37 protein-coding genes, 1 tRNA gene and 1 pseudogene are annotated in these 45,972 nt (G+C 71.3%); 6 read left to right on the top strand and 33 right to left on the bottom strand.

What is annotated here, in order from left to right:
* Together G3I19_RS09515 and G3I19_RS09510 are read right to left on the bottom strand one after the other, a co-directional pair.
* Positions 1 to 384 (bottom strand): CU044_2847 family protein (locus tag G3I19_RS09515; RefSeq protein WP_343235041.1); only part of this gene is annotated, 384 nt, incomplete at its 3' end.
* Between the two features lie 288 nt (positions 385 to 672).
* Positions 673 to 1,650 carry an aldo/keto reductase gene (locus G3I19_RS09510; protein ID WP_164262008.1) on the bottom strand — a complete coding sequence of 326 codons (978 nt, stop codon included), beginning with the start codon at positions 1,648 to 1,650 and terminating at the stop codon, positions 673 to 675.
* 83 nt (positions 1,651 to 1,733) lie between these two features.
* Here G3I19_RS09510 and G3I19_RS09505 point away from each other — a divergent pair, with 83 nt between their 5' ends.
* The gene (locus G3I19_RS09505; protein ID WP_239074101.1) at positions 1,734 to 2,354 is read left to right on the top strand and encodes a TetR/AcrR family transcriptional regulator; all 621 of its coding nucleotides are present in this window, start codon (positions 1,734 to 1,736) and stop codon (positions 2,352 to 2,354) included.
* Positions 2,355 to 2,531: 177 nt separating this feature from the next.
* Here G3I19_RS09505 and G3I19_RS09500 read toward each other — a convergent pair whose 3' ends face one another.
* Both G3I19_RS09500 and G3I19_RS09495 read right to left on the bottom strand, forming a co-directional pair.
* The gene (locus G3I19_RS09500; protein WP_343235040.1) at positions 2,532 to 3,386 is read right to left on the bottom strand and encodes an MBL fold metallo-hydrolase; all 855 of its coding nucleotides are present in this window, start codon (positions 3,384 to 3,386) and stop codon (positions 2,532 to 2,534) included.
* Between the two features lie 205 nt (positions 3,387 to 3,591).
* Positions 3,592 to 5,094 (bottom strand): MFS transporter, encoded by a 1,503-nt coding sequence (locus G3I19_RS09495; RefSeq protein ID WP_239074100.1) that lies wholly within the window; start codon positions 5,092 to 5,094, stop codon positions 3,592 to 3,594.
* A gap of 151 nt (positions 5,095 to 5,245) precedes the next feature.
* On the opposite strand from G3I19_RS09495, the gene G3I19_RS09490 reads away from it, so the two are divergent.
* Complete coding sequence (locus tag G3I19_RS09490) at positions 5,246 to 6,190, top strand: LysR family transcriptional regulator (RefSeq protein WP_164262003.1); 945 nt, start codon at positions 5,246 to 5,248, stop codon at positions 6,188 to 6,190.
* 35 nt (positions 6,191 to 6,225) lie between these two features.
* On the opposite strand, the gene G3I19_RS09485 is transcribed toward G3I19_RS09490, so the two are convergent.
* From G3I19_RS09485 to G3I19_RS09475, 3 genes are all read right to left on the bottom strand, one after another.
* Positions 6,226 to 7,026, bottom strand: coding sequence for an AfsR/SARP family transcriptional regulator (locus tag G3I19_RS09485; RefSeq protein ID WP_164262000.1), 801 nt, complete (start codon positions 7,024 to 7,026; stop codon positions 6,226 to 6,228).
* A 102-nt stretch (positions 7,027 to 7,128) separates the two neighbouring features.
* Positions 7,129 to 8,271: a transposase gene (locus G3I19_RS09480; RefSeq protein WP_239074099.1), complete on the bottom strand. Its 1,143-nt coding sequence runs from the start codon at positions 8,269 to 8,271 to the stop codon at positions 7,129 to 7,131.
* Positions 8,272 to 8,587: 316 nt separating this feature from the next.
* Positions 8,588 to 9,220, bottom strand: coding sequence for a TetR/AcrR family transcriptional regulator (locus G3I19_RS09475; RefSeq protein WP_164261997.1), 633 nt, complete (start codon positions 9,218 to 9,220; stop codon positions 8,588 to 8,590).
* Positions 9,221 to 9,354: 134 nt separating this feature from the next.
* Between G3I19_RS09475 and G3I19_RS09470 the strand changes: the two genes are divergently transcribed.
* Entirely contained in the window at positions 9,355 to 10,125 is a 771-nt protein-coding gene (locus G3I19_RS09470) for a glucose 1-dehydrogenase (protein WP_164261994.1), read from the top strand.
* A gap of 98 nt (positions 10,126 to 10,223) precedes the next feature.
* Here the strand turns inward: G3I19_RS09470 and G3I19_RS09465 are convergent, their stop codons facing one another.
* The gene (locus tag G3I19_RS09465) at positions 10,224 to 10,955 is read right to left on the bottom strand and encodes an HAD family hydrolase (RefSeq protein ID WP_164261991.1); all 732 of its coding nucleotides are present in this window, start codon (positions 10,953 to 10,955) and stop codon (positions 10,224 to 10,226) included.
* Positions 10,948 to 11,616, bottom strand: coding sequence for a ScbR family autoregulator-binding transcription factor (locus G3I19_RS09460; protein WP_164261988.1), 669 nt, complete (start codon positions 11,614 to 11,616; stop codon positions 10,948 to 10,950). The genes G3I19_RS09465 and G3I19_RS09460 overlap by 8 nt, the downstream gene beginning before the upstream one ends.
* Positions 11,617 to 11,733: 117 nt before the next feature.
* Here G3I19_RS09460 and G3I19_RS09455 point away from each other — a divergent pair, with 117 nt between their 5' ends.
* Positions 11,734 to 12,663, top strand: coding sequence for a ScbA/BarX family gamma-butyrolactone biosynthesis protein (locus tag G3I19_RS09455; RefSeq protein ID WP_164261985.1), 930 nt, complete (start codon positions 11,734 to 11,736; stop codon positions 12,661 to 12,663).
* On the opposite strand, the gene G3I19_RS09450 is transcribed toward G3I19_RS09455, so the two are convergent.
* From G3I19_RS09450 to G3I19_RS09400, 11 genes are all read right to left on the bottom strand, one after another.
* The gene (locus G3I19_RS09450) at positions 12,623 to 13,390 is read right to left on the bottom strand and encodes an HAD-IB family hydrolase (protein WP_164261982.1); all 768 of its coding nucleotides are present in this window, start codon (positions 13,388 to 13,390) and stop codon (positions 12,623 to 12,625) included. The two genes, G3I19_RS09455 and G3I19_RS09450, sit on opposite strands and share 41 nt — an antisense overlap.
* Before the next feature lie 81 nt (positions 13,391 to 13,471).
* Positions 13,472 to 15,325 carry a 3-hydroxyacyl-CoA dehydrogenase family protein gene (locus G3I19_RS09445; protein WP_164261979.1) on the bottom strand — a complete coding sequence of 618 codons (1,854 nt, stop codon included), beginning with the start codon at positions 15,323 to 15,325 and terminating at the stop codon, positions 13,472 to 13,474.
* Between the two features lie 31 nt (positions 15,326 to 15,356).
* Complete coding sequence (locus tag G3I19_RS09440; protein WP_164261975.1) at positions 15,357 to 16,322, bottom strand: aldo/keto reductase; 966 nt, start codon at positions 16,320 to 16,322, stop codon at positions 15,357 to 15,359.
* A gap of 80 nt (positions 16,323 to 16,402) precedes the next feature.
* On the bottom strand, positions 16,403 to 17,644 hold the full coding sequence (locus G3I19_RS09435) for a beta-ketoacyl-[acyl-carrier-protein] synthase family protein (protein WP_343235039.1): 1,242 nt from the start codon (positions 17,642 to 17,644) through the stop codon (positions 16,403 to 16,405).
* Positions 17,641 to 17,898 (bottom strand): phosphopantetheine-binding protein, encoded by a 258-nt coding sequence (locus tag G3I19_RS09430; RefSeq protein ID WP_164261972.1) that lies wholly within the window; start codon positions 17,896 to 17,898, stop codon positions 17,641 to 17,643. Before G3I19_RS09430 ends, G3I19_RS09435 begins: the two co-directional genes overlap by 4 nt.
* Before the next feature lie 132 nt (positions 17,899 to 18,030).
* Positions 18,031 to 19,068, bottom strand: coding sequence for a beta-ketoacyl-ACP synthase III (locus G3I19_RS09425; protein WP_164261968.1), 1,038 nt, complete (start codon positions 19,066 to 19,068; stop codon positions 18,031 to 18,033).
* On the bottom strand, positions 19,065 to 20,717 hold the full coding sequence (locus tag G3I19_RS09420) for an FAD-dependent monooxygenase (RefSeq protein ID WP_164261966.1): 1,653 nt from the start codon (positions 20,715 to 20,717) through the stop codon (positions 19,065 to 19,067). The genes G3I19_RS09425 and G3I19_RS09420 overlap by 4 nt, the downstream gene beginning before the upstream one ends.
* Positions 20,718 to 20,828: 111 nt before the next feature.
* Positions 20,829 to 21,875, bottom strand: a complete 1,047-nt coding sequence (locus tag G3I19_RS09415) for a ketoacyl-ACP synthase III family protein (protein WP_164261963.1) — start codon at positions 21,873 to 21,875, stop codon at positions 20,829 to 20,831.
* Positions 21,872 to 22,921, bottom strand: a complete 1,050-nt coding sequence (locus tag G3I19_RS09410; RefSeq protein ID WP_164261960.1) for an AfsA-related hotdog domain-containing protein — start codon at positions 22,919 to 22,921, stop codon at positions 21,872 to 21,874. Before G3I19_RS09410 ends, G3I19_RS09415 begins: the two co-directional genes overlap by 4 nt.
* Before the next feature lie 133 nt (positions 22,922 to 23,054).
* Entirely contained in the window at positions 23,055 to 23,273 is a 219-nt protein-coding gene (locus G3I19_RS38240) for an acyl-CoA carboxylase subunit epsilon (protein ID WP_164261958.1), read from the bottom strand.
* Complete coding sequence (locus G3I19_RS09400; RefSeq protein ID WP_164261955.1) at positions 23,270 to 24,904, bottom strand: acyl-CoA carboxylase subunit beta; 1,635 nt, start codon at positions 24,902 to 24,904, stop codon at positions 23,270 to 23,272. Before G3I19_RS09400 ends, G3I19_RS38240 begins: the two co-directional genes overlap by 4 nt.
* 182 nt (positions 24,905 to 25,086) lie before the next feature.
* Between G3I19_RS09400 and G3I19_RS09395 the strand changes: the two genes are divergently transcribed.
* Positions 25,087 to 26,037, top strand: coding sequence for an ACP S-malonyltransferase (locus tag G3I19_RS09395; protein ID WP_343235038.1), 951 nt, complete (start codon positions 25,087 to 25,089; stop codon positions 26,035 to 26,037).
* Between the two features lie 120 nt (positions 26,038 to 26,157).
* Here G3I19_RS09395 and G3I19_RS09390 read toward each other — a convergent pair.
* The 11 genes from G3I19_RS09390 to G3I19_RS09340 all read right to left on the bottom strand — a co-directional run bounded on the left by G3I19_RS09390 (position 26,158) and on the right by G3I19_RS09340 (position 42,661).
* Positions 26,158 to 26,231: transfer RNA gene (locus tag G3I19_RS09390), tRNA-Thr, on the bottom strand.
* A gap of 97 nt (positions 26,232 to 26,328) precedes the next feature.
* Positions 26,329 to 27,894 carry an alpha/beta hydrolase gene (locus tag G3I19_RS09385; RefSeq protein WP_164261950.1) on the bottom strand — a complete coding sequence of 522 codons (1,566 nt, stop codon included), beginning with the start codon at positions 27,892 to 27,894 and terminating at the stop codon, positions 26,329 to 26,331.
* Between the two features lie 61 nt (positions 27,895 to 27,955).
* Entirely contained in the window at positions 27,956 to 29,167 is a 1,212-nt protein-coding gene (locus G3I19_RS09380; protein ID WP_164261947.1) for a DNA polymerase III subunit delta', read from the bottom strand.
* A gap of 282 nt (positions 29,168 to 29,449) precedes the next feature.
* Positions 29,450 to 32,749, bottom strand: coding sequence for a dTMP kinase (gene tmk / locus G3I19_RS09375; protein ID WP_164261944.1), 3,300 nt, complete (start codon positions 32,747 to 32,749; stop codon positions 29,450 to 29,452).
* 215 nt (positions 32,750 to 32,964) lie between these two features.
* Positions 32,965 to 35,817 (bottom strand): type I DNA topoisomerase, encoded by a 2,853-nt coding sequence (gene topA, locus G3I19_RS09370; RefSeq protein ID WP_164261941.1) that lies wholly within the window; start codon positions 35,815 to 35,817, stop codon positions 32,965 to 32,967.
* Positions 35,818 to 36,044: 227 nt separating this feature from the next.
* A complete protein-coding gene (locus tag G3I19_RS09365; protein WP_164261938.1) occupies positions 36,045 to 36,242 on the bottom strand; it encodes a hypothetical protein in 198 nt (65 codons plus the stop codon).
* A gap of 339 nt (positions 36,243 to 36,581) precedes the next feature.
* Positions 36,582 to 38,096 (bottom strand): class I SAM-dependent methyltransferase, encoded by a 1,515-nt coding sequence (locus G3I19_RS09360; protein ID WP_343235037.1) that lies wholly within the window; start codon positions 38,094 to 38,096, stop codon positions 36,582 to 36,584.
* A gap of 141 nt (positions 38,097 to 38,237) precedes the next feature.
* Positions 38,238 to 38,807 (bottom strand): small secreted protein, encoded by a 570-nt coding sequence (locus G3I19_RS09355; RefSeq protein WP_164261933.1) that lies wholly within the window; start codon positions 38,805 to 38,807, stop codon positions 38,238 to 38,240.
* A 288-nt stretch (positions 38,808 to 39,095) separates the two neighbouring features.
* Positions 39,096 to 41,495, bottom strand: a complete 2,400-nt coding sequence (locus tag G3I19_RS09350) for a sodium-translocating pyrophosphatase (RefSeq protein ID WP_164261930.1) — start codon at positions 41,493 to 41,495, stop codon at positions 39,096 to 39,098.
* 263 nt (positions 41,496 to 41,758) lie between these two features.
* Positions 41,759 to 42,223, bottom strand: coding sequence for an ATP-binding protein (locus G3I19_RS09345; RefSeq protein WP_164261927.1), 465 nt, complete (start codon positions 42,221 to 42,223; stop codon positions 41,759 to 41,761).
* Positions 42,224 to 42,307: 84 nt separating this feature from the next.
* Positions 42,308 to 42,661 (bottom strand): STAS domain-containing protein, encoded by a 354-nt coding sequence (locus G3I19_RS09340; RefSeq protein WP_003967428.1) that lies wholly within the window; start codon positions 42,659 to 42,661, stop codon positions 42,308 to 42,310.
* An 80-nt stretch (positions 42,662 to 42,741) separates the two neighbouring features.
* On the opposite strand from G3I19_RS09340, the gene G3I19_RS09335 reads away from it, so the two are divergent.
* A complete protein-coding gene (locus tag G3I19_RS09335) occupies positions 42,742 to 45,330 on the top strand; it encodes a DEAD/DEAH box helicase (protein WP_203599369.1) in 2,589 nt (862 codons plus the stop codon).
* A 40-nt stretch (positions 45,331 to 45,370) separates the two neighbouring features.
* Here the strand turns inward: G3I19_RS09335 and G3I19_RS37355 are convergent.
* Both G3I19_RS37355 and G3I19_RS09325 read right to left on the bottom strand, forming a co-directional pair.
* Positions 45,371 to 45,649: pseudogene (locus G3I19_RS37355) on the bottom strand (Rv3654c family TadE-like protein); the annotation flags it as partial.
* Positions 45,650 to 45,651: 2 nt separating this feature from the next.
* Positions 45,652 to 45,972: TadE family type IV pilus minor pilin (locus G3I19_RS09325; protein WP_275402710.1), on the bottom strand; the 321-nt coding region annotated here is incomplete at its 5' end.

The raw sequence follows: 45,972 nt of genomic DNA, 5'->3' as shown, positions 1-45,972 counted from the left end.
GGCGGGTGCGGTACCCGGCGCCGGGGCGGAGCCGGGGGCCGGAGCGGCACCGGGGAGCGGGGCGGCGCCGGGGGCCGGGGCCGGTTTCCAGGTCGCGGTGACGGTGAGATGGGCCTGCCCGGTGGCGCCCACGATCCCGAACTTGAGGTCCTGGCCGACCTGCACCCCGAAGGTCACACTCATCTCCGCGGGCGGCTCGGGCACGGAGGAGACGGCGTGGTGGACCTCCTGGAGCAGCGGCCCGATCGGCTTGAACACACCGCGCAGGGCCCCGGCCGCGAAACTGGCGACGGCCCGGCCGCCGGCGGCCACCGGCACCGCCTGCCCCATCCCGTCCGGGAGGTCCCGGTCGTCGGCCGCGGCCGCCCCCTCCGCGGACGTCACGGGAGCCCCCGGAGTCCCCGGAGTCCCAGAAGTCACGGGAGCCAGCAGGAAACGGACCGGCGTACCGTCGTCGAGTTCGAGCTCAGGTGGAGGAGAAGACACCCCCACATTGTGTCCAACCGGACGCGGGACGGGTGGGCGGGTTCGCAACTCGGTTACCTGATCGGTGCATTGAGGTGCATTGAACCGCGCAGGGACCCATGCAGGGCGGGACAGGGCGAGCACGGGGCGAGCGCAGAAACCCGTACGGATACGGACAGAGGTACCCGTACGGGACCGTACGGACGGTCACCCGAGTTCGATGTCGCCCGACCGGGTCGGAACGGCGTCCAGCGCGGCGAGCGTCGCGTCATCGAGCACCACGGATCCCGCGTCGACGTTCGCCTGGAGGTGCGCCGCGTCCGCGGTGCCCGGGATGAGGAGGACGTTCGGGGCATGGTGGAGCAGCCAGGCGAGGCCGATCTGCGCGGGGGTGCGGCCCAGGGACCGCGCCGCCGCCACGACCGCGGGCTCGTCGGCCACCTTCGGCATACCGGCGAAGCCGCTGCCGAGCGGGAAGTACGGCACCCAGGCGATGCCTTCGTCGGCGCAGAGGCCGAGCATGTCCTCGTCGTCGCGTGCCACCAGGCTGTAGGCGTTCTGCACACAGGCGATGCCCGCGGGGATGCCCCGGCGCAGGACGTCGTGGCTCACGCTGCTGAGCCCGATCTCCCCGATCTTGCCCTCGTCGCGCATCGCCACCATGACGGCGAGCTGGTCGTCGAGGCCGACCACCTGATCGCCCTCGGCCTGGAGTCCGAGCCCTGTGTCCGCGCGGCGGAGGTTGACCAGCGGGATCTGCTCGACCCCGAGGCTCTGGAGGTTGTCCTCGACGCTCGCCCTCAGCTCATCGGGCCGCTGCGCGAGCCGGAGCGGAACGGGCCCTCCGGAAACCGGGGTGGCGCCGACCTTGCTGACGACGAGGACACCGTCCTCGGGGCGGATCGCCTCACGGATGACGCCGTTGACGAATCCGTCGCCGTAGAACTGGGCCGTGTCGATGTGATCGGTGCCGAGCTCGACCGCGCGGCGCAGGATCGCCACGGCGGCGGCGCGGTCACCCGACAGGCGCTCCAGCTGCATCGCCCCGTAGCCGATCCGCGAGACGGTGCGGCCGGCGAGCAGGCCGGGGCCTCCGGGGCGCGGAGCGCCGGTGGCCGTCGTGCCGGGCGACGGGGTGGACGAAGGGGCAGGGGTGTGGGGAGCAGAGTTTCCGGTGGGGGGCATGGATATCCCGTCCTCATGCGATGATGGAGAAAGCGGAGGAGTCTCCGTTATTCGACTGTAGCACTACCGGAGGTTCCTCCGCTTTGTCTTCGCCCGAACCGGCCACGCCCGGCACCCCGGCCACACCGCCCGCCGGTGCGGCACGTCCGGCCCGCGCTGACGCACGACGGAACCGCGAGAAGCTCCTGGCCGCCGCACGGACCGCCTTCACCTCCGCCGACGACACCGTCGCGCTGGAGGCCATCGCCCGTGAGGCGGGCGTCGGCATCGGCACGCTCTACCGCCACTTCCCCACCCGCGAGGCGCTGGTCGAGGCCGTCTACGCCGCCGAGCTCGACCAGGTCACGGCCGATGCCGCAACCCTGCTCGCCGAACTACCGCCGGAGGCAGCCCTCCGCGCGTGGATGGACCGGTACGCGGCGTTCGTCACCAAGAAGCGCGGCATGATCGACACGCTCCGCGCGGGCTGGGCGTCGGGGACCATGGCTACGCCGACCACCCGGGAGCGCATCACGGCCGTCATCGCGGCGATGCTCGCCGAAGGGGTTCGGACGGGCGCGTTCCGCGCGGACGTCGAACCCGATGACGTCACCACCCTGCTCGTCGGGGTCTTCGTCTCCTCACCCGACGCCGGCAGTCAGGACCGGACCGGCCGGCTCTTCGGCCTCATCGCGGACGCACTCCGCCCGCGCGACGCCCGGTAGACGCGGCGGAGAGGCGCCGAGCCGGAGAGGACAGCCAAAAGCCCCGGTCCCAGTGAGTGGAGCCGGGGCTTCCGCCAGGATCCTCCGCTCGGATCAGGCGGGACGATCCGCGCGGGGCCGATCCACGCGGGGCCGATCCGCGCGGGCCGCCAGGGTCGTACGGAGCGGGCGCCGGGGTCATACGGGAAACCAGTCGGCCCCCTCCCTCCGCTCGTCCGCCACGACCCGGCCGAAGACGACGTCCGCGAAGTGGATGCCGAAGCCGATGGTGTGCGGCTGCTGGAGTTCGGCGATCAGACGGCGGCGGTGGCGTTCGGACTGGGCCGGGTCGCTGTCGGACGCCGTGAACCACTCCGGGTGTCTGACCTGGAGCGGGGAGTGCAGCGCGTCCCCGAACGCGAGCAGCCGCTCACCCCTGGAGGTGATGGAGAAGCCGGTGTGGCCCGCGGTGTGGCCGGGCAGCGCCAGAGCCCGTACGCCGGGAAAGACCTCCTCGCCGGGAACCACGAGCCGCATGCGGCGCTCCACGGCGGCCGCCGCTTCCGCCGAGAGGCCCGGCACCTGGCGGCGGTTCTCCCACTCGCTCTTGGGCACCGCGAAGACGGCCCGGGTGAAGATCGGCGGGACGGTGCACGCCCAGCCGATGTGGTCGGTGTGCAGGTGGGTGAAGGCCACGACCTCGATATCGTCGGGCCGCGGCCCGAGCTTCGCCAGGTTGTCGAGGAGCGAGCCGCCGTGCACCGTACCGATGTACGGATGGCCGGGGTCCTCCGGGGCGGAGTGCGGGCCGAAACCCGCGTCGATCAGCAGGGCCCTGGGCCCGTCCTGGACGAGCAGGCCGCCCGTGTTGGCGACCAGCCTGGCGGTGTCGTTGAGGTACGCGCCGTACGGTGGCCAGGGCCCGGCCACGGCCCGCGGCAGCGGCCCGGACGGCTTGAGGAGCATGGCGCCGTCGGGTACGTAGCTGACCTTGAAGTCACCCACCTGCACGGAACACACGGCCGAGGGCCTGCGCAGTCTCCTGTCGTTCACCGGTCGGTCTCCTAGTGAAAGGCGTGGGCAGCCGTGGGTGGGGTACCGCGGCGGGATGCGGAGGGGGCGAGGGGCCGCTGGGGGCCCGGACCCCGAAGGGCGCGTCCGTCCGCCGGGGGGATGCGGAAGGACGCGCCGTGCCCTCGCCGGCGCACTGCGACGGTGCCCGTGGGCGTCGTACGCGCAGGGCGCGCGAGGGTGTTCTCTAGGCAGCGGTCCGCTTGCGCAGCATGGTCGCCGCCAGGGCGGAGCCCACGAGGGCGATGATGCCCGCGGTCACCATGCCCGCGTGCAGTCCGCCCAGCGTCGCGGTGGCATCCGGTGCCGAACCGCCCGCGAGGGAAGCGGTGCGGGCCGCGGCGATGGCGCTGAGGCCCGCGACGCCGATGGCCGCCACGTACTGCGGCAGCTGCGACAGGCCGCCGACGACGCCCTGGTCCTCCTCGCTGACGCCCGTCGTCATCACCGTGATGAAGGAGACGACGCTGAAGACGTGACCGAGACCCATGACCGAGGACGTGACGATGAGGGCCGGCACATTGACGTGCTCCGGCAGGGCGAACATCGCGGCGGTGCCGATTCCCTGGATGAGCAGGCCGGCCGCCAGCACCCTGGCACCGCCGAAACGACCGAGGAGACGGGCGACGTACATGCCGCCGAGCATCGCCGCCGCACCCTCACCGAGGTAGCTCAGACCTGCCTGCAGCGGCGTGAAGTTGAGGACGTCCTGCATGTAGAGGCTCAGCAGGACGGTGGTACCGGCGCACATGCCGAAGGTGACCACACCGAACAGGCCGGCCCACTTGATGGTGGGGCGGTTGAGGATGGTCAGCGGGATCAGCGGCTCCGGGTGGCGCCGCTCGACCAGCAGGAACCCGCCGAGCAGAACCAGGCCGCCGACGATGCAGCCGAGCGAGTCCGCACGGACCCAGCCCTTGTCGCCGCCGGTGGAGATGCCGTAGACGAGGCCGAACAGACCGAGCGTGGCGAGGACAGCGCCGGGGATGTCCATGCGCTTGGCCGCGACGGACTCGCGCATCACCGGCAGCACGAGGGCTCCGGCCAGGGCGATGGCGCCCATGATGCACAGCACGACCATGGTCCAGCGCCAGCTGAAGCCGCTGGTGATGACGCCGCCGCCGAGCGCGCCGAGCACGAAGCCGAGCGACATGACGGCGCCGTTGAGGCCGAGGGCGCGGGCGCGCTGCGGGCCCTGGGGGAAGTAACCGGTCATGAGGGCGATGGCGGCCGGGGCGATCATCGCGGCGGCGGCACCCTGGCCGACGCGGGTGGCGATCAGGACTCCGGGGGTGTTGGCGAGGGCGGCACCCAGCGAGAACAGCGTGAACAGGGCCACGCCCAGCGTGAACAGCTTCTTGCGGCCCACCAGGTCGGCGACCCGGGCGAACAGCGGCAGCAGGCTCGCGGAGGGCAGCAGGCTCGCGGTGGCGACCCACTGCAGGGTGCCGGGCGAGGAGAAGCCGAGGCTGTTGCCGATGTCGGGGAGAGCCACGGTGACGATGGAGAAGTCCAGGCCGCACATGAAGGTCGCGCAGCACAGCGTGATCAGCACCAGCCAGTCCCGCATACCGAACGCGGCGGACGGCGTGCCCTCGGCCCCGCCCGCGCCCGCGTCGGCGACGGGCGGTGGGGGTACCGGGACCTCGTGTGCGGCCTCGGTCGGGGGAGAAGACTCGGTGACGGTCATCAGGGGATCCCTTCGTTGGTGATCGGGCCTGACCAGCATCGATTCGCGGACCCTGCGCAACAAGAACGATCTGTGCAACGATCGATTCGCCGGGCTCATCGTTCGAGGTGAGCGATGCGATGAGGGACAAGAGGCCGAGGACGGGGAGGACATGGAACGCCAGGAGATCGAGATTTTCCTGACGCTGGCGGAGGAACTGCACTTCGGCCGGACCGCCGAGCGCGTGGGTGTCTCGCAGAGCCGCGTCAGCCAGACCATCGCCCGGCTCGAACGCCGCATCGGTGCGAAGCTGTTCGAGCGCAGCAGCCGGCATGTGACGACGACGGCCATCGGTGAGCAGCTGAGGGACGGCATAGGCCCCGCTCAGCGCCGTATCGAGGAGGAGATCGCCAAGGCCACAGCGGCCGGCCGGGGGATCACCGGCACGCTGCGGATCGGCTTCTCCGGGGCGTTCACCGGCCATCTGCTGCACAGTGCGGCGGAGGCGTTCGGCCGGCGCCACCCGGGCGTGGACGTACAGATCCGGCAGGTGCAGATCTCCGACCCCTACGGGCCGCTGCGCGCCGGTGACATCGACCTCCAGGTCACCGAACTCCCGGTCGCCGAGGCAGACTTGACGGCGGGACCGGTACTGCTGTCGCAGCCGCGCGTACTGCTGATGCCATCCGGGCACCCGTTCGCGCGGCGCGAGTCGCTGAGCGTGGAGGATCTCGCGGAGGCCACTTTGCTGACGGTGACCAGCCCCGTACCGGCCCACTGGCTCGACCATCACTTCCCGCGGCAGACGCCGTCGGGGCGGCCCATTCCGCACGGCCAGGCGATCACGCACTGGGAGGACGCGCTGTCGCTGGTCCTCGCGGGCAAAGGGGTGACCCCGGTGGCGGCCGCGGGGGCGCGCTACTACGCGCGACCGGGGCTGGTGTTCCGGCCGTTCACCGATGCCCCCCGCATCGAGTACGCGCTGGTGTGGCCTACCGACCACGAGACGGGCCGGCTGCGGGCGTTCGTGGCGGCCGCGGTGGAGCATGTCCGCTCACTGGGCGGCCCCACCAGGGCCATGGACACCCTGTGGGAGTCAAGCGGCGACGGCCGCTGAGCCGTCGGCACGCCCGGGACCGCGCGGGCGGGGGGTCAGCGCATGACCCCGGCGGCGGACAGGTAGCGCTGGTCGGGGCGGTCCTGGAGCATCACGTGGTGCAGGGACTTGGTGGTCGGCGACGGCGTGATGCCGAGGTCATTGCTCATCCGCAGCCGCAGCGAGTGGTAGACGTCGAGCGCCGCCGCCCGGCGGCCCGACGCATACAGGGCGCGCATCAGCTGGGTGTGCACGTTCTCGTGGTACGGATGCTCCTCGACGAGGCCCACGGCCTCGCCGACCGCCTCCTGGAACCGGCCGCTCAGCAGCAGCGCGTCGACCCGCACTTCGCGGGCCGCCAGATGAGCTTCCTGCAACACCCGTGTTTGGGAGGCGAGTTGGCTGCCGAGCTGCACATTGCAGAATGGCGTACCCCGCCACATCGCCAGAGCGCTGCCGAGCACACCGGTGGCGCGCTGCGCCTCGCGCGCCTCCATCAGCCCGCGGGCCTCCAGGACCAGTCGCTCGAAGTGAGGGCGGTCCCATTCGGTGTCGGCGAGCTTCAGTACGTAGCCGTTGCCGTCGGTGACGAGGCGTTCTTCCGCGATGTCGCGGGCGGTGGTCGCGGTGGCGGCTGCCAGGATCTTGCGGATGGAGCCGATGTACGTCTGCAGCGCGGTGGTCGCGGTACGGGGAGGTTCACAGCCCCACACCTCGTTCAGCAGCGTCGGAACGGAGACCCTGCGGTTGGCTCTCGCCAGGAGCAGGGCGAGTACCTGGCGTTGTTTGGGCGCGGTAGGTGTGATGTCGCGGCCCTGCTCGTGAACGTCGATCGGACCAAGGAGACGGAACTCCACAGCCCCTCCCTCGTGATGGACGCGCTGTCCGTGTCGATGACAGCGGCTGGGCGAACAGGTGAACAGGTGGGTCTGGACGTCCCGCGGCGCTGCGGGACATGGCTATCGCGCTGTGCGGTGCGGTGCGCGCAGGCACACGTCGTGGCCCAGCCTGCGATGCGCGGACGCGGCGGAGACCAGCGTCGCGTGGCGGTGCCAGCCGGCGTAGGAGCGGCCGGCGAAGTCGTGCAGTCCGAGTTCGGCCTCGGCGGAGCCGACCCGCGCCGCGGTGCGGGAGGCGATGAGCGCACCGGCCTGGGAGTGCCGCGCGGGGGGCAGGTTGGTAAGCCAGGCCCGGTCGGGCCGCACGGGCGACGACCATTCGCCGACCAGCAGGCATGCGCGGGGCCCGCCTGACAGGGGAACCAGCGCGGGCAGTGCGTTGAAACGGGGGCGAGCGGCTGTCGCCTGCGCGCCGGTGCACAGCGGTGCGTGCGGACGGAGCAGAGTGCGTGCGGCCTCCAGGCGCGGCACGAAGCCCGGCTCCGGGGAGTGCGCGAGGGCGAGGCGCAGGGTGTCGGGCACGGCGACGATCCACTCGTGGCCGCGTTCTTCGAGCCCTTCGACAAGGACTTCGGCATCAAGGTGACCCTCCGGGTCGACGACGACGGGCGGGGCCCTGTGCACGGTCCGCGCGAGGCGGTCGACCAGGGCCAGACAGAGATCCGCGGCCGAGGTGTAGGGCATGGGGCCGGGGATGTGGGCCTGTTCGCGCAGCCGGGCGTCCTCGGCCCGGTCACGCGGCAGATACAGCTGCCAGTCGACGGAGATGTCACCGAGCGCGGTGCTGAGGAACGCCCCCAGCGCCAGCTGGCAGTTGACGGTGCGTCCGAGAGCGGGCACGAAGCGCCGGTGGACTCCGGCGGCGAGGCTGCCCCGCTTGGGGATGACCAAGGGGGCCAGGGTCCAGGCACGGACCGGGGTGTGTTCGGCGACCCAGTGGGCGAGTTCGGCGCGGACCGGACGCCAGGACCAGGGGCTGACGTTGACGAACTGCTGCAGCGACTGGGAGGCCGTCGGGGACGGGGTGACGGAGGCGGCGATGCGCCGCAGCGACTTCTTGCCCGGGGTGACCAGCAAGCCCTTCAGGTAGACCTCGGCCCATCGGCGCTGGTCGGCCCGCGGGAGGTGGGCGAAGAGCCGGTGAGCACCCGGCACGGAAGCCGCTTCGGCGGTCCGTGCGAGGTCGCTGGGCATCCGGTCCATGGGGCAGGTCTCCTCTCCTGTCGGGCGGGCGCTGAAAGCCACCTCAGAAATATAGCGAACGTTCTCTATTTTTCTAGCCCGGATTCCCGGGAACCAGCGGGAGGGAGAGCGGGGCGCCGGCGCCCCGCACCGCCGGCAGGCCCCTGAGCTGGGAACAGGCGGGAGACGGGATGCGCGGAGAGGGCGTCGAATATTTCGCACGGCCGGCGGGGACCCGGGACCGCATGAGCGGTCCGCGTACGGCGTGTGCCCGGAGGGGTGCGTTCCGTAGAGGTACGGAAGCGCCAGGAGCCCGCCGTGGAGCGGGCGTTGACGGTCAGCCTTCGGCAGAAAGCGCGGAACCCGCGCCCGGGCAGAGCGGCTCGGCGGCGGAGACGAGGGCCGTCAGCGCCTGGAGCGCCTGCACCAGCTCGCCCTGGGAATCGCCGCCGGTGGCGTCCCGCAGGGCGTCCCGGGCGGTGGCGGTGGCCTCGAAGCCCGCGAGCAGATAGGTGAGAAACGCGGTTGCGGAGGACGGCGTGAGCGCGGAGTCGCGGTACTTCTCGGGCCACTCACGCACGAGGCCCTCGCGGACCTGGGGGACCCAGGAGGCATACCAGTTGGGCTCGGCGCCCCGCCCCTCGCGGGTGAACCGGGCGGCCGCCCTGATGCTCGGGGTGGTGTTCAGCGCCGCGGCGAGGGCCAGGGCCCCGCCGAGTACACCCTGCAGTCCTGCGGCGCTCTCCGTGCCGTGCATCACTTCGCGCGTAGCGGCGGCCCCGGCGCCCTGGACTGCTTCGGCCAGCGCGAGCTTCGACGAGAAGTGGAAGGTCAGGGCGCCCATGGTGACACCGGCCGACCTGACGATTCCGAGCAGGGAGGTGCCGGCGTATCCGTGCGCGGCGAACTCGGCGGCGGCGGCCTCGATGAGCCGTTGCCGGGTCTGTTCTGCTCTTTCCTGGCGTGCCATGAATCCACCGTAGGTCAAGGGTTTCCCAAGAACGCCTCATGCGAAGGACCCGGAACGTTCTTGGCAGGTCCGTCGGTATCGAGGGATGAGACAACGCCTCCCGGCCCTTCGGATCGGCTGCTTGACTGCCGGTCATGACGGAGAACGCACGCAATATGGACGGCCGGGTAGTGATGATCACGGGGGCTTCGTCGGGCATAGGCGCGGCGGCGGCGCGGCTGTTCGCCGCCCATGGCGCGCCTGTGGTCCTCATGGCCCGGCGGCAGCAGCAACTCGACGCGCTGGTGGGGGAGATCGAGAAAGCAGGAGGACAGGCGGCAGCCGTTCCCGGTGATGTGCGCCGTGGTGAGGACGTGGAGCGGGCAGTGGAGACCGCACTGGAACGCTTCGGCCGGCTGGACGCCGCCTTCAACAACGCGGGGCACGCCACGCTCGGCCAGGACCTGCACGAGACACCGGACGACGACTTCGACGCTGTGATCGACGTGAACGTACGCGGGGTGTGGAACTGTATGCGCCACCAGATCAGAGCCATGCTCCGCACGGGCGGAGGGTCCATCGTCAATACCGCGAGCACGGCAGGGCTCATCGCCACCGGTGTCGGCGCACCCTATGTCGCCGCCAAGCACGCGGTGATCGGACTGACCAAGGCGGCCGCATCCGAGTACGGGACACGCGGCATCCGCGTCAACGCGCTCGCTGTGGGCAGCACACTGACCGAGATGATGGAATCCGTCATCGACCGGGCGCCGGGCATCGAGAAGAAGTTCTTCGCGCGCGCCATCCAGCAGCGCTTCGCCGATCCGGCCGAGGTGGCGGAGGCCGCGATGTGGCTGTGCGGTGACGCCTCGTCCTTCGTGACCGGCGCGACCGTGCCCGTCGACGGCGGGGTCCTGGCCGTCTGACCGGGCGGTTCCGGTCCGGTCGGACGGAGCCCGGAACCTCCGGGCGTACGGCGTCCTGGGTGGCGGCCCGGCCTGGCGGCCACCCAGGACGCCCGGACTCACGCTCCGGCGCGGGCCGCTTCCTTGCGCGCCCCGCGGCCCTCCCAGACCGTGCCGGACACCGCCTCTCCGTCCAGCGCGCGCAGCAGCGCGTCGTCGATCTCGTGCAAGGAGCCGACGAGATGGCGTACCCCGGCCTCCCGCATCAGCTCGGCCTGATGGCTGTGCTCGAAAGTGCTGGGGTGGCCGATGAACGGCACGTCGAGCGCCCTGGCGGCCTCCGCCACGCGCGCCACGTCGTCGATGAAGAGCACCTCGCCGTGGTCAAGGCCGAAGTGCGCGGTGATCTCCTTGAGACCGGGGCGCACCTCGTTGGTACAGATGTACCGCGGGTCGGTGAACAGGCCGGCGTACGGGCCGAGATGCTCGTCGAAGTGCGACGAGCCGAGGCCCCCGTAGCAGACCGCCGGAAGACCCGCGGCGCGCAGCCGTTCCAGCAGGGCGACCGCGCCTTCCATGAGCTCCACGGGGTGGTCGGCGAGATAGGCGGCACGTTCGGCGAAGTACGCGTCGAGGGCCTGCTCCCCCGTCAGATCCTGTGGGACCGAGTCGGCCAGTGCCTGGCCCGCGACGGCCTGGCGCTGCGAGAACACCCGCCGTTCGACATCGGCGGAGTACTCGGCGCCCCGGCTGGTGATGAACCGGTGTATCAGCGGGCTGAAGGTGTCGGTGAGCAGGATCCCGTCGATGTTGACGGCGGCGAGCCGCAGCCGCCGGAGCGGATCAGGCACGGCCGACCTCCTGGCCCCGTGCGTCAAGGGTGCTCCCCCAGAGGGACTGCGCGCGCTCCTGGCTGTTCTCGATCGCGCCGAAGGCCCGCTCCGTGGCGATACCGGGCAGCAGCAGATTCCACATGTTGACCGTGCGCCGCGGCAGATCGGCACGCTTGCAGACGACCTGCGCGTACTCCTGCAGGCCGGTGCACGCACCGACCACGAACTCGGCCGTCTCGCCGAGCCGCACATGCTCCCGCAGCTCGCCGGCCTCGCGGGCGGCTTCGAGGCACTCCTCGAAGCTGCCGGCCCAGACGGCGTAGGGCGAGGCATCCTGGACGCCGAACGTGGCCTGTTCGCTCGTCAGGCGCACCCCCGCCCGCAGCAGTGGATCGGCCTGCAGGGAGTGCGACCAGATCAGCGTGATGTCCACCATGCGCTGCAGTCCGCTGGACGGCACATGCGGCTCGATGGTGGTGCGCTGGGCGCGCATCACTTCGACGGCGAGATCCTGTTTGTTCTTGAAATGGAAGTAAAGAGCGCCCGCCGTCACGCCCGCCCGGCCAAGAATCTTGTTGATCCCCGCGCCGGCATAGCCGTACTCGTCAAAAACCTCGGCCGCAGCCCTCAGAAGCTGCTCCCGGGTCTGAACTGCGCGTTCCTGCTTCGGTACTGCCATGGCACGCCCCGGTCTCGACAAAAAAAAGAACGCCCTCTATGTTACTGGCTGCGGCGCCGATCCGCCACCGCCTCGGGGGCAGTGCGGGCAGCGCTCACTGACACAGGGGGAACACAAATGAACGACATGGCTTCGTCGATCGTTTCGAGAGCGGCTCACATAGCGAAGGACCTCGTCCACAAACACGACGCGTCACAGGTGCTCCTGACGGACCTGCACCGAACCGGCGATGACGAGTTCCTGATCACCGCGGACTGGACGGACACCAGCCGGCTGACGCGCACCGAGGACAGCCGCCGCGACGCCGCGGTGCTGCTGACCGAGACGATCCGGCAGACCTTCCCGCTGCTCGCACACGCGAGTTACGACGTCCCGTTCGGCCACCACCTGCTGTGGGACGAGTACCGCTACGCCCTGCACTTGGACGCGCTCAACTCCGGCGGCGCGAGCGGCCGGCCCGAGCTGTACATCAAGTGCCACGACATCGTGCGCCGCCGCGGCCGCGTCGGCGGCCTGTCGCTCGACATCACCGTGGTGTGCGACGGCCGCAGGCTGGCCACCGCCCACACCCGGTTCAACATCCAGCCCCCCGCGATCTACCAGCGTCTGCGCGGCGCCCACGCCGACTCCGCCGCGATGCTGGAGCTGGCCCGCAGCCGTCCGCTGCCGCCGCCGGTCTCCGGAGCCAGCGAGGAGTTCCGCGACGCCGTCCTCTCCCCCACCGCCGAGCGCGACCGCTGGCAGTTGCGGGTCGACACACACCACCCGATGTACTTCGACCACCCGAGCGACCACGTGCCCGGCATCCTGCTCCTGGAGGCGGCCAAGCAGGCGGCCCGTGCCGCGCGGCACCCGCGGGCGGGCGTCACCGAGGCGATGGAGACCGTCTTCCACCGCTACGTCGAGCTCGACAGCCCCTGCCTGGTGGAGGCCCAGTCGCTGCCGGACGATCAGCAGGGGCGGGCCCGGATCATGGTGACGATGCATCAGGACGGCGCACTGTGCTTCACCGCGCTGGTGTCGGTCGCCAAGACCGCGGCCCCCTGAGAGCCCGGTCCTCGACGGGCGCGGCGGGCCGTACTCCGGGCAGTGTGGCCCCGCCCGCCCGCGTGACATGGCCCCCGAGGGTCAGGTCCCCGCCGACCGCCACCGGGCGGCCCACGGAACGCAGGAGGTCCAGGTCCGAGGCGTGGTCGCCGTAGGCGGCGGCACGCGACGCGGGTATCGCGTGCCGCGCCATCAGCTCCCGCGCGAGACGTCCCTTCTCCGGGCCGATGGCGGCACGTGCCAGCCGGCCCGTGAAGCAGCCACCCGCGGTCTCCGGCTCGCTGCACAGGATCACGTCCGCGCCCAGGTGTTCCGCCAGGGGCTCCAGGCACGGCCGGAACGAACCCGAGACCAGTGCGATCAGTGCGCCGTCACGGCGGTGACGGCGGAGCGCGTCGACCGCGGGCCGGTGCAGGAGCGTGCCACGGGCCAGCTCCGCGGCGAACCAGGCGCGGCCGTGCGCGTACACCTCCTCCTGTGGCCGCCCCGCGAAGAGCCGGTAGTACTCGCAGTTGGTCCGCTGCCGCGAGACGCCGGCGGCGGCCCGTTCGCGCAGGTTGCCTGCGGCCTCGGCGTATGCGGAGGCCGGCAGCCCGCGCTCGCGGTAGTGGAACTCCAGAAAACTGAACATGCTCTTGACGGTGATCAGTGTCTCGTCGACATCGAAGAGGGCGATGTCGACGGCGGAACAAGCGGTCGGTTCGGACGAGCCGGGGACCTCGGGCATGTCATACGCCTTCCGTGCGGGGCAGAGCGGGGGGACAGGGGGCGGCGGGACAGCGGGCGGCGGGGTGCGGGGTGCGGGGCGTCAGACCACGGCCACGGCGGAGGCAGCGGCGGCTTCGGCGGCACGCGCCGTCAGATAGGCGCGGACGCCCTTGCCGGCCGTCTTGCGGCCCAGATGGTCTGTGGCGACGAGCTGTTCCAGCAGCGGTACGGGGGCCTGCTCCCTGCGCCGCGGGTCCTGATGGAGCCGGCGCTGCACCTCAAGGGCCACGTCGGCGCCGATGGTGTCCAGCAGCCGGACAGGGCCCAGGGGCTGTTCCCCCACGGACTTGACGGTCAGGTCGAGCGCCGCCGGTGTCGTCGTTCCCGCGTCCAGGAGGTCCAGCGCCTGGTTCAGATAGGGGAAGAGCAGGGCGTTGACGATGAAGCCCGTCCGGTCGCCGCACTCCACGGTCTCCTTGCCGAGCCGCTCGACGAGCGCACGGGCCCTGGCCAGGGTGTGTGCGCTGGTGCGCTCGCCCGGCACCAGCTCCACGAGGGGCATCAGGGGCGCGGGGTTGAAGAAGTGCAGGCCCATGACGTGCGCGGGGCGGCCCGCGGTCTCGGTGCAGGCGCCCACCGACAGGCTCGACGAGGACGTGGCGAGCACCGTGTTCGGCGCGCACACCCTCCCCAGCTCGGCGAAGAGCCGCCGCTTCACCTCCAGGTCCTCCACGACTGCCTCCACGACGATGTCCGCGCCGGACAGCACGGACCGGTCGCTCGTCGCGGTCCAGCGGGGCGGGTCGTCCTGCGGCCCGGTGTCGTCGGCGCGGGCGGCAGAGCGCTGGAGCGCGAATCCGATGCGCTCGGCAGCGTCGGCGGCCTTCTCCTGCGACCTGGCGAGCAGCGTGGTGCGGAATCCGCCGCGTACGCAGACCTCGGCTATACCGGTGGCCATGGTGCCGGAGCCGATCACGACCACATTGCAGCCGGGGGGAGCGGTGGGCGCCACGGTCCGGCGGGGCGCCGGCTGTGCGCCGTGACGGTGGAAGCCGCGGCCCGTCTTGACACCCAGCGCGCCCTGCGCGACCAGCTCGTCGAGGACCGGCGCCGGCGCGCGGTGGCCGCCGCCGAGGTCGCCGAGGCGGGCGAGGATGTCGCGTGCGGTGTCCAGGCCGATCGCGTCGAGCGCGGCCAACGGGCCCTCGCTCCATCCGCAGCCGAGCCGTACCGCCCTGTCCACGTCCGCCGCGCTCGCGTACCCGTCGTGGACCATCCACGCGGCCTGGTTGAGGAGTCCGAACAGCAGACCGGGCGCGAAGGAGCCTGCCCGGTCACCGACCTGGTGGGCCTTGATGCCCGCCGCCGAGAGGACCTCCCCGACACGGGCCGCCGCGGCGTCCGCCGCACGGGGGGCGCGGGCCAGCTCGACGGCGGCGAGAGCATCGGCGCGCAGGAAGCGCAGCGCGAACAGGTCCGGTCCCGCGGCCTCCTCCAGCTCCGCGAGTGGGGTGGTCAGCGCCGTGGTGAGGACAGGGGTTCCGGGGCGCAGATGCTCGCGCAGGGAGGCGAGGACGGCCCGTTTCAGAGCCGGCGGTTCCGGTACGGCCTCGATGACCAGGTCGGCCGCCGCGGCGCCCGCCGGAAACCGGGTCAGGGTACGGGGGCGTTCGCCGGGGCTCAGGAGCAGAGCCCCGGCCAGTGCCCCGGGGTCGTCGTCGATACCGATGACATCGAGCCCCGCGCGGGTCAGCCGCCGGGCGAGGGCGAGACCGGTACCGCCCAGCCCGACGACGGCCACGGTGAAGGGGCGCGGCGCGGCCCCGGGGACGACGGGGTCGAGCCCGGGGGTGCGGGCGGACTCGGGGCTGGGGGCTTGCCCGGGGAAGGGAGCGGACTCGGTGGCGGACTCGGGGGTGAAGCCGTGCTCGGGGCTGAGGGCGTGCTCGTCCATGGTTCTGCTCCTGCCTTCGCGGATGGGGGCATCAGTAGCGGCTGCCGACAGCTGCGGGCGCGGCGTCCAGATCGGCCAGGTCCTGCGCGGTCAGGCGCAGTCCCGCCGCGGCCGTGTTGGCGGTCAGATAGCGCAGCTGCTTGGTGCCGGGGATGGGGATGACGTGGTCGCCCTGGGCGAGCGTCCAGGCCAGCGCGGCCTGGGCGGCCGTGGCGCCGTGCCGTGCGGCGACCTCTTCGACCGCCCTCACGATGCGCAGATTGTTGGTGAACGCCGCACTTTGGAAGCGCGGGTTGGTGGCGCGGAAGTCGCCGTCCTCGAAGTCGTCGGGCCGTGCGTAACGGCCCGTGAGGAAGCCTCTGCCGAGCGGGGCGAAGGGAACGAACGCGGCGCCGTTGTCCGCACACCAGCCGGCGATCCCCGTGTGCGGGTCGAGCGGGTCGCGGGTCCACAGGGACAGCTCGGACTGGACGGCCGCCACGGGATGCGCGAGGTGCGCAGCGGTCGCCTGTTCCCGGGTCACTTCGGAGAGCCCGAGGTGACGGACCTTGCCCTGCCGCACCAGGTCGGACAGTGCGCCCCAGGACTCGTCGAGCGGCACCGCGGGGTCGACCCGGTGCAGGTAGTAGAGGTCGATGACGTCCACACCCAGCCGGCGCAGCGAGGCGTCGGCCGAGTGCCGGATGTGCTCGGGGGAACCGTCGCGGCTGAGGGTGCGGGTGGCGAGGTCGTCCACGACGATGCCGGTCTTGGTCGCCACGACGGCGTCCGTACGGCGTCCGGCGACGGCCTGCCCGACGAGGGTCTCGTTGTGTCCGCTGCCGTAGGCGTCGGCGGTGTCGATGAGAACAGGTCCTGAGTCGAGCGCGCGGCGGATCACCTCGACCGAGGCGGCGTCGTCGCGCTGGGACTCGGCATAGCCCCAGCTCATTCCCATGCAGCCGAGGCCGACGGGGCTGACGTGCGGGCCGGTCCTGCCGAGCTGACGCGTGTCCACGCGAATTCCTCTCCTGGTGGCGGTACTTGGGGGTTGCTACGAGGGTGCGGGGCCGGGGCGCCGTTGCCCCGGCCCGGTGATCAGGCAGCGGTGAGCACGAGGGCGGCGTTGTGACCGCCGAACCCGAGGGACGTACTGGCCGCGACGGTGATCCGCCGGTGCCTCGCCCGCCCCGTGATGACGTCGATGTCGACGTCGATCGACGGGTCGAGCGACCCCACGTTGGCGGTGGGGGGCAGGGCACCGTGATACAGCGCCAGGGCCGTGTACGCGGCCTCGACGGCACCGGCCGCGGCCAGCGTGTGGCCGGTGACCCCCTTGGTGGAGGTCACCGCCGCACGGCTGCCGAGCACCGAATGCAGGGCACGGGCCTCGGTCAGATCGTTCATGGGGGTCGAGGTGCCGTGCGCGTTGACGTGCTCCACCTCGTCCGGGAGCACTCCCGCGTCGGTGAGGGCACCCCGCAGGGCGCGGGCCAGGCCTGCGCCCTGCGGGTCGGGTGCGGTGGCGTGATGGGCGTCCGACGTGGCCGCGAACCCGGCGATGTCGGCATAGCGGCGGGCGCCGCGGGCGGCGGCGTCCGCGTCCCGTTCCAGTACGAGGATGCCCGCGCCCTCCCCCGCCACGAAGCCGTCCCGGTCGTGCGCGAAGGGCCGGGAAGCCGCGCCCGGGTCGTCCGTACGGCCCGAAAGGGCTCCCATCCGGGACAGGCCGTTGAGAGTGCCGGGGCTGATCGCCGCCTCGGTGCCGCCGGCCAGGACCACGTCGCACAGCCCGGACAGCAGCCACTCCCGGGCGGTGCCGATGGCCGAGGCTCCGGACGCACAGGCCGTCGCGGTGACCAGGCTGGGGCCCTGGATGTGCTGGTCCATGGCCACGTACCCGGCGACCATGTTGACCATGCTCATGGGGATCATCAGCGCCGACACGTCATCGGGTGCGCCCTCGGAGTAGGTCCTCAGCTGCTTCTCCAACGTGGTGGCGCCGCCCAGTGAGTTCCCGATGACGACGCCCACCCGGGTGCCGTCCCAGGCCCCGCTGTCGAGCCCCGAGTCGGCGACCGCCTGCCGGGCGCTCACGATGGCGAGCTGGGCGAACCGGTCCAGCTTCCAGGCGTTGCGCCGGCCCAGCTCGGCCGCGGCGTCGAAACCGGGTACCCGGCAGGACATGTCGACCCGCTCGCCCTTGAGTTCGGGATCGGTGGCGGCGGCGGACACCCCCGAAAGGACGCGCTGCCAGTTGTCCCGTACGCCGATACCGGCGGGTGTGACAAGGCCGATTCCGGTGATCGCGATGCCACGTCCCCGGGCCGACCCGCTCACGCCTGGGCCACCTTCGCGCTGATCACGGCGACCGCTTCGTCCAGCGTGAAGGAGGACTTGAGCTCGCCCTCCATCAGGACGACGCCCATCCCCTTGCGCAGTATGAGGCTGAGCTCGACGAGTATCAGCGAGTCGATGTCCAGCTCGTCGAACGTGGCACCGGACAGCAGCTCCGCCTCGTCGAGGCCGAACTTCTCGCTGATGAGGCCGGAGACCTGGTGCTTGAGGGAGTACTGAGTGGTGAGAGCAGTCATGACGAGCTCCTTCTGTGTGTGTAGTGCGGTGTGTTGTGGTGTGTGGTGTGTTCCGGAAAGTGCACGCGGCACGGTGCGGGGGGCGTGGTGCGGCGGGTCGTGGTGCAGGCAGTGCGGCGGGGCCGCACAGGGTTACGGCGCGGCCGGTTCCGTGACCGCTTCGATGTCCGGCCAGACCAGTGCGGCCGAGCCCCAGGTGAGGCCGCCGCCGAAGCCGGTGAGGAGCACGTGGTGGCCCGGTACGAGCTCGCCGTCGGTGGCGGCGTCCGCCAGGGCGAGGGGGATCGAGGCTGCGACGGTGTTGCCGACCCGGTCCAGGTTCACCACGATCTGTTTCTCCTCCAGGCCCAGTTGCTCGCCGACGGCGTGCAGGATGCGGACGTTGGCCTGGTGGGCCACGATCTTGTCCAGTTCTCCCGTCGTCCAGCCGACCCGGTCGAGGAGGCGCTGCGAGGACTCGCTCATGTTGATCACGGCCTCGGTGAACACCGGCCGTCCCTCCATGGCGAACCACTGGTCGCCCTCGGCGGGCGGCAGGCCCGACCCACGCTGGCGGGAGCCGCCGGCACGCACCGTGATCAGATCGGCGCCGCCGCCGTCGCTGCCCAGGTCGAAGCCGAGCAGCGCCCCGGGCTCGTCGGACTCGCCGGCCCGCAGCACGACGGCTCCGGCTCCGTCGCCGAAGATCGCGCGGGTGGTGCGGTCGTTGGGGTCGAGGAGCGTGGAGAAGGTGTCGGCCCCGATCACCAGGGCCCGCCGGGCGACGCCCGCGGTGATCACGGAGGCGGCGGTGGCGAGGGCGTACACGAACCCCGTGCACACGGCCGCCACGTCGAAGGCCGGCACCTTGCCGAGCCCGAGCCGGTGGGCGACACCAGGCGCGGTGGCCGGGCACGGCCGGTCAGGGGTGCTGGTGGCGACGACCACCAGATCCACCTCGGCCGCCGCGTCGCCGCCCGTCCTGCGGGCTGACTCCAGGGCCCGCCCCCCGGCCGTGACGGCCAGATCGGATGTGGCCTCGCCCGGTGCGATCACGTACCGCCGTCCGATGCCCGTACGGGTACGGATCCACCGGTCGGTGGTGTCGAGCTGGGCGGCCAGCTCCTCGTTGGTGACGGCGGTCGCGGGCAGTGCGCCACCAAGACCGCAGAGCACGGCTGCGCGGCTCATGAGGCCAGCTCCTCGATGGTGTGCCCGGCGCCGGACGCCGGTCCGAACGCCGCGCGGACGGGTGCCGCGGCGGCCCGGAACGAGATGCCGGACCGGCGCAACGCCACACGCACGGCGGCGGGTTCGGGTGCGGTCAGCGCCGCAATGTGCCCGTCCGGCCGTACGAGAACGGCCGTGGGGCCGCTGCCGAGGAGAGGCGTGAAGCCGGGCCACGCCGAGATGTCCTGTACCGCGACGTCGGCGGGCGCGGTGGCGGTCAGGGCACGACGGGTCTCCACCCATCCGGTGTCCTGCCGCTCGCCCGCCCACAGAAGCAGCGAGAACCGCGCCGGGTCGATCGACGGCCAGCGCCCGGCGCCCTCCTGCGGGGCGCCGTGAGCAGCGAACGCCGGGAGGCGGTCCCCGGCGCGGAGCCGGCGGGTGAGGCCGGGCAGCGTGTCGCGCAGGGACTCCGCCGGGCGGTAGCTCACGTCGTGCTGCGCCATCAGCGGGGCGCCGAAGCGCTGCAGGAGACCGGTGCGGTGGGCCAGCCGCAGGGCCCCGTCGCGCGCTGCTATCTCGTGCCGGCGTTTGAACAGGCCCCAGCTGGTCTGCTTGGCGGTGGTCAGGACGATGCGCTCGGCGGCCAGGTGGCGGTCGGTGTCGTAGGTGTCGAGGATGCCTGGTTCGTAGAGGCCGTTGACGACCCCTGCCAGCTTCCAGGCGAGGTTGACGGCGTCCTGGATGCCGGTGTTCATGCCCTGGGCGCCGGCCGCGCTGAAGACATGGGCGGCGTCGCCCGCGAGGAAGACGCGTCCCGAGCGCATCGTCTCGGCGACCCTGCGACGGGCCCGGAAGATCGTGGACCAGTCCAGCTTCCCGACCAGGCCGGGCCGCGGGGAGCGCTCGTCGAGGAAGTGCTGGAACAGCTCGCGGGGCGGACCCTGCTCCTCGTTCCAGTCCGGGACGCTGATGGCGAGCCGGAACTGGCCGTCGCCGAAGGGCGCGATACCCAGTGCGCCGGTGCGCGAGTAGCAGTAGACGAGTGCGTGGGGATCCATGTCACCGTCGACGGGACCGTCACCGATGGCGAACAGGACGTCGTTGCCGGTGCCGAGGAGCTCGATGCCGGCGAAGTGGCGTACGGCGCTGCGGGCGCCGTCCGCGCCGACGACCCAGTCCGCCTCGATCTGCTCCGTGCGTCCGTCGGCGCGTTCCACCTCGGCGACGGGGCGGGGCCCTGAGGTGTCCATCCCGGTGAGCGTCCCGGACTCGATCTCGCCGCCGTGAGCGGCGAGCCGGGTGCGGATGACCTCCTCGGTGGTGTCCTGCGGGATGACCACACCGAAGGGGTAGGGGGTGTCGGTGAGCCGGCTCATCTCGACGGCGCCGATATGCCGCTTACGGGAGTAGTACTGCACCGAGTCGAGGCGGTTGCCCGAATCGACGAGGGGCTGGGCGGCGCCGATGCGGCCGAGGAGCTCAAGGCTGCGCGGCCACACCACGCTGGCGCGGGAGTGCTGGACGGGCCCGGCGGCCGAGTTGTCGATCAGTCTCACCGGGACGCCCTGGCTGAGCAGTTCGGTGGCGAGCACCAGGCCCACAGGGCCCGCGCCCACGACGAGGACGGGGCGGCGTCCGCCGGGGCCCTCGCGCAGGGGGATCGTCATGACAGGTGTGCCTTTCGTCGAATCGGTGTGGTGTGGAGATCGGGGGCGGTGCGTGGGTCGGGGGCGGTGCGTGGGTCAGGGGCGGTGCGTGGGTCAGGGGCGGTGCGTGGGTCAGGGGCGGTGTACGACGACGGCGCTCCAGGTGAACCCGGCGCCCGCGCTCAGCACGGCGGCGCTCTGGCCGCGTTCGAGGCGGTGCGGGCTCGTGTCGTCGGACAGCGCGGTCAGGTTGGAGATGAGGTCTCCGGCGCCCAGGTGCCCCGTACGGTCGCCGAGGTCGATGAGGGGTGCGTCGGTGACCTCAGCGACGGCGGGCCCGTACACGTCGCGGGCGGTCGCCCGGCCCAGCCTGGGCAGCAGCACCCTGTGCAGCCCCCGGCCGTCTCGGCCGATGCCCGCCTCCCGCAGCGCGGCGGCGAGGACCTCGCTCGTCTCCTGCCGCAGTCGGTTCAGGAACTCCGGTTTGCCGTGCGCGGCGAGGAACGCCTTCTTGGTGCGCCGCACATCCACGGTCGCGCTGCTCGTGTGCGGCGCCGGGTGGAAGAGGCCGAGGTCGCGGTGGGCGGACTCGAATGCGGGCGCGGCCCTGGTCTGCAGGGCGCGCAGGGTGAGTGCGCCCTGCGGCACGGCGTCGGCGGTGGCGGCCCGTGCCAGGACGGCGGCGGTGGCGCCGTCCCCGTACCAGACGCCGTAGTCCCCGCCCCAGCGGTCGAAGCCCGGCCGGGCGAAGCGGTCCCCGGTCGTCACGAGGACCCGTGCGGTGCCGTCGCCGGCCGCGATGTGGTGCACCGCGCTCTGCAGGGCGGCCGCCGCGCCGTTGCACATCTGCTGGATGCCCGTGGGCACGGCGTGGTGGGCGCCGGTCTCAGCGGCCACGTAGTGCGCGGGCGACCAGAAGTCGTGGCCCTGGTAGTAGGTCCAGGCGTGCAGGGTGGCAGTGAGGTCCTGGGCCCGGACACCGGCCCGTGACAGTGCCCGGTGGGCTGCGCGCACCGCCATCTGGGGAGCCGAATCGCCGGGGGACACGGGCAGTTGCTCGTACCCCATCGCGTCGGCCTCCTCGGCCGTCACCCGGCCGTCGGCGAGAGCGTCCACCGTCTTCTGCGCGGCGGGCGGCAGCCACTGGGCCGCCGACAGCCACAGCCGGCCGGTGGTCACAGGCACTCCTCCCCTTCGGGAAGCGCGGTCACCGCGGCCGACGTCGTGGTGTGCATCCGGCCGGAGGCGATGACGTCGCCGTCCTGCTCGAAGTCGATGTAGAAGGTCCGCAGGTTGGGCAGCATCAGGCTGAGGTTGTCCTCATGGGCGTACGGCTCCGTCTTGCGGATGTGGACGGTGGTCGGCGCGTCGAGTTCGGCGTAGCGCATGAAGGAGAAGTCGAAGCCGGCGACCGTCGTCCGGTTCACCGAAGTGCCCCACAGGTCGGAGCCGCCGAGCAGGCACAGCTGGCGGGCGGCCTCCATGAGGACCATGCCCGGCACGTGGTCCTGGCCGTGGTCGAACATGCTGCGGTTGTCGAGCGGGATACGCACGGTGGCGTACGCGCTGTCGGTGCCGACGGTCGCTGAGGAGAGCACCACGTTCGACGGGGAGTTGCGGCCGACGAGGTGCGGGGACACATGGGCGTTGTCGCGCGGGATGTCCTTGAAGGGCACAAGGGGCCGGCCGCGGCCCCGGACGCGCACCTCGTCGTACACCTCGGCGGGTATGTAGCCGACATCCATGCTGACGAAGCCGAGGCAGCGCTTGGCCAGCTTCATGTCGATGCCGAAGGTCAGCCTGCGCACATCGCCCGGAGTGCCGCGCCGGTTGCTGGTGCGCACCGAGATCCGCAGCTCGCCCGGTTCCGCCTCCTCGGGAAGGGTGAGGAGACCGGGCAGCTCCATCGACCAGGACCGCAGCAGGAACTTGCTCTTGCGCGAGACTCCGGCGAACTCGTGGCCGCCATAGGTCTCGGCCTGCCGGCAGCACTCCAAGAGGAGCATCGGGTCGGGGGCGCCGAGCCGCGAGGTGTGCTCGGTGTAGTAGGCGTGGGACGGGGGGAGCTGGGCGGCCGAGAGGTAATTACCCTCACCGGTCTGCCTGCTGTCCGTCAGGAATACCTCGGAGAGCGCCCAGCGGTGGAGCAGGGAGCGGTCCACCGTGCGCATGAATTCGAGATTCGCGGCGCCCGGCTGGCAGGTCTTCTTTTCCTCGGGGTTCATATCAGTCCTCCTGATGCGGCACCAAGGGAGCCGGAAATTCGGAATTTCCTTTTCCCTGCACTCGCTTGATTACATTGTCGATGGGGGACACAAAGCGTTCACTAAAGGCGGCCTCAAGAACGGTGAGGCGGGCTCAGACCGCCCAGGCGAGGGGGCTGCAGTAGGCGCCGGCGGGCCGGTCCCACTCCACGCGCGCGGGCGCAACCGGGGCGTCGTCGCAGACAGCGGCGCGGGCCTGCAAGGTGGCGGTCAGGACCGCGACGAGCGCGGCGAGTTCGTCGGGGGTCGGGTTGCCGCGCACCACACGGAAGGCGGCCTCCCGCAGGACGTCGGGTGCCGTCGCGGCGCTCACAGCGGGGTGATCCCGTGCTTGCGCTGCGGCAGTGTGCGGTGCTTGGTGCGCAGCATGGCCAGCGACCTGGCGAGCACGGCCCGGGTCTCGCCCGGCTCGATGACATCGTCGACGAGCCCGCGTTCGGCCGCGTAGTACGGGTGCATCAGCTCGTCCTTGTACTCCTTGACCATCTGCTCGCGCATGGCCTCGGGGTCGTCGGCGGCGGCTATCCGGCGGCGGAAGATGACGTTGGCGGCGCCCTCGGCGCCCATGACCGCCACCTCGTTGGTGGGCCAGGCGAAGGAGAGGTCGGCTCCGACGGAGCGCGAGTCCATCACGATGTACGCACCGCCGTACGCCTTGCGCATGATCAGCTGGATACGGGGGACCGTGGCGTTGCAGTACGCGTACAGCAGCTTCGCGCCGTGCCGGATGATGCCGCTGTGCTCCTGGTCCACGCCCGGCAGGAAGCCGGGGACGTCGAGCATGGTCACCAGCGGGATGTTGAAGGCGTCGCACAGTGAGACGAACCGGGCTGCCTTCTCGCTGGCCTTGATGTCCAGGACGCCGGCGCAGGCGATGGGCTGGTTGGCGACGACGCCGACGACATGCCCGTCGATCCGGGTCAGCGCGCACACCACGTTGTGCGCGAAGTCGGGCTGCACCTCGAAGAACTCGCCGTCGTCGACGATCTCCTCGATGACGGCCCGGACGTCGTAACCCTGCGAGGGGTCGGCTGGCACGAGGGCGGTGAGCCGGTCGGTGCGCCGGTCCGGCGGATCGTCGCCGGCCACGGCGGGAGGCGCCTGACGGTTGTTCGACGGCAGGAACGACAGCAGGTAGCGCACGTCCTCCAGGCAGCTCACCTCGTCGTCGTACGCGAACGCCGAGACACCTGACACGGACGCGTGCACGTCGGCGCCGCCCAGCTCGTCCATGCTCACGCGCTCCCCGGTGACCGCCTGCACGACGTCCGGGCCCGTGATGAACATCTGCGCCACGCCCCGCACCATGAACGTGAAGTCGGTCAGCGCCGGGGAGTAGGCGGCGCCGCCCGCGCACGGCCCGAGGATCACGCTGATCTGCGGGATCACACCCGATGAGAGAGCGTTGCGGCTGAAGATGCCCCCGTAGCCGGCGAGAGCCGTGACCCCTTCCTGGATACGGGCGCCCGCGCCGTCGCAGAGGCTGACCAGCGGCGCGCCCGAGGACTCGGCCAGGTCCATCAGTTTGTGGATCTTCGCGGCGTGCGACTCACCGAGCGCCCCGCCGAAGATACGGAAGTCATGCGCGTAGACGAAGACCTGCCGGCCCTCGACCGTGCCCCAGCCGGTGATCACACCGTCCGTGTGCGGCCTGCGCGCCTCCAGACCGAAACCGGTGGCGCGGTGCCTGCGCAACCGCTCCAGTTCCGTGAACGAGCCCTCGTCCAGGAGTAGTTCGATGCGTTCCCGCGCGGTGAGCTTGCCCCGGTCGTGCTGCGCCTGGGTCGCCCGCGCCCCTGGTCCCGCGTGGACCTCGGCGCGCAGCCGACGCAGCTCCTCCACCCGCGCGTAACCGCCGGCAGGTCGTTCCGGCTCCGGCTCCGGCCCCGGCTCCCCGGAGACGAGCGGTATTTCCGTGACGGGTTTATCGACGACGGTGGTCATGCCCTGTCCTCCCATCCAACGGGCACCTGAATGGCGCCGTCCGACAAGAAGGGTCGGGGGCGGGCGGCAATGCCCCACTCAAGGCGGGGAAAAGCCGGATTTCTTTTCCATGGCTTGAGCGGTGGCCCCGGATGATCCTTCCTGACCGGCGGACCACCGCCGCAGCAACGGAAGGAATAACCGTGACCACTCACTTTCACGAGCCGTCCGGAACCTCGCCCCGATACGCCGTTCTCTTTCCTGGACAGGGCGTTCAGCGACCGGGGATGGGCGAGCCCTGGCGATCGACCGAGTCCTGGGAACTTGTCGAGTCCGTCTCGCGGGCCTCCGGCTTCGATGTCGCGGAGCTGCTCCTCACCGCCGGCCAGGACGCCCTGTCCCGTACCGATCACGCGCAGATATCCGTGTTCACGGCCTCCCTGCTCGCCTGGTCGGAGTTCCGGAGGCGGGAGTCCGACGCGCGGGTGGGGGCGGTGGCCGGTCACAGCCTCGGCGAGTACACGGCGCTGGTCGCGGCCGGCGTGCTCTCCGTGGCCGACGGCGCCTGGCTGGTGGGCGAGCGGGGCCGGGCCATGGCCAGGGCCGCCCGGCAGCGGAACGGGGCGATGGCCGCGGTGATGGGCGGCGGCATCGACGCTGTCACGGACCTGGTCACCTCGCTCCAGCAGGAGGACGCCGACCTGTGGGTGGCCAACCACAACAGCCCTCAGCAGACGGTGATCGCGGGCAGCCGTACGGCCATCGACGCGGCCGCGTCCCGCGCCACCGCATCCGGCCTGCGCTGCAGCGCGCTCCCCGTCTCGGCCGCCTGCCACAGCCCCTACATGGAACCGGCGAGCGCGGCCCTGCGCCGGGCTCTCGGAATGACGCACTTCGCGGCCGGCGTCCTGCCCGTGGTCGCGAACGTCGACGCCCGCGCGCACTACGGCGGCAGCCAGTGGCAGGAGCTGAGCGGCCGCCAGCTGGTCGGCAGAGTGCGCTGGGTGGAATCGCTGAGGACACTCCACGAGGAACTGGGCTGCACCGACTTCCTCGACATCGGCCCCGGCGGCACCCTTGCGAGCCTGGCCCGCAGGACACTGCCGGAGGTCCCGGCACGCAAGTTCACAGCGCCGGCGACAGTGCCCGCGTAGCCGCTGCGGGCGGGGCGGGGGCAGGGTAGGCGGGGCCGGCGGGGCAAGAGGCGGGGCGGGGCGGGCCGGGGAAAAGCAAAAGCCCCAGGTCACGGCGAGTGAGTCCTGGGGCTTTTACAGGGCCGCCTTCGGGATTCGAACCCGAGACCTACGCATTACGAGTGCGTTGCTCTGGCCAACTGAGCTAAGGCGGCACGCCGTCCTGACCATGGTGCGGTCAGCAGCGACGCCAAGTCTACACAGTTTCCGAGGGTGCTCCCGACACCCCCCGGCCGGTCCTCTCCGTGCAGGTCAGGAGCACTTCTTGCCGTTCTTCGGCGGGGTGCCGTCCAGGAGGTACTTGTTGATCGCCGTGTCGATGCAGTCGCTGCCGCGGCCGTACGCGGTGTGGCCGTCGCCGTCGTAGGTCAGCAGCGTGCCGGAGGACAGCTGGGCCGCCAGGGACTTCGCCCACTTGTACGGGGTCGCCGGGTCGCGGATCGTGCCGACCACCACGATCGGGGCCGCGCCCTTCGCCGTGATGCGGTGAGCGGTGCCGGTGGCGTGCAGCGGCCAGTAGGAGCAGTTCAGGGCCGCCCAGGCGAAGCCCTTGCCGAAGACCGGGGACGCCTTCTCGAAGGACGGCAGGGCCTTGGTGACGGCTGCGGGGCTCTTGAAGGCCGGGGGCAGGTCCAGGCAGTTCACCGCGGCGTTGGCGTACATCAGGTTCGCGTACTTGCCCTTGCTGTCACGCTCGTAGTACGAGTCGGACAGGGCGAGCAGAGCCGCACCGTTTCCGGCCATCGCATGGGTGAGTGCGGTGCGCAGCTGGGGCCAGGAGCCCTCGTCGTACATCGCCGAGATCACCCCGGTCGTGGCGAGCGACTCGCCCAGTTTGCGGCTCTGGCCGGTCGGGATCGGCTTGGCGTCCAGCCGGGAGAAGAACGCCTCCAGGCGGTGTGAGGCGTCGGCCACGGATGTGGTGCCGAGCGGGCAGTCCTTGTGTTTGATGCAGTCGGCGGCGAAGGACTTGAACGCGGTCTCGAAGCCCGCGGTCTGGTCGCGGTTCATCTGCAGCGACGTCAGCGACGGATCCATCGCGCCGTCCAGGACCAGGCGGCCCACCCGGGCCGGGAAGAGTCCCGCGTACGTCGCGCCGAGGAACGTGCCGTACGAGGCGCCCACGTAGTTCAGCTTCTTGTCCCCGAGGATTCCGCGCAGGATGTCCATGTCACGGGCGGCGTCGACCGTGGAGACATGCGGAAGGATCTTGGCCGAGTGCTTCTCGCAGCCCTGCGCGAATTCCTTGAGCGATGTGGTGAGCTTCTTGGTCTCCCCCGCGTTGTCCGGGGTCTGGTCGACCTCCGTGTACGCGTCCATCTGCTTGCCCGTGAGGCATTCGACCGGCTGGCTGCGTGCCACCCCGCGCGGGTCGACGGCCACCATGTCGTAGCGGGCGCGGACCGCAGCGGGGTAGCCGATTCCCGCGTACTGCTGGAGGTAGTCGATCGCCGAGCCCCCGGGGCCACCCGGGTTGACCAGCAGGGAGCCGATCCGCTTTCCGGGGCCGGTGGCCTTCTTGCGGGAGACGGCGAGCTTGATGTCGCCGTCCGACGGCTTCGCGTAGTCGAGCGGCACCTTCATCGTGGAGCACTGGAACCCGGGGGCGCCGCAGGAGCGCCACGACAGTTTCTGGCCGTAGTACGTGGCCAGGTCAGCGGCCGGAGCGGACGTCGCGGCCCCGGCCGTGCTTGCGCCGGTCGCCGAAGCGCCGGACTGCGAAGCGGGGGCCGAGCCACCCGACGAACAGCCCGAAACAAGCAGACCGGCCAGGGCCAGCACGGTGACCGGAGAGGAGAGCAGACGCCTGAAGTCCATTCCCGGAGCGTAGTCCGGCCCTGGCCGAAGGCCCTCTTTTGCGGCCCGTACGAGTGAGCCGTCAACCCGCGCGCAGCGACATCGTCATCGCCTCGACCGCCAGCAGCGGTGCCACGTTCCGGTCGAGAGCCTGGCGGCAGGCCGTGATGGCTTCTATCCGGCGCAGGGTGCTCTCCGGGCTCGAACTCAGCGCGATCCGGTCCAGCGAATCCCTGACGTCCTCGTTGGCGACGGCCACCTTGGAGCGCAGCTGGAGCGCCAGCACGTCCCGGTAGAAGCCGGTCAGGTCGGTGAGCGCGAGGTCGAGCGTGTCGCGCTGCGTACGGGTCGAGCGGCGCTTCTGCCGGTCGGCCAGCTCTTTCATCGCCCCCGCCGTGCCACGGGGCATCCGCCCACCGGCCGAAGCGCCGAGCGCCGCCTTCAGGTCTTCGGTCTCCTTGGTGTCGGCCCCCTCAGCGACCTCCTTGGCGTCCTCGGTCGCGGCGTCGATCAGCTCCTGGGCCGACTTCAGACAGCCGCCGATCTCCGCGACGCGCAGCGGCATCCGGAGCACGGCGGCGCGTCTGGCCCGGGCGCGCTCGTCGGTGGCCAGGCGGCGCGCCCTGCCGATGTGGCCCTGGGTCGCACGCGCCGCGTCCATGGCGGCCTGGGGCTCGATGCCGTCCCGTGCGACCAGGAGCTCGGCCACCGCCTCCACGGGCGGTGTGCGGAGGGTCAGATTGCGGCAGCGGGAGCGGATGGTCGGCAGCACGTCCTCCAGGGACGGCGCACAGAGCAGCCACACCGTACGGGGAGCCGGCTCCTCGACGGCCTTGAGCAGCACATTCCCCGCGCCCTCGGTGAGGCGGTCCGCGTCCTCCATGACGATGACCTGCCAGCGGCCGACCGCCGGTGAGAGCTGGGCGCGGCGGACCAGCTCTCGTGTCTCCTTCACGCCGATGGAGAGCTGGTCCGTACGGACGACCTCGACATCCGCGTGCGTACCGACAAGGGCAGTGTGGCAGCCCTCGCAGAAGCCGCAGCCGGGGACTCCACCGAGCGCACGGTCCGGGCTGACGCACTGGAGGGCCGCCGCGAAGGCACGGGCCGCGGTGGACCGGCCGGAGCCGGGCGGTCCCGTGAACAGCCAGGCATGCGTCATGGTCGACTTCGACATGCCGTCGGTGGAGCTGTGCTCGCTGGTGGCGGTGACGAGCGCGTCGGCGTCACGGGCGGCGGCGGCGAGCTGCGTCTGGACGCGGTCCTGGCCGACCAGGTCGTCCCATACGGGCATGCTGTCGCCCCCCTCTCTCTTCTTGCCAGCCTCTTTTTGCACCGGTGCCGAACGGTCTGTTCCGCACGGACGGTTCCGCACGGTGGCGCTGTGCGGTGGTGCTGTGTGGTCTCCATTGTGGCGCAGGGGTCTGACAGTACGGTCCGGTCCCAGCCCGCCATGTCCCGCCCGGCCTCCCGCAGCCTCGTTGTCCACAGCCTGTGTGTTCCGGGGGCCCACACAGCACCGCGGGCCCGGAGGACGGTGAAGTCCTCCGGGCCCGCAGGTCGTGACCCAGTTCGGTCAGCGCCGTCCCTTGCCCCGGCCTCTGCCCCTGTTGTCCTGGTCCTCGTCCTCGCGGTCCGAGCCCAGCAGTTCGTCCGCCAGCGAGGGCAGGTCGTCGAGCGGAGTCTCCTCCGCCCAGTCCGAGCGGCGGCGCGGGCGGTCCGGATCGATCTGCGGCAGCTCGCGGGTCCGCTCGTTCGCGTTCTCCGGCGGCGACTGGTGCGGCTGCCCGGAGTGCTCGTCCCTGAAGTACCCGGGCGGCACCCGGTCCGCGGGAGTCGCGCCCGGCAGCTGCGCCTGCGGCAGAACCGCCGTCTCCTCCGAGTCCGCGGTGGATCCCGCACCCGGCGCCGGCCCCGGACCGGGCTCGTCCGCCGGGTCGGACAGCCTGGCGGCCCACGAAGGACCCGCCGACCGCCCGGACCTCGCAGCACCCTCCGCCTGCGAACCCTGCGACCCTTGCGACCCCTGCGAACTCTGCGAGGGGTGAGCACCCGAGGCACCCGAGGCACCCGACGGGGCGGCCGCACCACCGGATCCGCCGGACGTCCCGGACTCCCCCGCGCCCTCCGCGAACTTCGGGATGACCGTCGTCTCGTCCGAGTCGGACGACGGCGGGGTGGGCCGCACCGCCACCGGCTGAGTCACCTCGTTGCCGCCCATCACAGGCGTCTCGACAGTCGTCTCGCTGTCAGCAACCCCGGTGCTGCCCGAAGCCGTCGCCGTCTTCGCCGCCTCGGCGGCCTCCGCCTCGGCCTGCCTGCGAGCCTCCTCGGCCCGGAGCAGCGCCTGCTCGGCCTTGCGCTGCTTCTCCTTGCGGCGCTCATCGGCCTCCGCGCGGAGCCGCTCCTGCTCTTCCTTCTGCCTGCGGAGCCGCTCCTGCTCCTGCTCGCGCGCCTGCGCCTCGGCCTCACGGCGGAGCCGCTCCTCCTCGGCGAGACGCCTGGCCTCCTCGGCCTGCCGGCGCGCCTCCTCGGCCTGGCGCTCCTCCTCACGCCGCCGCGCCTCTTCGAGCTCGCGGCGCTTGCGCTCCTCCTCCTCGGCCCGGAGCTTCGCGAGCTGTGCCTGGCGCTCGCGCTCCAGCCGCTCCTCCTCCGCCTTGCGGGCCGCTTCCTCCTCGGCCTTCCTGCGGGCCTCCTCCTCGGCGGCCTTCCGCGCCTCTTCCTGAGCCTTGATCTCGGCTTCGGAGAGCGGGAGCAGCTGGTCGAGGCGGTGGCGTACGACCGTGGTGATCGCGTCCGGTTCCTGCGCCCCGTCCACCACCAGATAGCGGCCGGGATCGGCAGCGGCGAGCGTCAGGAACCCGGACCGCACCCGCTGGTGGAATTCGGCGGGCTCGGACTCCAGCCGGTCGGGCGCCTCGGTGAAGCGCTCGCGCGCGGCCTCAGGCGAGACGTCGAGCAGCACCGTCAGATGCGGAACGAGACCGCCGGTCGCCCAGCGGTTGATACGGCTGATCTCGGTCGGCGCCAGTTCACGGCCCGCGCCCTGGTAGGCCACCGACGAGTCGATGTAGCGGTCGGAGATGACGATCGCGCCACGCTCCAGGGCGGGCAGGACGACCGAGTCGATGTGCTCGGCGCGGTCGGCCGCGTACAGCAGCGCCTCCGCGCGGTTGGACAGACCTGCCGACGCCACGTCGAGCAGGATCGAACGCAGCCGCTTGCCGACGGGGGTCGCACCCGGTTCGCGGGTGACGACGACCTCGTGGCCCTTGGCACGGATCCACTCCGCGAGCGCCTCGACCTGGGTGGACTTGCCGGCCCCGTCGCCGCCTTCGAATGCGAGGAAGAAACCGGTCGCCGCAGGGGCCTGGACCGGGTCGGCGCCGCCGCGCAGCGCGTCCCGCAGATCGTGGCGCAGCGGTACGCCCGTACGGTCGTCCGCCTTGACCAGGACGAGCGCGGCCACCGGCAGCAGCAGCGCGCCGACCAGCATCAGTGTGAAGGCGGCGCCGCCATGGGCGAAGACGAAGCTGCCGTTGCCGAGGTGGTGCGGACCGATCAGGGCGGCGACCAGCGGGGCCACGATCGCGCCCAGCGCGATGGCGACCCGTACGACCGCCTGGAGGTGCCCGGTGGTCCTGGCCCGCCTGCTGTCCTCGGTCTCCTGGTCGATCAGGGTGTGCGCGGTGTTCGCGGAGACACCGGCCGACCAGCCGGCGACGGCGGCGATCAGCACGACGGTCGCGGTGTCCGGGACCAGGCCCATGACCAGCAGCGCCACACCGGTCAGAGTGATCGCCAGCGCGAGCAGCCTGCGGCGGGAGAGACCCGGGAGGGTCTTGGGGGCGGTGCGGATACCGGCGGCCGTGCCCGCGGTCAGGACGAGGACGAGCAGCGCGAAGGCGACCGGGCCGCCGTCGAGGTCGATGGCGTCCAGTACGGCGACGGCGGCGGCGGACGCGATGGCTCCGGCGACGGCGGCAGCGGCCAGCACCAGCAGCGGGACGGTCCCGGTGCGGCCCTTGTCCGGACCGTTGGCACCGGCGGGGCGGCGCAGCCCCTCCAGCGGGGAGCGCGCGCGCGGCGTCTGGCCGTCGGGCAGCTCCAGGAAGTACAGCGTCGATACGGACGCGGCGAAGAGACCGGCCGCGGCGTAGGAGCCGAGCGCGGCCTGGTGCTGTGAGAACCAGTCGATGCCCGATCCCAGCAGCTTGCTGATCAGTGTGGCGACCAGCAGTGCGGCCGCGGCCGCCGGGATGGCGAGGAAGGCCGTACGCAGCGAGAGCTTGCGCAGCGCTTCGAGGTGGTCGGGCAGACCTCGCACCGCGACGCTCTCCGGCGGCGGCTTCGGCAGCAGCGCGGGTGCGGTGCTCTCCTTGGCCACGGTCCAGAAGCGCTCGGCGACACCCGTGACGAAGACCGTGGCCAGCAGGGCGGCAGGCGCGTCGGCCGGCGTCCAGTTGACCCACAGCGGGGCGATGATCAGCAGGGCGACCCGCAGGCCGTCCGCTCCGATCATGGTCCAGCGGCGGTCGAGCGGCCCGTCCGGCGCGGTCAGCGCGGCCACCGGGCCGAGCAGTACGGCACCGAAGAGCAGGGTGGCAAGGGCCCGCGCGCCGAATACGGCGGCTACGGCGAAGGCGGCACCGCGGTACCCGCCCCCGAAGGATTCTTGCGAGACCGCCGCCTGCAACGAAAGAAGCAGCAGCACGAGAAGGGCGAGGGTGTCGCCGATATTGCCGACGAGCTGGGCGCTCCACAACCGCCGGAGCGGAGGGATGCGCAACAGGGCCCGTACGGCACGCTCGCGTGAGTCTGCGGCTAGTTCGTCGGAGGTGGGGCTCACGACCGTTGGCTGCTCGGCTCGCGTCATCCGGCCAGCCTATCCGGAAGGCCCACATCCATGCCGGGCCCCCCGAACATTTGGACGGCCGGTACGCCGCGCCCATTGCGGACGCGCCGTACCGGCCGTTGGATCCATCGTGTTCCCGCACGCCAGGACCGCGGTGCGTGCGGACTCCGGTGCGCAGTGCGCCGGTTCACCCGCGGCACCCGCCTCACGGCAGCGCGGGGCCCCGGTGCCGCGTCCTACTCGTCGGACGAGGCCGTGGCGCCGGTCTTCTGTGCGGCCTTCTTGGCGGGGGCCTTCTTGGCCGGAGCCTTCTTCGCCGCCGTGGTGGTCTTCTTCGCCGCGGTCTTCTTGGTGGCCGTGGTGGTCTTCTTCGCCGCCGTCTTCTTCGCCGCCGTCTTCTTGGCCGGGGCCTTCTTGGCGGTCTTCTTCTTCGCCGGGCCCTTGGCGCGCTTCTCGGCGAGCAGTTCGTAACCGCGCTCGGGCGTGATGTCCTCGACGCTGTCGTCGGTCCGCAGCGTCGCGTTCGTCTCGCCGTCCGTGACGTACGCGCCGAACCGGCCGTCCTTCACGACGACGGGACGCTCGCTGACCGGGTCGGTGCCCAGCTCCTTGAGCGGCGGCTTGGCCGCGGCACGCCCACGCTGCTTCGGCTGGGCGTAGATCGCCAGCGCCTCGTCGAGCGTGATGTTGAAGAGCTGGTCCTCGGTCTCCAGGGAGCGCGAGTCGGTGCCCTTCTTGAGGTACGGGCCGTACCGGCCGTTCTGCGCGGTGATCTCGACGCCCTCGGCGTCCGTGCCGACCACCCGGGGCAGCGACATCAGCTTGAGCGCTTCGGCCAGCGTGACCGTGTCGAGCGACATCGACTTGAAGAGCGAGGCGGTCCGCGGCTTCACCGCGTTCTTGCCGGTCTTCGGGGTGCCCTCGGGAAGGACCTCCGTGACGTACGGGCCGTACCGGCCGTCCTTCGCCACGATCTGGTGGCCCGACTCGGGATCGGTGCCCAGCTCGAAGTCGCCGCTCGGCTTGGCGAGCAGCTCCTCGGCGAACTCGACGGTCAGCTCGTCGGGCGCCATGTCGTCGGGGACGTCGGCGCGCTGGTGGTTCTCGGAGTCCTTCTCACCGCGCTCGATGTACGGGCCGTACCGGCCGACTCGCAGCACGATCCCCTCGCCCACCGGGAAGGACGAGATCTCCCGGGCGTCGATGGCGCCCAGGTCGGTGACGAGCTCCTTGAGCCCGCCGAGGTGGTCGCCGTCGCCGTTCCCGGCGGCGGATGCGGTGCCGGTGCCCGCGTCGCCCTCGCCGAAGTAGAACCGCCTCAGCCACGGCACGGACTTGGCCTCGCCGCGCGCGATGCCGTCGAGGTCGTCCTCCATCCGTGCGGTGAAGTCGTAGTCGACGAGCCGCCCGAAGTGCTTCTCCAGCAGGTTGACCACGGCGAAGGAGAGGAAGGAGGGGACCAGTGCGGTGCCCTTCTTGAAGACATAGCCGCGGTCGAGGATGGTGCCGATGATCGACGCGTACGTCGAGGGACGGCCGATCTCCCGCTCTTCCAGCTCCTTGACCAGCGATGCCTCGGTGTAGCGGGCCGGCGGCTTGGTGGAGTGGCCGTCGACGGTCATCTCCTGGGCGGAGAGCGCGTCGCCCTCGGCGACCTGCGGCAGCCTGCGCTCGCGGTCGTCCAGCTCGGCGTTCGGGTCGTCGGCCCCTTCGACGTACGCCTTCATGAAGCCGTGGAAGGTGATCGTCTTGCCGGAGGCCGAGAACTCGGCGACCCGGCCGTCGGACGAGGTGCCCGCGATCTTGACGGTGACGGAGTTACCGACCGCGTCCTTCATCTGGGAGGCGACGGTCCGCTTCCAGATCAGCTCGTACAGCCGGAACTGGTCACCGGAGAGACCGGTCTCGGCAGGCGTACGGAACCGGTCGCCCGAGGGGCGGATCGCCTCGTGCGCCTCCTGTGCGTTCTTGACCTTGCCGGCGTACGTGCGCGGCTTGTCCGGCAGGTAGTCGCCGCCGTACAACTGCGTGACCTGGGCACGGGCCGCGCCGACCGCGGTGTCCGAGAGGGTCGTGGAGTCCGTACGCATATAGGTGATGAAGCCGTTCTCATACAGCTTCTGGGCCACCTGCATGGTCGACTTCGCACCGAATCCCAGCTTGCGGCTGGCCTCCTGCTGGAGGGTCGTCGTACGGAACGGGGCGTACGGCGAGCGGCGGTACGGCTTGGACTCGACCGAGCGCACCGCGAAGGCCGAGTCGGCCAGCGCGGCGGCGAGCGCCCGGGCATTGGCCTCGTCAAGGTGCAGGACGTCGCTCTTGAGCTGTCCCGTGGAGTTGAAGTCACGGCCCTGGGCGACCCGGCGGCCGTCCACCGAATTCAGCCGGGCCACGAGGGTCGACGGGTCGGATGCGTCGCCCTGGCGGCCGGTGGAGAACGTGCCGGTGAGGTCCCAGTACTCAGCAGAACGGAACGCGATGCGTTCGCGTTCCCGTTCGACGACCAGCCGGGTCGCGACGGACTGCACACGGCCCGCCGAGAGGCGCGGCATGACCTTCTTCCACAGGACCGGGGAGACCTCGTAGCCGTAGAGACGGTCGAGGATCCGGCGGGTTTCCTGCGCGTCGACCATGCGCTTGTTGAGCTCGCGCGGATTGGCGACGGCGGCCCTGATCGCTTCCTTGGTGATCTCGTGGAAGACCATCCGGTGGACCGGGACCTTGGGCTTCAGGACCTCCTGGAGGTGCCACGCGATGGCTTCGCCCTCGCGGTCCTCATCGGTGGCGAGGAAGAGTTCATCGGACTCCGCGAGGAGGTCCTTGAGCTTCCTGACCTGCGCCTTCTTGTCGGCGTTGACGACATAGATGGGCTGGAAGTCATTGTCGACGTCCACGCCGAGGCGGCGCACCTCGCCGGTGTACTTGTCCGGCACCTCGGCGGCACCGTTCGGGAGGTCGCGGATGTGCCCGACGCTCGCCTCGACGACATAACCCGGGCCGAGATAGCCCTTGATCGTCTTCGCCTTGGCGGGCGACTCGACAATGACGAGTCGGCGGCCACCGTGTGCGGTCTCGCTGGTCGGGGACAACGTGGCTCTTCTCTCCGGTCGGCACTCGGTGGTCATGCTCGCTGCGGAGTGTGACGGTACATCCCGTCCCCGTGTCAAACGGCAAAAGCCCGCAACGGCCACTGGAACGGTAACCCGACTACCGGCATTTCTGCCGCCCGGATCGGCCCACTGCCCTCGCCGGAGCCTCGCTCAGCCCCCTGCGGGGCTCCGCCGCGGAGCCCCGGAGGCGGCACGGCGGGTGATCGTCAGAGGCGGGTGAAGCACCACACCCCCAGGGCGAGTGACACCACGCCGGACACCACCGCCAGAACGCGGGCGCGGGTGGGGTCCACCCCCTCCGCCACCGGCGCACGACGGAGCGTGCGCGCCCCGGTCCACAGCAGCAGCGCACCCCCGAACAGTGCGAATGTCGTTCCGGCGAAGACCGCGGGCGCGCTCTCCATGTCCGTACCATCCCGTCCCCGAGTGCCAGGACGGCGAGGCTGGCACGCCGGGACGACACCGGCGCGAACGACGGGTGAACGGCGGGCGCGGGCGACCGGCCAGTGGGCGGGACGGCGGCCGGGCGACGGCCGCGGCCCGACGCCGGGCCGCTCCGGCCGGCCGGCCGGGCTTCCGGCGGACCTTCGGACCTCGGCCGGACCGGCGCTTCTCTGACGGACTGGTGGTTCGCGGAGGGACCGGTGGTTCTCGGACGGACCGGTGGTTCGCTGAGGGACCGGTGGTTCGCGGACGCCCGCAGGCGGACCGGCGGTTCTCGGACAGATGCAGGCGACCGGCGGTCAGACGGCCGCGGCCGGCGGGCCCACCGGGTCGAGGAAGCCCTCCTCGACCAGCAGCCTGATGGACTGCGGGGTGCGGTCCCTGAGCACCACCGGGTCCTCACCGAGCAACTGGGCGATGGCGTCCAGGATCTGCCCGGCGGAGAGCGTCCCGTCACACACGCCGGCGAAGCCCGCCCCCACCGTGTCGACCTTGGTCGCCCTGCGCATACCGCGGTTCTGCCGGAGGATCACATGTTCGGGGTCCTCGGCGCCCGGCATGCCGACCTGCTCCTGCACCACCTCGGGCGCGAGCCTGAAGTACCCGGCGAGGAGGGCCGCGTCGTCGTGGTCGCGCAGATAGTCCCTGCGCTCGAAGTGCGCCCGTACGGTCTCGCCGAGCGGCTGCTCGACCGGGTGCGGCCACTCCTCCACCACGATCGACGGACGGTCGGACCCCGACTTGTGCAGCGTGATCCAGCCGAAGCCGACCGCCTTGGTCCGCCGGGCGTCGAACTCGTCGAGCCACGCCTCGTACCGCTCGGCGTAGGCGTCGGGGTCCGCGCGGTGGTCGCCGCTGTCGCGCAGCCACAGCTCCGCGTACTGCGTGATGTCCTGCACCTCGCGCTGCACGATCCACGCGTCGCAGCCGCGCGGCACCCAGGAGCGAAGCCGGTCCTGCCACTCCTCGCCTTCCACATGCTGCCAGTTGGCCAGGAACTGGGCGTATCCCCCCGTGTTCAGATGGGCACCGGCCTCCGACACGAGCGAGCGGCAGAGATCGTCCCCGCCCATCCCGCCGTCCCGGTAGGTCAGCCGGGCTCCGGGCGAGATGACGAACGGCGGGTTGGACACGATCAGGTCGTACGCCTCGCCCGCCACCGGCTCGAAGAGCGAACCGTCGCGGAGGTCCGCCGCGGGGGCACCGGACAGCGCGAGGGTGAGACGGGTGAAGGCGAGCGCCCGCGGGTTGAGGTCGGTGGCCGTCACAGCAGTCGCGTGCTGCGCGGCGTGCAGCGCCTGGATGCCTGATCCGGTACCGAGGTCGAGCGCCCGCCCGACAGGCGTACGAACGGTGATCCCGGCGAGCGTGGTGGACGCCCCGCCGACCCCCAGCACCACGCCTTCGTCATGGCTGCCGATGCCACCGGCGCCACCGACCCCGCACCCCGGGTCCGAGACGATGAACCAGTCCTGCCCCTCCGGGCCTCCGTACGGCCTGACGTCCACCGTCGCCCGTACGCCGTCGTCCGCGCGCACCACCCAGCCGTCCGTGACGCACTCCTCCAACGGCAGTGCGGCCGCGGCCTGCTCGGCGGGGACGGTCTGCTGGAGCAGGAAGAGCCGCACCAGCGTCTCCAGCGGTGTCCGGCCACGCGTGGCGCGCAGCGCGGGCACCGTCTCGCTGCGGGCCAGCGCGGCGTACGCGGGCGCGCCGAGCAGGTCGAGCAGGCCGTCCGCGGTGAACGCGGCGGCGAGCAGCGCCTCACGGATCAGGGGCGAGTGGTCGGGCGCGGGAAGACTGGTCGTACTCACCGCTCCATTGTGGCTGCTCCCACTGACAACGCCCGCACCGAGCGCGGCGGACAGCGGAAAACCGCTGATGGCTGACACCCCGGCCGCGGTCGGGGTGTCAGCCATCAGCGGTCGCCGGCCGGTCGGCCGGGCTCCGCCGCGCTACGCCTTGGAGGGCGCGACGGTGGGGGACGGCGAGGACGTCGCGACCTTGCACGCGTCCTGGTTGAGCAGCGCCTTGCCCGTGTCGCCGGAGAAGAGCTTCTTGTAGGCGGTCTCGTCGATCTTCTTCATGTTCTCGCCGATGCTCTTGAGGCCGTCGGAGAACTTCTGCTGGTCCTTGACGTTCAACGCGTCGACCTGCTTCTTCAGGCCGGCGTACGCCTTCGAGTTGGCGTTCAGCTCGGTGATGGCGTCCTGCTGGATCTTCTTGCCGTCGTCACCGGGCGGCGGCCCGGCCTTCTTGAGCCCGGCGGCGATGGCCGCGTCGGCCGAGGACAGGTCCTGGAACGCGGCCGAGTCGGCCTTCTGGATGTCCGCGGGCTTGCCGTCCGCCGCCACGGCGGTGATCTGCTGGTTGGCCTTGTTGATCTTCGTCAGCTGGGGCCCGATGTCGCCGCAGAGCGACTTGGCCCAGTCGTTCGTCTTGTCACTGCTGCTGTCACCGCAGCCCGACAACGCCAGTACCAGTACCGCACCGCCGGACAGTGCGGCAGCAAGCTTCTTGTTCACCGGATTGGTCCCTTCCAAGGCTCTCGGCCCCGGAACATACACGCCAAGTGGGCGACATTCGCGTGTCGTGCGCCCGTTTTTGACCGCATTAAAGCCATTTGCACCAAAACGGGGCGGGAGAGACAAGGCTCACGGGAGCAGGACCATGCACCGGCATACAGCGAGGGGCGGACATGCCGTCAGCACGGCCTGACCGCCCCCCGCCTGATGGGCCATTACCGGCGCCGCACAGGAGCTGCACCGGGGCTGTCGGGCGCCCCTGATCGGTACAGCCCGCGCTCCCCACAGCTAGGGGCTGTCCTGGGCGGCCACCGCAGGGCCCGCCGTCTCGCCGGCTTCTTCCTCCGCTCCGCCCACGGAGACGCCCCGCCGCTTCGACACGTACACCGCGCCGACGATGACCACGATGGCGACCGCCGCCACCACGGCCCGCACCGGAGCACTGGCGTTGTCCCCGTAGCTGAACCTCACCACCGCGGGCGCGATCAGCAGCGCCACCAGGTTCATCACCTTGAGCAGCGGGTTGATCGCCGGGCCCGCCGTGTCCTTGAACGGGTCGCCGACCGTGTCGCCGATGACGGTCGCCGCATGGGCGTCGCTGCCCTTGCCGCCGTGGTGGCCGTCCTCGACGAGTTTCTTGGCGTTGTCCCACGCGCCACCGGAGTTGGCCAGGAAGACGGCCATCAGGGTGCCGGCCCCGATCGCGCCCGCGAGGAACGAGCCGAGCGCCCCGACGCCGAGGGTGAAACCGACCGCGATGGGCGCCATCACCGCGAGCAGGCCCGGCGTGGTCAGCTCGCGCAGGGCGTCCTTGGTGCAGATGTCGACCACCCGGCCGTACTCGGGCTTCTCGCTGTAGTCCATGATCCCGGGGTGCTCGCGGAACTGCCGCCTGACCTCGTAGACCACGGACCCGGCCGAGCGTGAGACCGCGTTGACGGCGAGCCCCGAGAAGAGGAAGACGACCGCGGCGCCGAACATCAGGCCCACCAGGTTGTTGGGCTGGGAGATGTCCATGCTCAGGCCGAGTTCACCCGCCTTGGCGTGTACGTCGTCGACGGCCGTGGCGAGGGCGTCGCGGTAGGAACCGAAGAGCGCCGAGGCCGCGAGCACCGCCGTCGCGATGGCGATGCCCTTGGTGATGGCCTTGGTGGTGTTGCCGACCGCGTCCAGGTCGGTGAGCACCTGGGCGCCCGCGCCTTCGACGTCGCCGGACATCTCGGCGATGCCCTGCGCGTTGTCGGAGACCGGGCCGAAGGTGTCCATCGCGACGATGACACCGACGGTGGTGAGCAGGCCCGTTCCTGCCAGAGCCACCGCGAAGAGGGCGAGCATGATCGACGTACCGCCGAGCAGGAACGCCCCGTACACCCCGAGCCCGATGAGCAGCGCGGTGTAGACAGCGGACTCCAGCCCGATGGCGACCCCCGCGAGCACCACGGTCGCGGCGCCGGTGAGTGACGACTTGCCGATGTCCCTGACCGGGCGGCGGCTGGTCTCGGTGAAGTAGCCGGTCAGCTGCTGGATGAGCGCGGCCAGGACGATACCGATGGCGACCGCCACCAGGGCGAGGGTCCTCGGATCGCCGCTGTGCGCCCGGATGGTCGCGTCGGTGACGCCGTGCAGGTCGCCGTACGAACCGGGCAGATAGGTGTAGACCGCCGCGGCCACCAGGACCAGGGAGATCACGGCGGAGATGAAGAAGCCGCGGTTGATCGCGGACATCCCGCTGCGGTCGGAGCGCCGCGGGGCGACCGCGAAGATTCCGATCATCGCGGTGACCACGCCGATCGCCGGGACGATCAGGGGGAAGGCGAGGCCGGAATTCCCGAAGGCGGCCTTACCGAGGATGAGGGCGGCGACGAGCGTGACGGCGTAGGACTCGAAGAGGTCGGCGGCCATACCCGCGCAGTCGCCGACGTTGTCACCCACGTTGTCCGCGATGGTCGCGGCGTTGCGCGGGTCGTCCTCCGGAATGCCCTGCTCCACCTTGCCGACCAGGTCGGCACCGACATCGGCGGCCTTGGTGAAGATACCGCCGCCGACCCTCATGAACATGGCGATCAGTGCGGCGCCGAGCCCGAAGCCCTCCAGCACCTTGGGCGCGTCGGCCGCGTAGACGAGCACGACGCAGGAGGCACCGAGCAGGCCGAGGCCCACGGTGAACATGCCGACCACGCCGCCCGTACGGAAAGCGATCTTCATTGCCTTGTGCGAGACAGCGGTGAGATCCTTTTCCGGCTCACCCTCCCCCGGAGTCGCTTCCCGGGCCGCTGCCGCCACGCGCACATTCGCTCTTACGGCGAGCCGCATGCCGATGTATCCGGTGATCGCCGAGAAAAGCGCACCGACCAGGAAGAAGACGGAACGCCCCGCGCGCTGGGACCAGTCGTCGGCCGGGAGCAGGAAGAGCAGGAAGAACACGACGACGGCAAAGACGCCCAGTGTGCGCAACTGCCTGCCCAGATAGGCATTCGCGCCTTCCTGCACCGCTGCCGCGATCTCTTTCATCGAATCGGTGCCCTCGCCGGCGGCCAGCACCTGACGTACCAGCAGCTGGGCGACGAGCAGGGCCGCCAGCGCCACCACGGCGATGACGATCACGATGATCCGGTTGCCGTCGGTGAGGGCCGCGGCCGCGAGGGATGTGGAGTGTTCGGACTGCTGTGGGTTGAGGAGCCCCGCCATTCGTCCTCCTTGATGCTCAGAGCTCAAGATGTGGACGGATTGTAGGGAGCGGATCCTGATCAAAACAGGGCGCGGTAAACGGAATTGATCCCCGTCTGAATAAACCTGCTCCGGAGCACAAAGAGAAAGTAATGGGGCAGAGGCATTCAATGGGATGCGCGTTGCGGCACGCAATACAACTCAGGGATCAAGGAAAACAAAAAAGGCCCTGCTGAGCAGGGCCGGTAAAGGGGACGGCAGTCCGGTCGGGGCGATCAGGGCGGTCAGGGCAGCTCGGCCGCCGATGCCGTCGGCCACGTCATACGGATGACTCCGCCGGCCTCGCCGGAAGTGACCTCCACATCGTCGACCAGACCACTGATGACCGCGAGGCCCATCTCGTCCTCACCGTCCGCGGAGCCGTCCAGGGACGGGTCGGCGCCCCCCACGGCCGGAGCGTCGGACGCCCCGGAATCCGCGGAGGCCGCACCGCCCGTACTCGGCACCTCGTCCCCGACTTCGATGGAGAAAGACTTCTCCTCCTCGATCAGTACGACGCGGACGGGCGCCGAGATGCCATTGCCGCGGTGGAGACCCACCGCACGGGAACACGCCTCGCCGACCGCGAGTCTCACTTCGTCCAGCACGGCCTCATCGACCCCGGCCCGGCGTGCCACGGCGGCCGCCACCAGGCGAGCCGTCCTCACATGTTCGGGCTGGGCGCTGAAACGGAGTTCAACGGTGGCCATGCGGTCCCCCTCAGACGTACGGGCGTGCTTCTCGGGGGGACCGGGCTGGGAGCCCGGTACCCCTGCGTTCTTCCTCCGGAGCCGTCAGTCGGTTGCCGCGACGGCTTCATCGACCGTGGTGTGGATCGGAAACACCTTGGTCAGACCGGTGATACGGAAGATCTTGAGAATGCGCTCCTGGTTGCAGACCAGGCGCAGCGAGCCCTCATGGGCACGCACGCGCTTCAGGCCGCCTACGAGCACGCCGAGTCCGGTGGAGTCGAGGAAGTCCACGCCCTCCATGTCGACGACCAGGTGGTAACTGCCGTCGTTCACCAACTCGACCAACTGCTCGCGCAGCTTGGGCGCGGTATATACATCAATCTCGCCACCGACCTCGACGACCGTACGGTCGCCACCAGGCCCGGACACATTGCGAGTCGACAGGGACAGGTCCACGGATCCTCCAGCACCTTGCTATCGAGCGGCCGCCCCACGTGGTCTCCCCGGCGGAGCCAGGGAACGGATCGCCAGCCGCGATGGCATTCAATCACTTACCAGCAGGCATGCACGACGCCTTCAGCCCATTGTCCGTCATGCCGGTGACACACTCGGTACCGATGGCCAAGAATCAACGCTCCGGACAACCCACCGGGGACACGGGTGCACGACCCGGTCCGCGGCAGATACTCGACCGTCTCTCCGCAGGGCAGAACCGGGCTTCGCGCATCACTCATACGGAGCACCTGCCCCCGCGAGCGGGGCGCCATGCCGTCTGGCCCGATCGCATCCGGCCCGAAGTGATTGCGTCCATTCAGGCACTGGGCATCGAACATCCATGGGCCCATCAGGCCACAGCCGCCGAACATGCGCTCGACGGCGAATCTGTGATCATCGCCACGGGTACGGCCTCGGGCAAGTCGCTCGCGTACCTCGCACCGGTCCTCTCGGCCCTCCTGGACGGCTCGGAGGCGCCCAACGGCCGGGGCGCCACCGCCCTCTACCTCGCCCCCACCAAGGCCCTCGCCGCCGACCAGCGGCGCTCCTTCCGGGAGCTGGCCGCGCCACTGGGCCATGGCATCAGACCGGCCGTCTACGACGGTGACACGCCCGTCGAAGAGCGCGAATGGGTACGTCAGTTCGGCAACTACGTCCTCACCAATCCGGACATGCTGCACCGCGGGATCCTGCCCTCCCACCCGCGCTGGGCCTCCTTCCTGCGCGCACTGCGGTACGTGGTCATCGACGAGTGCCACACCTACCGGGGCGTCTTCGGCTCGCATGTGGCGCAAGTGGTGCGCCGGCTGCGCCGCCTCTGCGCCCGCTACGGCTCCGACCCCGTCTTCCTCCTGGCATCCGCCACCGCGGCGCAGCCGGCTGTGACCGCGCGCCGTCTCACCGGCCTCCCCGTGCACGAGGTGGCCGACGACGCCTCTCCCCGCGGCGAACTGGTCTTCGCCCTGTGGGAGCCGCCGCTCACCGAACTCCACGGCGAGCAGGGCGCTCCCGTACGGCGTACCGCCACTGCCGAGACAGCCGACCTCCTCACCGATCTGACCGTGCAGGGTGTCCGCTCGGTCGCCTTCGTACGGTCCCGGCGCGGCGCGGAGCTGATCTCCGTCATCGCCCAGGAACGTCTGGCCCAGGTCGACCGCTCGCTGGTCTCCAGGGTCGCCGCCTACCGGGGCGGCTACCTCCCCGAGGAACGCCGCGCCATCGAAGCCGCCCTGCACTCCGGCGAACTGCTCGGCCTCGCCGCCACCACCGCCCTGGAACTCGGCATCGACGTCTCGGGGCTGGACGCCGTCGTCATCGCCGGCTACCCGGGCACCCGGGCGTCCCTCTGGCAGCAGGCGGGGCGGGCGGGCCGCTCGGGCGGCGGCGCTCTCGCCGTCCTGGTGGCCCGTGACGATCCGCTGGACACCTACCTCGTCCACCACCCGGAAGCTCTCTTCCAGCAGCCGGTGGAGTCCACCGTCCTGGACCCGGACAACCCGTACGTCCTCGCCCCCCATCTGTGCGCGGCCGCGGCGGAACTACCGCTCACAGCCTCCGATCTGGACCTCTTCGGTCCGGCGGCCGCCGGACTGATGCCGCAGCTGGAGACCGCGAAACTGCTGCGCCGCCGGGGAAAGTCCTGGTACTGGACCCGGCGGGAGCGGGCCGCGGACCTCACCGACATCCGCGGCGAGGGCGGCCGCCCCGTCCAGATCGTCGAGGCGGGCACCGGCCGGCTCCTCGGCACGGTCGACGAAGCCTCCTCCCACACCACCGTCCACGACGGCGCCGTGCACCTCCACCAAGGACGCACCTACGTGGTGAAGCACCTGGACCTGGAGGATTCCGCCGCCCTCGTCGAGGAGGCCGGGCCGCCGTACTCGACCACCGCACGGGACACCACCGCCATCGCCGTCCTGGAGACCGACACCGAAATCCCCTGGGGCACCGGGCGGCTCTGCTACGGGTCCGTCGAGGTCACCAACCAGGTGGTCTCCTTCCTGCGCCGCAGGCTCATCACCGGGGAAGTGCTCGGTGAGACCAAGCTCGACCTGCCACCCCGCACCCTGCGCACCCGGGCCGTGTGGTGGACGGTCACCGAGGACCAGCTCGATGCCGCCCGCATCAACCCGGAACAGCTCGCGGGCGCCCTGCACGCCGCAGAACACGCCTCCATCGGCATGCTGCCGCTCTTCGCCACCTGCGACCGCTGGGACATCGGGGGCGTCTCCATCCCCCTGCACCCGGACACCCTGCTGCCGACGGTCTTCGTGTACGACGGCCACCCCGGCGGGGCGGGCTTCGCCGAACGGGCCTTCCACACGGCCCGTGAATGGCTCACCGCGACCCGGGAAGCCATCGCATCCTGCGAGTGCGAAGCGGGCTGCCCCTCCTGCATCCAGTCCCCGAAATGCGGCAACGGCAACGACCCCCTGCACAAACGAGGCGCCGTACGCCTCCTCACGGAACTCCTCCGCGAAGCTCCTGCCACTGATTCACCCGATTCACCCGATCGGGCGAATCCTTCGGAGGCGGCGGAAGCAGTGGAGACGGTGGAGACAGCGCGGGCGGGCGAGGCGGGCGACCGCTCCGGGACGAGAGATCGTCCGGGGGGCCGGCCCGGGCTCTGACCCTCGGTGCATAAGGCCCGAACCGCGCCTCCGCCGTCAGGTCGGCGATCCCGTCCCTCACCGCGCACCGCACCACCCTGGCCCCCTGCGCTCCGGCCACCCTCACCGCCGCAGCACACGCGGTGCTCTGCCCCTGCAGCGCGCGGTCGGCGGCTGCCAAGGCCGCCAGGTCGGCCGCCCCACCAGCCCGGTGACGGGCCGCCACACCCTGCCCCATCGCAAGCAGGGCCGCGAAGATCACGCAGAGGGAGGCCATCGCCATGGCCACCCACACCGTCGCCGAGCCGCGGTCGTTCCGATACCGTCCGAACCTCCTCATGCTCATGTCCGTACCTCCGCCTTCTCCGACAGTGCGCGCGTTCCGCCCTTCGTCCTGCCGGCGTTGGCTGAGCCCCTGCTCCCGGCAGCCCTGACGGAGCCAGTGGCGTCACCGGGGCCGCCGGGCTCGTCAGGATTGCCGGGGATGCCCGGGCCGCTCACCCGGGACTCGTCGAGCGCGGCCGCTTCCGCCTTGAGCGTCAGGCTGAGGGCGCCGGGCCCCGGCGTCGGCGCTTCCACCCGGACCCGCCACAGCTCCCCCGCACGGTCCATCGTGACGCGGGCGCCGCGCGGGGCCGCCGACCGGGCAGCGGCGACCGCGGC

The sequence above is a fragment of the Streptomyces sp. SID10853 genome (genome assembly GCF_010548145.1).
In the GTDB taxonomy this organism is placed as follows: Bacteria; Actinomycetota; Actinomycetes; order Streptomycetales; family Streptomycetaceae; genus Streptomyces.
The sequence above is the reverse complement of the archived record's forward strand: the minus strand, read 5'-3'. Positions and strand labels throughout refer to the sequence as shown.

What these genes read in the sequence shown, in the direction of transcription:
- G3I19_RS09510 (WP_164262008.1), bottom strand. Translation starts at nt 1,650, where the DNA reads ATGCCCCCCACCGGAAACTCTGCTCCCCACACCCCTGCCCCTTCGTCC.
- G3I19_RS09350 (WP_164261930.1), bottom strand. Translation starts at nt 41,495, where the DNA reads ATGGCGGGGCTCCTCAACCCACAGCAGTCCGAACACTCCACATCCCTC.
- G3I19_RS09455 (WP_164261985.1), top strand. Translation starts at nt 11,734, where the DNA reads ATGAACGACATGGCTTCGTCGATCGTTTCGAGAGCGGCTCACATAGCG.
- G3I19_RS09380 (WP_164261947.1), bottom strand. Translation starts at nt 29,167, where the DNA reads ATGCCCGTATGGGACGACCTGGTCGGCCAGGACCGCGTCCAGACGCAG.
- G3I19_RS09450 (WP_164261982.1), bottom strand. Translation starts at nt 13,390, where the DNA reads ATGCCCGAGGTCCCCGGCTCGTCCGAACCGACCGCTTGTTCCGCCGTC.
- G3I19_RS09425 (WP_164261968.1), bottom strand. Translation starts at nt 19,068, where the DNA reads ATGAGCCGCGCAGCCGTGCTCTGCGGTCTTGGTGGCGCACTGCCCGCG.
- G3I19_RS09365 (WP_164261938.1), bottom strand. Translation starts at nt 36,242, where the DNA reads ATGGAGAGCGCGCCCGCGGTCTTCGCCGGAACGACATTCGCACTGTTC.
- G3I19_RS09385 (WP_164261950.1), bottom strand. Translation starts at nt 27,894, where the DNA reads ATGGACTTCAGGCGTCTGCTCTCCTCTCCGGTCACCGTGCTGGCCCTG.
- G3I19_RS09430 (WP_164261972.1), bottom strand. Translation starts at nt 17,898, where the DNA reads ATGACTGCTCTCACCACTCAGTACTCCCTCAAGCACCAGGTCTCCGGC.
- G3I19_RS09345 (WP_164261927.1), bottom strand. Translation starts at nt 42,223, where the DNA reads ATGGCCACCGTTGAACTCCGTTTCAGCGCCCAGCCCGAACATGTGAGG.
- G3I19_RS09495 (WP_239074100.1), bottom strand. Translation starts at nt 5,094, where the DNA reads ATGACCGTCACCGAGTCTTCTCCCCCGACCGAGGCCGCACACGAGGTC.
- G3I19_RS09400 (WP_164261955.1), bottom strand. Translation starts at nt 24,904, where the DNA reads ATGACCACCGTCGTCGATAAACCCGTCACGGAAATACCGCTCGTCTCC.
- G3I19_RS09410 (WP_164261960.1), bottom strand. Translation starts at nt 22,921, where the DNA reads ATGAACCCCGAGGAAAAGAAGACCTGCCAGCCGGGCGCCGCGAATCTC.
- G3I19_RS09490 (WP_164262003.1), top strand. Translation starts at nt 5,246, where the DNA reads ATGGAACGCCAGGAGATCGAGATTTTCCTGACGCTGGCGGAGGAACTG.
- G3I19_RS09460 (WP_164261988.1), bottom strand. Translation starts at nt 11,616, where the DNA reads ATGGCAGTACCGAAGCAGGAACGCGCAGTTCAGACCCGGGAGCAGCTT.
- G3I19_RS09420 (WP_164261966.1), bottom strand. Translation starts at nt 20,717, where the DNA reads ATGACGATCCCCCTGCGCGAGGGCCCCGGCGGACGCCGCCCCGTCCTC.
- G3I19_RS09445 (WP_164261979.1), bottom strand. Translation starts at nt 15,325, where the DNA reads ATGGACGAGCACGCCCTCAGCCCCGAGCACGGCTTCACCCCCGAGTCC.
- tmk (WP_164261944.1), bottom strand. Translation starts at nt 32,749, where the DNA reads ATGACGCGAGCCGAGCAGCCAACGGTCGTGAGCCCCACCTCCGACGAA.
- G3I19_RS09335 (WP_203599369.1), top strand. Translation starts at nt 42,742, where the DNA reads ATGGCATTCAATCACTTACCAGCAGGCATGCACGACGCCTTCAGCCCA.
- G3I19_RS09475 (WP_164261997.1), bottom strand. Translation starts at nt 9,220, where the DNA reads ATGGCACGCCAGGAAAGAGCAGAACAGACCCGGCAACGGCTCATCGAG.
- G3I19_RS09480 (WP_239074099.1), bottom strand. Translation starts at nt 8,271, where the DNA reads ATGGACCGGATGCCCAGCGACCTCGCACGGACCGCCGAAGCGGCTTCC.
- G3I19_RS09470 (WP_164261994.1), top strand. Translation starts at nt 9,355, where the DNA reads ATGACGGAGAACGCACGCAATATGGACGGCCGGGTAGTGATGATCACG.